Origin of the sequence: Bacillus paranthracis, from assembly GCF_001883995.1 — a bacterium.
Classification (GTDB): domain Bacteria; phylum Bacillota; class Bacilli; order Bacillales; family Bacillaceae_G; genus Bacillus_A; species Bacillus_A paranthracis.
In genome coordinates, this window is sequence record NZ_MACE01000027.1 from 57672 (window position 1) to 115342 (window position 57671).

At 33.1% G+C, this 57671-nt stretch carries 64 protein-coding genes and 6 pseudogenes (2 of these 70 cut by a window edge); 49 read left to right on the plus strand and 21 right to left on the minus strand.

The window, feature by feature from the left end; translation table 11 throughout:
- Together BAQ46_RS11910 and BAQ46_RS11915 are read left to right on the plus strand one after the other, a co-directional pair.
- Window positions 1-141, plus strand: partial view of a CcdC family protein gene (locus tag BAQ46_RS11910; RefSeq protein WP_000502987.1) — the 3' end only. It extends 339 nt beyond the left edge of the window; 141 of the gene's 480 nt are visible here — the last part of the coding sequence; its start codon lies off the left edge, out of view; it ends in the stop codon at window positions 139-141.
- 117 nt (window positions 142-258) lie between these two features.
- Complete coding sequence (locus BAQ46_RS11915; protein ID WP_001259226.1) at window positions 259-768, plus strand: 2'-5' RNA ligase family protein; 510 nt, start codon at window positions 259-261, stop codon at window positions 766-768.
- Window positions 769-774: 6 nt separating this feature from the next.
- On the opposite strand, the gene coaW is transcribed toward BAQ46_RS11915, so the two are convergent.
- From coaW to BAQ46_RS11955, 8 genes are all read right to left on the minus strand, one after another.
- A complete protein-coding gene (coaW, locus tag BAQ46_RS11920) occupies window positions 775-1605 on the minus strand; it encodes a type II pantothenate kinase (protein ID WP_061130995.1) in 831 nt (276 codons plus the stop codon).
- A gap of 93 nt (window positions 1606-1698) precedes the next feature.
- The gene (locus BAQ46_RS11925; protein WP_048557957.1) at window positions 1699-2097 is read right to left on the minus strand and encodes a 3-hydroxyacyl-ACP dehydratase FabZ family protein; all 399 of its coding nucleotides are present in this window, start codon (window positions 2095-2097) and stop codon (window positions 1699-1701) included.
- A 55-nt stretch (window positions 2098-2152) separates the two neighbouring features.
- Window positions 2153-3352: an LL-diaminopimelate aminotransferase gene (locus tag BAQ46_RS11930; protein WP_061130996.1), complete on the minus strand. Its 1200-nt coding sequence runs from the start codon at window positions 3350-3352 to the stop codon at window positions 2153-2155.
- A gap of 180 nt (window positions 3353-3532) precedes the next feature.
- Window positions 3533-3895: a lipoprotein gene (locus BAQ46_RS11935; protein ID WP_046199223.1), complete on the minus strand. Its 363-nt coding sequence runs from the start codon at window positions 3893-3895 to the stop codon at window positions 3533-3535.
- A gap of 171 nt (window positions 3896-4066) precedes the next feature.
- Entirely contained in the window at window positions 4067-4366 is a 300-nt protein-coding gene (locus BAQ46_RS30035) for a hypothetical protein (protein WP_001279503.1), read from the minus strand.
- Between the two features lie 161 nt (window positions 4367-4527).
- Window positions 4528-5730: an MFS transporter gene (locus BAQ46_RS11945; RefSeq protein ID WP_000269249.1), complete on the minus strand. Its 1203-nt coding sequence runs from the start codon at window positions 5728-5730 to the stop codon at window positions 4528-4530.
- Between the two features lie 304 nt (window positions 5731-6034).
- Window positions 6035-6469 carry an exosporium protein ExsC gene (gene exsC / locus BAQ46_RS11950; protein WP_000148803.1) on the minus strand — a complete coding sequence of 145 codons (435 nt, stop codon included), beginning with the start codon at window positions 6467-6469 and terminating at the stop codon, window positions 6035-6037.
- A gap of 155 nt (window positions 6470-6624) precedes the next feature.
- Window positions 6625-6777, minus strand: coding sequence for a YqbF domain-containing protein (locus BAQ46_RS11955; protein WP_071729165.1), 153 nt, complete (start codon window positions 6775-6777; stop codon window positions 6625-6627).
- 478 nt (window positions 6778-7255) lie between these two features.
- Here BAQ46_RS11955 and BAQ46_RS11965 point away from each other — a divergent pair, with 478 nt between their 5' ends.
- The 8 genes from BAQ46_RS11965 (at window position 7256) to BAQ46_RS12000 (ending at window position 12445) form a co-directional block, all read left to right on the plus strand.
- Window positions 7256-7624: a hypothetical protein gene (locus BAQ46_RS11965; RefSeq protein WP_000067092.1), complete on the plus strand. Its 369-nt coding sequence runs from the start codon at window positions 7256-7258 to the stop codon at window positions 7622-7624.
- Window positions 7625-7820: 196 nt separating this feature from the next.
- The gene (locus BAQ46_RS11970; protein ID WP_000031333.1) at window positions 7821-8606 is read left to right on the plus strand and encodes a class I SAM-dependent methyltransferase; all 786 of its coding nucleotides are present in this window, start codon (window positions 7821-7823) and stop codon (window positions 8604-8606) included.
- Between the two features lie 70 nt (window positions 8607-8676).
- Window positions 8677-8865, plus strand: coding sequence for a YvzF family protein (locus BAQ46_RS11975; RefSeq protein WP_000621882.1), 189 nt, complete (start codon window positions 8677-8679; stop codon window positions 8863-8865).
- Window positions 8866-8942: 77 nt separating this feature from the next.
- A complete protein-coding gene (locus BAQ46_RS11980) occupies window positions 8943-9908 on the plus strand; it encodes a nucleoside hydrolase (RefSeq protein ID WP_000029504.1) in 966 nt (321 codons plus the stop codon).
- Between the two features lie 179 nt (window positions 9909-10087).
- Window positions 10088-10330, plus strand: a complete 243-nt coding sequence (locus BAQ46_RS11985; RefSeq protein ID WP_000638307.1) for a GlsB/YeaQ/YmgE family stress response membrane protein — start codon at window positions 10088-10090, stop codon at window positions 10328-10330.
- A gap of 77 nt (window positions 10331-10407) precedes the next feature.
- Complete coding sequence (locus BAQ46_RS11990) at window positions 10408-10803, plus strand: hypothetical protein (RefSeq protein ID WP_000847587.1); 396 nt, start codon at window positions 10408-10410, stop codon at window positions 10801-10803.
- Window positions 10804-10902: 99 nt separating this feature from the next.
- Window positions 10903-11748 carry a gluzincin family metallopeptidase gene (locus tag BAQ46_RS11995; RefSeq protein WP_000609539.1) on the plus strand — a complete coding sequence of 282 codons (846 nt, stop codon included), beginning with the start codon at window positions 10903-10905 and terminating at the stop codon, window positions 11746-11748.
- 28 nt (window positions 11749-11776) lie between these two features.
- Entirely contained in the window at window positions 11777-12445 is a 669-nt protein-coding gene (locus BAQ46_RS12000) for a YjgB family protein (protein WP_071741971.1), read from the plus strand.
- A 79-nt stretch (window positions 12446-12524) separates the two neighbouring features.
- On the opposite strand, the gene BAQ46_RS12005 is transcribed toward BAQ46_RS12000, so the two are convergent.
- Window positions 12525-13751 (minus strand): MDR family MFS transporter, encoded by a 1227-nt coding sequence (locus BAQ46_RS12005; RefSeq protein ID WP_001016135.1) that lies wholly within the window; start codon window positions 13749-13751, stop codon window positions 12525-12527.
- Between the two features lie 101 nt (window positions 13752-13852).
- Between BAQ46_RS12005 and BAQ46_RS12010 the strand changes: the two genes are divergently transcribed.
- The 5 genes from BAQ46_RS12010 to BAQ46_RS12030 all read left to right on the plus strand — a co-directional run bounded on the left by BAQ46_RS12010 (window position 13853) and on the right by BAQ46_RS12030 (window position 19380).
- Window positions 13853-15589, plus strand: a complete 1737-nt coding sequence (locus BAQ46_RS12010; protein ID WP_061130343.1) for an ABC transporter substrate-binding protein — start codon at window positions 13853-13855, stop codon at window positions 15587-15589.
- Window positions 15590-15747: 158 nt separating this feature from the next.
- A complete protein-coding gene (locus BAQ46_RS12015; RefSeq protein ID WP_000102254.1) occupies window positions 15748-16371 on the plus strand; it encodes a YhbD family protein in 624 nt (207 codons plus the stop codon).
- Window positions 16372-16384: 13 nt separating this feature from the next.
- Complete coding sequence (locus BAQ46_RS12020) at window positions 16385-17095, plus strand: bactofilin family protein (RefSeq protein WP_001258379.1); 711 nt, start codon at window positions 16385-16387, stop codon at window positions 17093-17095.
- A gap of 18 nt (window positions 17096-17113) precedes the next feature.
- Window positions 17114-17821: a hypothetical protein gene (locus tag BAQ46_RS12025; RefSeq protein WP_000400898.1), complete on the plus strand. Its 708-nt coding sequence runs from the start codon at window positions 17114-17116 to the stop codon at window positions 17819-17821.
- A 23-nt stretch (window positions 17822-17844) separates the two neighbouring features.
- Window positions 17845-19380, plus strand: coding sequence for an MDR family MFS transporter (locus BAQ46_RS12030; RefSeq protein ID WP_000229602.1), 1536 nt, complete (start codon window positions 17845-17847; stop codon window positions 19378-19380).
- Between the two features lie 54 nt (window positions 19381-19434).
- On the opposite strand, the gene BAQ46_RS12035 is transcribed toward BAQ46_RS12030, so the two are convergent.
- Complete coding sequence (locus tag BAQ46_RS12035) at window positions 19435-19755, minus strand: hypothetical protein (protein ID WP_001062732.1); 321 nt, start codon at window positions 19753-19755, stop codon at window positions 19435-19437.
- A gap of 396 nt (window positions 19756-20151) precedes the next feature.
- Here BAQ46_RS12035 and BAQ46_RS12040 point away from each other — a divergent pair.
- Window positions 20152-20406 (plus strand): annotated as a pseudogene (locus BAQ46_RS12040) (GNAT family N-acetyltransferase); the annotation flags it as partial.
- Window positions 20407-20908: 502 nt separating this feature from the next.
- Here BAQ46_RS12040 and BAQ46_RS12050 read toward each other — a convergent pair.
- Window positions 20909-21340, minus strand: a complete 432-nt coding sequence (locus BAQ46_RS12050) for a GNAT family N-acetyltransferase (RefSeq protein WP_000027225.1) — start codon at window positions 21338-21340, stop codon at window positions 20909-20911.
- A gap of 617 nt (window positions 21341-21957) precedes the next feature.
- Between BAQ46_RS12050 and BAQ46_RS31355 the strand changes: the two genes are divergently transcribed.
- From BAQ46_RS31355 to BAQ46_RS12095, 10 genes and pseudogenes are all read left to right on the plus strand, one after another.
- Window positions 21958-22089, plus strand: coding sequence for a hypothetical protein (locus BAQ46_RS31355; RefSeq protein WP_000204198.1), 132 nt, complete (start codon window positions 21958-21960; stop codon window positions 22087-22089).
- Between the two features lie 106 nt (window positions 22090-22195).
- Window positions 22196-22786: a spore coat protein gene (locus BAQ46_RS12055; protein WP_000333022.1), complete on the plus strand. Its 591-nt coding sequence runs from the start codon at window positions 22196-22198 to the stop codon at window positions 22784-22786.
- Between the two features lie 370 nt (window positions 22787-23156).
- The gene (locus BAQ46_RS12060) at window positions 23157-23357 is read left to right on the plus strand and encodes a spore coat protein W (RefSeq protein ID WP_000342253.1); all 201 of its coding nucleotides are present in this window, start codon (window positions 23157-23159) and stop codon (window positions 23355-23357) included.
- A gap of 14 nt (window positions 23358-23371) precedes the next feature.
- Window positions 23372-23824 carry a spore coat protein gene (locus BAQ46_RS12065; protein ID WP_000361679.1) on the plus strand — a complete coding sequence of 151 codons (453 nt, stop codon included), beginning with the start codon at window positions 23372-23374 and terminating at the stop codon, window positions 23822-23824.
- A gap of 463 nt (window positions 23825-24287) precedes the next feature.
- Window positions 24288-25148, plus strand: coding sequence for a DegV family protein (locus BAQ46_RS12070; protein WP_000538272.1), 861 nt, complete (start codon window positions 24288-24290; stop codon window positions 25146-25148).
- A 47-nt stretch (window positions 25149-25195) separates the two neighbouring features.
- Window positions 25196-25300 (plus strand): annotated as a pseudogene (locus BAQ46_RS12075) (SHOCT domain-containing protein); the annotation flags it as partial.
- A 211-nt stretch (window positions 25301-25511) separates the two neighbouring features.
- On the plus strand, window positions 25512-27095 hold the full coding sequence (locus BAQ46_RS12080; protein ID WP_061130569.1) for a M3 family metallopeptidase: 1584 nt from the start codon (window positions 25512-25514) through the stop codon (window positions 27093-27095).
- A gap of 12 nt (window positions 27096-27107) precedes the next feature.
- The gene (locus BAQ46_RS12085) at window positions 27108-27857 is read left to right on the plus strand and encodes a WecB/TagA/CpsF family glycosyltransferase (protein WP_061130570.1); all 750 of its coding nucleotides are present in this window, start codon (window positions 27108-27110) and stop codon (window positions 27855-27857) included.
- Between the two features lie 17 nt (window positions 27858-27874).
- A pseudogene (locus BAQ46_RS31530) lies at window positions 27875-29270 on the plus strand (5'-methylthioadenosine/adenosylhomocysteine nucleosidase).
- A gap of 82 nt (window positions 29271-29352) precedes the next feature.
- Window positions 29353-29802, plus strand: coding sequence for a GNAT family N-acetyltransferase (locus BAQ46_RS12095; RefSeq protein ID WP_071741972.1), 450 nt, complete (start codon window positions 29353-29355; stop codon window positions 29800-29802).
- 55 nt (window positions 29803-29857) lie between these two features.
- Here the strand turns inward: BAQ46_RS12095 and BAQ46_RS12100 are convergent, their stop codons facing one another.
- Complete coding sequence (locus BAQ46_RS12100; RefSeq protein ID WP_000976095.1) at window positions 29858-30277, minus strand: hypothetical protein; 420 nt, start codon at window positions 30275-30277, stop codon at window positions 29858-29860.
- Between the two features lie 121 nt (window positions 30278-30398).
- On the opposite strand from BAQ46_RS12100, the gene BAQ46_RS12105 reads away from it, so the two are divergent.
- The 3 genes from BAQ46_RS12105 (at window position 30399) to BAQ46_RS12115 (ending at window position 34410) form a co-directional block, all read left to right on the plus strand.
- Window positions 30399-31046, plus strand: coding sequence for a response regulator transcription factor (locus tag BAQ46_RS12105; protein WP_061130574.1), 648 nt, complete (start codon window positions 30399-30401; stop codon window positions 31044-31046).
- The gene (locus tag BAQ46_RS12110; protein WP_061130575.1) at window positions 31039-32415 is read left to right on the plus strand and encodes a sensor histidine kinase; all 1377 of its coding nucleotides are present in this window, start codon (window positions 31039-31041) and stop codon (window positions 32413-32415) included. The genes BAQ46_RS12105 and BAQ46_RS12110 overlap by 8 nt, the downstream gene beginning before the upstream one ends.
- 201 nt (window positions 32416-32616) lie before the next feature.
- Window positions 32617-34410, plus strand: a complete 1794-nt coding sequence (locus BAQ46_RS12115; RefSeq protein WP_071741973.1) for a Xaa-Pro dipeptidyl-peptidase — start codon at window positions 32617-32619, stop codon at window positions 34408-34410.
- A gap of 169 nt (window positions 34411-34579) precedes the next feature.
- Here BAQ46_RS12115 and BAQ46_RS12120 read toward each other — a convergent pair whose 3' ends face one another.
- Window positions 34580-34861, minus strand: coding sequence for a hypothetical protein (locus tag BAQ46_RS12120; RefSeq protein ID WP_001083943.1), 282 nt, complete (start codon window positions 34859-34861; stop codon window positions 34580-34582).
- A gap of 205 nt (window positions 34862-35066) precedes the next feature.
- Between BAQ46_RS12120 and BAQ46_RS12125 the strand changes: the two genes are divergently transcribed.
- From BAQ46_RS12125 to BAQ46_RS12135, 3 genes are all read left to right on the plus strand, one after another.
- Window positions 35067-35831 (plus strand): class I SAM-dependent methyltransferase, encoded by a 765-nt coding sequence (locus BAQ46_RS12125; RefSeq protein WP_000490900.1) that lies wholly within the window; start codon window positions 35067-35069, stop codon window positions 35829-35831.
- A 206-nt stretch (window positions 35832-36037) separates the two neighbouring features.
- Window positions 36038-36301 carry a hypothetical protein gene (locus tag BAQ46_RS12130; RefSeq protein WP_001262613.1) on the plus strand — a complete coding sequence of 88 codons (264 nt, stop codon included), beginning with the start codon at window positions 36038-36040 and terminating at the stop codon, window positions 36299-36301.
- A gap of 311 nt (window positions 36302-36612) precedes the next feature.
- Window positions 36613-36843 (plus strand): hypothetical protein, encoded by a 231-nt coding sequence (locus BAQ46_RS12135; protein WP_000789033.1) that lies wholly within the window; start codon window positions 36613-36615, stop codon window positions 36841-36843.
- 255 nt (window positions 36844-37098) lie between these two features.
- On the opposite strand, the gene BAQ46_RS12140 is transcribed toward BAQ46_RS12135, so the two are convergent.
- Complete coding sequence (locus BAQ46_RS12140; protein ID WP_000903440.1) at window positions 37099-37530, minus strand: cytidine deaminase; 432 nt, start codon at window positions 37528-37530, stop codon at window positions 37099-37101.
- A 153-nt stretch (window positions 37531-37683) separates the two neighbouring features.
- On the opposite strand from BAQ46_RS12140, the pseudogene BAQ46_RS30640 reads away from it, so the two are divergent.
- From BAQ46_RS30640 to dltD, 9 genes and pseudogenes are all read left to right on the plus strand, one after another.
- Window positions 37684-37770: pseudogene (locus BAQ46_RS30640) on the plus strand (ankyrin repeat domain-containing protein); the annotation flags it as partial.
- Window positions 37767-38363: a DJ-1/PfpI family protein gene (locus BAQ46_RS12150; protein WP_000981417.1), complete on the plus strand. Its 597-nt coding sequence runs from the start codon at window positions 37767-37769 to the stop codon at window positions 38361-38363. The pseudogene BAQ46_RS30640 and the gene BAQ46_RS12150, both read left to right, overlap by 4 nt.
- Before the next feature lie 387 nt (window positions 38364-38750).
- Window positions 38751-39107, plus strand: coding sequence for an FtsB family cell division protein (locus tag BAQ46_RS12155; protein WP_001228720.1), 357 nt, complete (start codon window positions 38751-38753; stop codon window positions 39105-39107).
- Between the two features lie 259 nt (window positions 39108-39366).
- Window positions 39367-39693, plus strand: coding sequence for a DUF3870 domain-containing protein (locus BAQ46_RS12165; RefSeq protein WP_000271328.1), 327 nt, complete (start codon window positions 39367-39369; stop codon window positions 39691-39693).
- A 143-nt stretch (window positions 39694-39836) separates the two neighbouring features.
- Window positions 39837-40898, plus strand: coding sequence for a dipeptide epimerase (locus BAQ46_RS12170; protein WP_001997652.1), 1062 nt, complete (start codon window positions 39837-39839; stop codon window positions 40896-40898).
- Window positions 40899-40937: 39 nt separating this feature from the next.
- Window positions 40938-41939 (plus strand): C40 family peptidase, encoded by a 1002-nt coding sequence (locus BAQ46_RS12175; protein ID WP_000755445.1) that lies wholly within the window; start codon window positions 40938-40940, stop codon window positions 41937-41939.
- A gap of 20 nt (window positions 41940-41959) precedes the next feature.
- Window positions 41960-43582, plus strand: a complete 1623-nt coding sequence (locus BAQ46_RS12180) for a peptide ABC transporter substrate-binding protein (protein ID WP_071741974.1) — start codon at window positions 41960-41962, stop codon at window positions 43580-43582.
- A 116-nt stretch (window positions 43583-43698) separates the two neighbouring features.
- A pseudogene (locus tag BAQ46_RS12185) lies at window positions 43699-44225 on the plus strand (GNAT family N-acetyltransferase).
- 266 nt (window positions 44226-44491) lie between these two features.
- Window positions 44492-45673 carry a D-alanyl-lipoteichoic acid biosynthesis protein DltD gene (gene dltD, locus BAQ46_RS12190; protein ID WP_071741975.1) on the plus strand — a complete coding sequence of 394 codons (1182 nt, stop codon included), beginning with the start codon at window positions 44492-44494 and terminating at the stop codon, window positions 45671-45673.
- Window positions 45674-45712: 39 nt separating this feature from the next.
- Here the strand turns inward: dltD and BAQ46_RS12195 are convergent, their stop codons facing one another.
- On the minus strand, window positions 45713-45937 hold the full coding sequence (locus BAQ46_RS12195) for a hypothetical protein (protein ID WP_000558700.1): 225 nt from the start codon (window positions 45935-45937) through the stop codon (window positions 45713-45715).
- Between the two features lie 140 nt (window positions 45938-46077).
- Between BAQ46_RS12195 and BAQ46_RS12200 the strand changes: the two genes are divergently transcribed.
- Complete coding sequence (locus tag BAQ46_RS12200) at window positions 46078-46545, plus strand: hypothetical protein (protein ID WP_061130581.1); 468 nt, start codon at window positions 46078-46080, stop codon at window positions 46543-46545.
- A gap of 59 nt (window positions 46546-46604) precedes the next feature.
- Here the strand turns inward: BAQ46_RS12200 and uptA are convergent, their stop codons facing one another.
- Window positions 46605-47210 (minus strand): undecaprenyl phosphate transporter UptA, encoded by a 606-nt coding sequence (uptA, locus tag BAQ46_RS12205; protein ID WP_071741976.1) that lies wholly within the window; start codon window positions 47208-47210, stop codon window positions 46605-46607.
- A 277-nt stretch (window positions 47211-47487) separates the two neighbouring features.
- Here uptA and BAQ46_RS12210 point away from each other — a divergent pair.
- The 3 genes and pseudogenes from BAQ46_RS12210 to BAQ46_RS12220 all read left to right on the plus strand — a co-directional run bounded on the left by BAQ46_RS12210 (window position 47488) and on the right by BAQ46_RS12220 (window position 50037).
- Window positions 47488-48603 (plus strand): annotated as a pseudogene (locus tag BAQ46_RS12210) (HD domain-containing protein).
- Window positions 48604-48638: 35 nt separating this feature from the next.
- Window positions 48639-49136, plus strand: a complete 498-nt coding sequence (locus BAQ46_RS12215) for a GNAT family N-acetyltransferase (RefSeq protein ID WP_000454877.1) — start codon at window positions 48639-48641, stop codon at window positions 49134-49136.
- A gap of 64 nt (window positions 49137-49200) precedes the next feature.
- Entirely contained in the window at window positions 49201-50037 is an 837-nt protein-coding gene (locus BAQ46_RS12220) for a metallophosphoesterase family protein (protein ID WP_071741977.1), read from the plus strand.
- Between the two features lie 181 nt (window positions 50038-50218).
- Here BAQ46_RS12220 and BAQ46_RS12225 read toward each other — a convergent pair whose 3' ends face one another.
- Window positions 50219-50983 (minus strand): DUF1836 domain-containing protein, encoded by a 765-nt coding sequence (locus BAQ46_RS12225; protein WP_000447224.1) that lies wholly within the window; start codon window positions 50981-50983, stop codon window positions 50219-50221.
- Window positions 50984-51242: 259 nt separating this feature from the next.
- Here BAQ46_RS12225 and BAQ46_RS12230 point away from each other — a divergent pair, with 259 nt between their 5' ends.
- Both BAQ46_RS12230 and BAQ46_RS12235 read left to right on the plus strand, forming a co-directional pair.
- A complete protein-coding gene (locus BAQ46_RS12230; RefSeq protein WP_000914477.1) occupies window positions 51243-51692 on the plus strand; it encodes a hypothetical protein in 450 nt (149 codons plus the stop codon).
- Window positions 51680-51988: a YxcD family protein gene (locus BAQ46_RS12235; RefSeq protein WP_000447759.1), complete on the plus strand. Its 309-nt coding sequence runs from the start codon at window positions 51680-51682 to the stop codon at window positions 51986-51988. Before BAQ46_RS12230 ends, BAQ46_RS12235 begins: the two co-directional genes overlap by 13 nt.
- 24 nt (window positions 51989-52012) lie before the next feature.
- Here BAQ46_RS12235 and BAQ46_RS12240 read toward each other — a convergent pair whose 3' ends face one another.
- The 4 genes from BAQ46_RS12240 to BAQ46_RS12255 form a co-directional block, all read right to left on the minus strand.
- Window positions 52013-53248: an NAD(P)/FAD-dependent oxidoreductase gene (locus tag BAQ46_RS12240; protein WP_061130583.1), complete on the minus strand. Its 1236-nt coding sequence runs from the start codon at window positions 53246-53248 to the stop codon at window positions 52013-52015.
- Window positions 53245-53577 carry a (2Fe-2S)-binding protein gene (locus BAQ46_RS12245; RefSeq protein WP_000087049.1) on the minus strand — a complete coding sequence of 111 codons (333 nt, stop codon included), beginning with the start codon at window positions 53575-53577 and terminating at the stop codon, window positions 53245-53247. Before BAQ46_RS12245 ends, BAQ46_RS12240 begins: the two co-directional genes overlap by 4 nt.
- Window positions 53574-53846 (minus strand): (2Fe-2S)-binding protein, encoded by a 273-nt coding sequence (locus BAQ46_RS12250; RefSeq protein WP_000182238.1) that lies wholly within the window; start codon window positions 53844-53846, stop codon window positions 53574-53576. The genes BAQ46_RS12245 and BAQ46_RS12250 overlap by 4 nt, the downstream gene beginning before the upstream one ends.
- Window positions 53847-53920: 74 nt before the next feature.
- Window positions 53921-55582, minus strand: coding sequence for a sigma-54 interaction domain-containing protein (locus tag BAQ46_RS12255; protein ID WP_061184661.1), 1662 nt, complete (start codon window positions 55580-55582; stop codon window positions 53921-53923).
- Between the two features lie 180 nt (window positions 55583-55762).
- Here BAQ46_RS12255 and BAQ46_RS12260 point away from each other — a divergent pair, with 180 nt between their 5' ends.
- Together BAQ46_RS12260 and BAQ46_RS12265 are read left to right on the plus strand one after the other, a co-directional pair.
- Window positions 55763-56938: an NAD(P)/FAD-dependent oxidoreductase gene (locus BAQ46_RS12260; protein WP_071741978.1), complete on the plus strand. Its 1176-nt coding sequence runs from the start codon at window positions 55763-55765 to the stop codon at window positions 56936-56938.
- On the plus strand, window positions 56935-57671 hold the 5' portion of the coding sequence (locus tag BAQ46_RS12265; RefSeq protein ID WP_001257530.1) for a proline racemase family protein. Its footprint extends 301 nt past the window's final position; 737 of the gene's 1038 nt are visible here — the first part of the coding sequence; it begins with the start codon at window positions 56935-56937; its stop codon lies beyond the right edge, outside the window. The genes BAQ46_RS12260 and BAQ46_RS12265 overlap by 4 nt, the downstream gene beginning before the upstream one ends.

The following is a 57671-nucleotide window of genomic DNA, read 5'->3' on the forward strand; positions in this document are numbered from 1 at the left end:
CAATTTATTGTAGATTTAGATCAACAAACGGTTGGTTTATTATTTTACGTAGTTGCAGTATCGTATATCATTCCGTGGAGAATTGCTTGTTATATAAAGTTTAGGAAAGTTTGGCGGGAAAATAGTAATCATACTATATGAAAACTTCTCATTTGAGAAGTTTTTTATTTTTATAGGTAAGTAAAATAATTTGTTGAAGTGCAAGATTGTTATAGAATATGATACATATTAAAATAAGGAAAAGTAGAGGGGATAAAAATGCGTACAATTTTAGTTTTTCTCAATAATATGTCCATCGATAAAATAGAGAACATTAGACAAAAACATGATCCTTTATTTGAATTAATTCCACCGCATATAACAATTGTATTTCCATTTAAGAGTGATATTTCAAATGATGAATTAAAATCTCATATTTTGAATTTATCAAGAGGGGTAGGCAAAATTGAAATTGAATTTGCAAATTGTATCACTCATGTAAGAAACTATTTGTTTTTAGAAGTGGAGCGGGGGAAAGAACAAATAACTAAACTACATGATATCCTGTATACAGGACCTTTATTACAATTTTTGAAAGAAGATATTCCGTACATACCGCATGTAACAGTCGGGAGAAAAGAAAGTGCGGAGTTAGCTGCTGAAGTAGCCAAGGATATTCATAGTTTCCCTGAAAAGTTACAATGTGTAATTGATAGAATTAGTGTAGAGCGAATTGGAGAAAAGGGGGAATCAATTATTGAATTTGAAGTACCGTTGCAAAAAAGCTGACAAAAGTCAGCTTTTTTTATTCGTAGCATAAAGTAAAGCACCAATCGCACCGCTATTACCACCATCTCGTAAAAAGATGGGTGTTTTATTTTGGTATTTTGTGTAGCTACTAATAATATTTTGAAGATGTATGTTATTACATAGAGTTGAACCAATATAAATAATATGGTCAATGTTTTTTGTTTCGGCGAATTGAAGGCTTAATGCAGTAACGACTTCACCGACAAGTCCTTGTACAGTAGCAAGTATATCTGAGCTATTATAATTTGATTCTATAGTAGCGGCTTTGCCAAAATTGCTTGCAGTTAAACTATTATCAATAGGGGAGAGAATACCACCATAAATATCTCCAACCGTAATATCTAGTTTTTTTCTAGTTCCTACTTTTGTTAAAGGGATCACATCTTCAAAATGATCTAGATTTGTTAATAATTTTGAAAGTCCCATGATAGTACCACCGCCAACACCAGTTCCGCCAGCTCGAATATATTGGTCATTATAAACGTAATGAATAGAAGTACCTGTACCGATATTTGTTAAAATAAAGTTGTTTATATCATACTTCTCTTCTTTTAAAATGTATCGGACGCCTATAAGAGTAGCTTCAAATTCATTTAGTTCTACTATTTTATATGAGTTTGAAAGTAGTTGCTGTAATTCTTTCGCTTTACCACCTGTAATACATATTTGCTTTTTACCAGTGTTTTTCTTAAGCCAATCTATTATTTTATCTTGTTCATTTGAATAAAATTTTTCAAAAGCTAATTGCCTTTGTTCATCCAAATAAGCAATTTTCGTTAATGTGCCTCCAGCATCGATACCAATAGTACTTTCCATTTGTCTGCTCCTAACCAAGTGATTTATTTACTCTGTTCATGTTGATGAAACGAATTTTTAGGAGATAGACACCCCCGTTGAATTACATGATTTTTATTCTGCTTGATATATTAATAGCTTTTCTATCGTTACAATCGGTTGATTATTAACAGTGGCGGTACTTTTACCTAGTAGAAAACCTCGGCGATTGCGAGTTAACTCATAATGCAAATTAAGTTTATCACCGGGATATGCTTTTTCATGGAATGTAACCCCATCTAACGAGGAAAGGAAGCCTAGTCCGTTAGAATCACTTGTATGTACAAATGCACTAAGCTGAGCAAGTGCTTCTACAATTAACATATGAGGCATATGTTTTTGACTATCATTTATAAACCATTCGTTATTTGTAATGAGTTTATATCCTGTAACGGATTCACCTTGTTTTACATTTGTTACTTTATCAATCATTAAAAATGGATAACGATGAGGAAGAGTGTCTTTAATATGCATTTAAGTACCTCCAATGAATAACTCCCCTGCTTATAGTTAAGCAGGGGAGTTATCATTAATTTTTAACTAATTCTTCTGCTTTTTCAAGAGAAAAAATGCCACTATTTCTAATGTTTTCAACAACTTGTTGTAACACTGCTTTATCTTGAACGAGTGCAATGCGTACAAAGCCTTCTCCGTGAGGTCCAAATGCATGACCTGGCGTAACAACGACATTCGCACGATCCATTAATGCATATGCGAAATCTATAGAAGTCCAGCCGTTCGGAATTTCGGCCCAGACGAACATACTGCCAGCTGGTTTTTCAACATGCCAGCCAAATGTTCGGAACCCATCGACTAAAGTATCTCTACGTTCTTGATAAATACCACGGTTTTTCTCACAAAAAGCAGCACCATTTCTTAGTGCAGCACATGCCGCTTTTTGAATTGGTAAAAATACTCCGTAATCTGTATTAGATTTAAATTGTGTAAGTGCCCCGACAATTTCTTCATTACCAATCATATAACCAATACGGCTACCTGCTAAACTATAACTTTTTGACAAAGAGTTAATTTCTACGCCAACTTCTTTAGCACCAGGCACAGAAAGGAAGCTAATTGGTTTATTACCATCAAAATAAAATTCAGCATAAGCAAAATCATGGACAACAATAATGTTATGCTTTTTCGCAAATGCGATTACTTCTTTAAAGAAATCTTCATGAGCCATTGCTGGAACCGGATTCCCTGGGAAGTTTAAAATCATCATCTTCGCTTTATCTGCAATTTCTTCAGGAATTAGCTCTAAGTTAGGTAAGAAATCATTTTCTTTTTTTAAAGGCATGTAGTAAGATGTTGCTCCAGCCATTTGAATTCCTGTTTCATAAGCTGTATATCCTGGGTCAGGAACTAATATAATATCTCCTGGATTCGCATAAACCATAGGTAAATGAACGAGTCCGTCCTGTGACCCCATTAATAATAAAACTTCTTTATCGGCATTTAATATAACATTATGAGTGTTGTTGTAATATTCAGTTACAGCTTCGTGAAATTCTTGAATACCACTTAATGTGTATCCATAGCTTTCTTTTTGATTTGCTGTATGTACCATTTCTTCTCTTACGAAATCAGCAGGTGGCATATCAGGATTCCCGATACTTAAATCGATCATTTTGTGACCTGCTGCAATTTTTTCTTTTTTATAGGCCCCTAATTCACTAAATATAGAAGATTGGAATGCTTTCATTCTAGTTGCTAACGTGTAAGTCATCAAAACCCCTCCTAAAAAACAGTGTTTTCTTCCTGCGTTTTTAATTATTCTGAAAACACATGCTTACATTTTATCACTTTTTTGTGAAAATTAAAATGATTGACAAATTTAGAGGGAGGATAAAGAGATGGAATACAAAATAACGCAGAAAACATTTTCTGCGTTTGATATGAAGTGTAATTATTTCTTTTTATATGTACATAATTTTTCCACTGCATAAAAGTATACGTTTAATTTGCCATCGACAACTTTTAAAGTTTGATCTGATGTAAATGAGTTACCATAATCAATGTGATATACATTAGAATCCTTAACAAATGAGCCTTTGTATAAGTCTTCTTTTTTCTTCGTTGTTTGCATCTCTACTAAATATTGAATGATTTTTTCTTTCTTTTCTTCTTTTACAACTGTTTCAAATTTATACGATATAGGACAAAGACCGTTTTTGTTGTCAACGACTTCCCAAGTGCCGTATATGTCATTATTGCTACATCCACTGAGTAGTATAATGAATAATGGAATAAGTAATAGAATCTTTTTCATTTTGTACTCCTTTCTTTGCATTTTCAATAAACGTGCGAATACGATACGAACATTGTAATAAATAAAGTTTAAATTTTTATAAAGAATTATTTAATTTCATATAAAAATTTAGGGGGGGATTGAAAAAGCATGAATCTAGTGTAAAGTCAGATTCATGCCGAGTACAATAGTTTATGTGATGTTTCTTTTGAGGAAGAATAAAGAGGAAAGTAGGATCACAATTCCATTTAAAATATATACAATTGCAACAATAAAGGCTAATGTACCTGCGACAAATCCAGCTTTATCAAATATAGAAGCGAATGCTGTGGTAGTCAAAAAGACAAGGGGAGTCAGTAGTGAAAATATAAAACCTGCGACAATTCTTCTTTTAAAGTTATGCTGAGAAAGGAAAATGGCTAAAAAGTTTAGGATGCTAAACATAACTATTACAAAAATAAAGATAATAAATAATTGCATACCATCAGACATTCCTACACCGCCTTGTTGTAGATAATAGTTTATATAATGTATTCGAAGGTAAGAGTGTTTACTCCTTTTAATAATTTCAATAAACGTAATAAATAAGATTATATAAAACAAAGAAGCATGGATTAGTTTAATACTACTAAATCCATGCTTCTTTAATTATGTTATAAATTCGCAGATTGCGAAGGTTGTTTTTCATACTGTTTCTGTTTAGATAGCGATATGAAGATAATGAATAATGAAATAACACCGAAAATAAGAACCATATATTGCAATCCAATCGTATCTAAGAAGAAGCCTGTGCCAAGTAAGACAATTTGGAACATCACTCTCTCAAACATATTACGGAATGAGAAGAGTCGGCCGTGATAGTTCTTTTCCACTTTCGTTTGGAAAATTGTTGACATAATAGGGAAGAAACAACCAACACTAAAACCAAACAACCCAAATGATGTAAGAGACATCCATTTTATATCGCTAAAGAACAATGATAGATGTGCAAAAGCGGTACAAACAGCGAAGAAATATAGTAACTTTTCAGGTTTGAAATGATCAGATAAACGTTTAATAACGAAGGCACCTAACATAAATGCGATACCTTCAATCGTATATATAAAGCCTTTAATCGTTGGATCATGTTGCATTTCGCTAATATTAATTACCATTAAATTAAATCCAGCTATAAATAATAGAGGGATAATACTTAATATAAGTGCTGTGAAAGCAATCGGAATTCCTCTTAAAATACGAAATACTTCCATAAAGCTATTATCTTTTGCCGCTTGCTTACTAGGTGTTGTTGATTTCTTATCTTCGAATTGTAGGAAGAAAGTTGAGAGGAATAATAAAGCATATGCTGCCATTGAGAAGGCGTACATATATTGTAAACTCATTACAACTAAAAGAATTCCACCTAGTGAAGTACCTGCAATACGAGCGATTGTACCTACATTCATATGTACACCGTTCATTTGTAATAACTCATGCTCACGTACGATGAGTGGAATTACAGATTGTAATGCAGGGAAATAAAATGCTGCTGAAATTTGAAGCGCAACCATAAATGCAATCATAAAGGCGATACTTTCAAATTGGATAGCGAAAAACATAAAAATAACACTAATAACACGACCAAAACCAGCATAAAGAAGGACTTTTTTCTTTTCATATTGATCGATGATACGACCAGCCATAGGTCCCACTAGAACACCTGCTAATAGCCCGATAAACAATATAACTGATTTCATGAAATCAGAAGGGACATATTTTTGCATAAATTCCAGGTTGCCAAGAATTCCAAGCCATAGCCCTAAACCAGCAATAAACTCCCCAATTAAAACAATCCAAACATTTTTGTTACGCCACATAATATAAAACCTCTCCGTCTTTTAAAATGAAAAACTCGTATATAAAACCTCCTTATTTTATGTATTATTTTTAACGAACTTTTTTAGAGTCAGAGTCTATATTACGTGTTTCATGAGTGGATTTCAATTTTTTTGATTTGTCAAAAAATCGATTCGTTAATTGATAAAATAAGCAAATCAAAATGTAAATACTAAATGATTAAAACATAATGAATAGTAGGGATAAATATTAAAAAAATAAAAAAGCAAGAACATATAACTATGTCTCGCTTTTCTCAATTGCAAAATTAAACATTAGATTCACTTAGCAGCATTTACGCTCTTGTCCAATAGCTAAAGCGCTAAAAGATAGAGGACCAACAACTTCTGCGCTTGCACCACTAGTAAGGTTTTCTACAGTTAATGAATATTGGTGTGTTCCACTGCTAACATTTTGATCTATAGCTTGAAATGTTTGAGTGTAGAATTGCTCAGAATCTGTAGATTCAATACCTGCTTGTGCATTGAAAATTTCAAAGTTATCACGGAAAATTCGGAATAAAACTTGTGAAGTCCCAGATATACCTTCTATACCAATTGTAGCGATTAACTCTACACGATTATTACGTGAATTTCTACTTGAAATTCTTACTTTCAAATTTGCTAGAATTGCTTTATTTGGAGAAGCTGGAATTGCAAAAGTGGTTTCACCCGTTTTACTTATAGGTTGAGTAGCTTGGTAATCAATGATATGAGTCATATTCGTCACCTCCTCTTATACTAAAATATGAAAATAGCAATGAAATAGCTTGGACAAATAATAGAGTCGACATTAATTGTTGAAAAGGAGTAATTCACAAAAAAGCATCAAGAAAATATCACAATACAGTGATGGTTTTCTTGGTGCTTTTGTACTTAGGCCGAAAATTCTTCTTTGCGTACTTCGAAAAATTCATTACGACGTAAGTAATTATAAACTTTCTCGGAAACCTCTTCTTCTTCAGACATTAAGAAACGATGATTAAAAGCATAGAAGGATTGACCTTTAATTAATTTTACGTAGTAAATTTTACACGCCTCCTCTAGCAAAATTAGTATTCACTTAATATTATGATGACCTATATGCTTGTGAATCATACTTGAAGTTTCAAAGTATAGAAGCGAAACAAATTAAAAAGCTTACAAAACTGTAATGTTGTTGTCACGTTTTCCGATAGTTAAAAATAACCAATCTCTTCTATACTACAAATAAGTTACATAAAATAAGGGGGTAAAAATGATGGATGAAGTGATTGGAGAAGTTGTAGCAGGAATTTGTGAATTTGTGGTGGAAGTAACAGCAGATGCTATTGGGAATTTAGTTTCTGGAAAGGATGAGGAAAAAGAAACATTATAATAGTTTGTAAAAGTATACAGATGATTAAACTATAAAGGCTGATTTCTAAAGGGAAGTCAGCTTTTTTATTTTTTACATTATATTAATATTATTTGAATATTCATTTGTTATTATGTTTATGAAACTCATAAAGGAGGTGAATAAATAAAGATGTCGAATTTAGAGGCTGATTTATCTGATTTTCGTTTAATTGTGGCGAATGTGGAGGAAAAGGAATATCACTTTATTGTTCGTGAACACCCGATTGTAGGAAAAATTATATCGCTATTGGAAAATGGAAAAGAATATGGTTTAATAGATAAACAAATTGCTAATAAAGATAAATTTATTAAATCGGAGCTTACTAAATTAGAGTATTTTAACATAGATGTTCTCTATCATACACCTGGATGGATATGGATTGGTATGGATCAATTTGGTTTACATGCTCGTGAGGCTACTTATAACGAAGTAGACGTTATTATGAAGTTGAAAGAGGATTTATATTATATAGATGTATATGAAAAAGTAAAAATGTAATTGATATTTGGTCAGGTTAGGGGACAAGTTCCCGTAGCCTTTTTTGTTTTATATGTAAACGGAAAATCGATTTTATGTTGATGATAGGACAGCATGATAAGAAGTGAGCTGAAAAGAGGATTTGAAAATACATAAAGAGAACTTTAATTATTATATGAATTCTATATGTAAATAACAATAGAAAGAAGATGATAAAATGAGTAAAGAAGAGCTTGTGAAACAACAGTTTGGTAATAATGCGGAGAAGTATGTAAAAAGTAAAATTCATGCTAAAGGACCGGATTTACAATATGTAGTTCAACAAGTTGAGTCTCGTCATAATAATCGTCTTCTTGATATTGCTACTGGCGGAGGACATGTTGCAAATGTATTAGCGCCATTGTTTAACGAAGTAGTTGCTTTAGACTTAACAGAAAAAATGTTAGAGAATGCAAAAAAATTTATTATAAGTAACGGCCATGAAAATGTGTCTTTTGTTGCTGGAAACGCTGAGAGTTTACCGTTTTCTGATAGTTCTTTTGATACAATTACGTGCCGAATTGCAGCACATCACTTTACGAATCCAGCTCAGTTTATTTATGAAGTAAATCGTACGTTAGAAGATAATGGATTGTTTATTTTAATAGATAATGTTTCACCGGAAAATAATGAATACGATACATTTTATAATTTTATAGAAAAAAAGCGGGATCCGAGTCATGAACGGGCTTTGAAAAAAACAGAATGGATTACCTTATTAGAGAAAAATGGTTTGCAAATGCAGTCATGTCTTACTTTTGACAAGAAATTTGATTTTGACTGGTGGTGCGATATGATGAATGTACCTTTGCAGAAGCGGGTGAAGTTAACAGAATGTATGATGAAAACATCAGTTGAAATGCAAGAATTCTTTAACATTCAATATGAAAATAATAAAATTATATCGTTTTATACTGAAATGGCATTGTTTGTATGTAGAAAAAGTTTAACATTAAAAAGATAAATTTCTTGCAGTCTTTCCAAAGTACGTTATACTTAGTAACAGAGAAAATGAGAATTGAGGAAATGTAATAATGATTCGCGTACGTATTGAAGGAACTGAAGAAGAAATGCTTGAATTTATGGAGAAAATGCCGGATATTCCTGGATTTGAAAAAACACATACGAGAGAACCAAGAAAAGGAAATAATCCAAAGTATGATTCAAGTAAAAATGTGCTAGCATATTTATCTTATAAAAAGATTGAAGTCGCCAATAAATAGGCGGCTTTTTTAGTTTGCACCGTTTCACAGCCTTGTCTTTTTTACATACTAATAATAGTAGATAATGCTGAAGAGGGGTGAGTATAGTTAATAAGAAAATCATCTTTTTTGGAGACTTTGGTATTGATGATGCTGTGGCGTTAATTTATGCAAATAAAACATGTAAATTAGATATTTTAGGTATTGTTGCTGAATATGGGAATGTATCGCGAGAAATCGTAACAGAAAATGTGTATTTTTTAGAAAGATACTATGCTACAGAAGTAAAAATCATTGAGGGTGCAGCAAGACCGATGACAGCTGAAGAACCTTTGTTTTTTCCTGAAATTCATGGAGAGCACGGCTTAGGTCCCATTATTCCACCTGAAATGAGGATTTGTAAACGGGAAAATTTTTGTGAATTAATTAAATTAATTGAGCCTTGTCCAGAAGATATTATTATCGTAGCGACAGGACGATTAACAACATTGGCAACATTATTTTTATTATATCCAAATGTAATGGATAAAATATGTTCGTATTATATTATGGGCGGTGCGTTTTTATTTCCTGGTAACGTTACTCCTGTATCGGAGGCAAATTTTTATGGAGATCCAATTGCTGCAAATATTGTAATGAAGTACGCAAAGAATGCGACTATTTATCCATTAAATGTAACGCAACAGGCCCTAATTACGCCTGAAATGGTGGATATTATTAATAAAGAAGGAACAGGGCAGGCAAAGCTTATTAAACCAATGATTGATTTTTATTATGAGAACTTTTATAAAAAAGAATACCCGGGTATTGCTGGAAGTCCGATTCACGATTTGCTTCCGTTCATTTCATTTATAAATGATGATATTTTTGAATATAAAAAATCTGCAGTTTGGATTAGTACGACAAATGACGTAACAAGAGGACAAAGTGTGGCTGACTTTAGAAAAATAGCTGAGCCGACGAGGTTTGATGATCGGCCGATACAAAGAATTGCGGTTGGTTTTAATTATCCTGCATTTAAAGAAGAGTTTATGCGGACAATATTGAAGCCCGATTGTCCATAATAAGTGTAATATCTCAAGCTGCATAAATCGTTAGTCTAAAAAGTTAATTAACATGTATCATTTTTACAAAAAAATACAGTTATGCTCCATGAATAACTTATGAAAAATGTAACATAACTAATGGTAAGCAATTGTTTCTAATTATATTTTGATTGGTGAAATATAAAGGAGGTTATCATATGATTTGGTCTTTAATCGTTGGTGGTATATTAGGGTGGCTTGCTAGCTTAATTACTGGTAGGGATGTACCAGGCGGTGTAATTGGTAATATTATTGCTGGTATTATTGGTTCTTGGATTGGTGGGAAATTACTTGGTAGTTTCGGCCCAGTAATCGGCGGATATGCAATTATTCCAGCTTTAATTGGTGCGATTATTTTAATCTTCATCGTAAGTTTCTTATTGCGAGCAATGCGAAAATGAATGTAAGGACTGTTTACATTTGTAAGCAGTCCTTTTTATATGTTATGCTAGTATTATACAATCAGGAGGTGTCAGCATTGAAAACATTTACAGTAAATTTTCATCAAGAAGATAATGCTAAAGCGACAACAGTACATAAATTAAGTGAAGAGGACTTCAATAAAGCGACAGAAAAAGGTACTCGTCATCTATTTGATTTAGATACAAACGTTGGATTCTTCGTATTCTTTGACGCAGAAGATGCAGAAGGAAATGATCAATACTTAATGCTACAATATGAAGGAGATCATGAAGAGCCAACTGCGTGTTACGGATTTGACTTAAAATTATACTATCAATTTTTAGCACTATACTTAAATGATCTTGAATTCCAAGGCGAAACGGATGAGGAAGAGGAAGAATATGGTCCAATTCATCATTTAGCTCACTTACTTTACCATATTGTTGAAGATGGTAAGTCAATCGAAGTGTAAAAATACATATGTAAAGCTGTCCTTTTTGGGCAGCTTTTTTCTATTTAAGGAAGGAGTGCAGTGTAAATGGCGAGAAGGGATATATAAGGAGATGGAAAAATGATAAACAATACAATTCCAAGTTTTTTAAAATTATGGGAAAGCACCGACGTAGAATTAGCAGTCCTCAATCAATACTTCACTTCGCATCCAGAGATATTTGAAGAATACTTTAAGTATCATTGTCCTAATACGAATGAACGTCTTTCTAATGCCATAAAACAATATCCCGCAAAAATAGAAGACATTCGTATCATTACTAAAACATTACCAATCATTATCCAAGAGGTAACAAATGCATATCATAATAAATTTAACTTTGATGTAAAAATGAAATTTCATTTATTTGTTGGAGGATTTGGATCAAATGCATTTGTAGAAAGAGAGATTATTGGAGATATGTTTTTTGCCGCAGAAAAATTATCTCCAAATTTAAATCACCTTCGTGTTATTGTCGCTCACGAAATAGGGCATATATATCATAATGTTATGTTACAAAATAATGGAATGGATTGGGAGAAAGCTGAGTGGACCGATGCGGCAGTTAATTTGTATCGTGAAGGTGTTGCAACATACGTATCAAAGCAAATTGTGAAAGGTTTAAATGAATCCGTGTATTACTCATATGACGATGATGGTGAACGTTGGTTACAATATTATATAGAAAATGAAGAACAAATAAAGAAACGTTTTTTGAAAGATTATATAGAAGGATGGACGTTTGAAAAAGAGAAAGAGTGGTTTCGGTTATCTGGCGGACAATATTTTGGATACAACCGACTCGGTTATTTTTTAGGAACAGCTTTTGTAGAATATGTTGCACAAGCATTGGGCGAGAGTGAAGTATTTACTTTTTGGAACAAACACAATTTGAAAAGAGGTGTAATGGATTGGTTATCGAAATGAATCAGATTATGATAGGGGGCTGAAATGTATGAGAGTGTATGTAAAGATAGGTATGTTATTTCTCGCTTTTACATGTATTTTTGCATTAGTAGCATGTAAAGGAACAGACGAAAAAAAGGAAACAGATCCAACAACGGAAAATAGTAAAAATGAACAGAATAATACTTCTGAAGAAAAGAAAGAGCCTGATGAAAAATCAAATAAGGCAGGGTCAACAAAACCAAAGATAGATCCAAGCACGAAAGATACAGTAATCAATCAAAAATCAATTAACCATGTTAAAGAATTATTTGAACTAGCGAAAGAAGGAAAAGTACCTAATGTTCCGTTCGCAGCTCATACAGGAGATATTGAAGAAATAGAAAAAGCGTGGGGGAAAGCAGATAAAACAGAACAAGCAGGAAACGGAATGTACGCAACTTTTACAAATAAAAATGTTTCCTTCGGTTTTAATAAAGGATCACAAGTTTTTGATGTACGCTCCTATCATGCAGAACTAAAATCAATTACATTTCAAGAAATAGAGAAAGCTTTAGGAAAACCAGCTGCAGTTAAAGTAAATGGGGAAGATAAAATATATGTATATAAAGTAAACAATCAGTTTGAGTTAAAATTCATTATTTCAAAATCGACTGGTAAGGTAAATCATATTTCGGTATTTTCGCCTGAGGATAGTATTAATAAAATGGCAGGGTAATAAAGAAAGGATGTCACAAAGGTCATCGAGACTTTTGTGACATCCTTCTTTTTACTGTTAAAAGGGTGGGGAATGCAGCCTATAAAACATGGGGAGTATGCTCCGAAATGTCTTTTTTTATTTTATTACGCTCTAAATTTTGAACAAAAAGAGCTTGAATAATGCCCCCAATTATTAAGAAACAAGCACAAATATAAAATAGCATGCTACCGTTTAGTTTACTTAATAAAACGGCACCAAGTACAGGACCGCACGTTCGGGATATATCCCAATGTAACCCGTAAATTGAAAAATACAATCCACGTTTATCTGTAGGGGCGATTTCTGAAACAAATCGAAGTAAATGGTTTAAAGCGATGCTTCCACCAATGACTAAAAAGAGTAATGTAAAAAATAGTGACGCGATTGTTGCTGAAAGCCCGTAGCCAATTGCAGCTATTGTATAGCATGTGTAAGAAATAAGAATAATTTTCGCCATAGAAAATCTTTCAGACCATTTCACGAGGAAAACTTGCAGAAAGATTTCCATAATAGCTTTGCATGTTGAAATAAAAACGAGTGTGAGTTCGAAATCCGGAAAATTATGTTTCGCGAAAATAAGATAATTCGTCTCAGTTTGTGCATAAAAAAAGCTAATAGGAAGTGTAGAAATCATAAGTCCAAATACTGCGTAATGTTTGTGTACAAATTGTTTTGGAGATGTTACTTCAAATTTTTGCGTTGGTGTTGTCATTGCCGGAGCGGTTTCTGGAAGCTGCGTCCAAACAACGACTGCATATACTATAAGTGCAATGCTTTGTACTGTAAATACATATTCAGGGTGAGTCTTATAAAAAATAGTACCAATTAAAGGGCCGATTAGGGTACCTATTGCTCCCATCGTTTGCAGAAGAGAGAAGATTTCTGCTTGCTGATTTTGTTTTGTTAAATCAGCTATTTGTGCACGTTGAGCAGGAATATATAAGGAACGGCCAACCCCATTTATGACATATAACAAAGCAAATATAAAAACGGATTGAGCAAAGATGAAGCTGCCGATTGCAACACCTTGCAGCAGTAAGCCGAGTAACATAATTTTCTTTCGCCCATATTTATCAGTCACTCTTCCAGCAATAAGTGTAAATATAATGTCCGAAAGCGGTTGTAACCCGAAAATAAGCATAGTCATCATAATATTGCCGTTTAGCATCTTATTAACGTAAATAATCATAATGATAGCTAACATGGATTCTGTTGTTCGAGTTAATAATTCACCGCACAGTCTAATGATGATTGGTTTATTGTAACGTAATAAGAGATGATTCAATATTATTTCCTCCTTTCTATATTGAAATGATAAGATGAAAGGAGAAATGGAAAAAGGGTAAAAAGAATAGGGAGTATTTTTCACCTTTTAGGGGGAATATGATGTTTATTTTAGATCAATACATTGAACTATGGGTTGCCTATGGGAAAGGGAAAAAAGAAGGAGAACAATTAGAAATAACAGTCCAAAATATATCCGAAACATTATTTTGTACAGAACGTAATAGTAAATTGATTATAAAAAAATTAGATGAGTTAAATTGGATTGCTTGGTTTCCAGGACGAGGGAGAGGGAGGCGTTCTAAAGTAATATTTCGAAAGCATCCGAAGTCATTAATTTTAGATAAGGGAAAAGAAATAACGAAAAAAGGGGATGTGAGGAGCGGAATCGAATTTGTGGAACGCTATAGCTCGCTATTTTCATCCGTACAGAGTGAATATCAGTCATGGATTGATTCAATATTTGGTCATAAAATAGAAATGACATCTGAAGGGAGAAGAGATGTCCTTCGTTTGCAAGTACAAATGAATCTAGATATCGCTTTAGATCCGGTTTACGCTACGATGCGATCGGAATGTCATATGGTTAAACATATTTTTGATACACTTGTATATGTAAATGAGGAAACAAACTCTATAGAACCAAGGCTTGCTTTTCAATGGGAATATGATGATGCTGAAAAGGTATGGACTTTTTATTTACGAAAAGGCGTTCGTCTTCATAATGGGAAACGACTTACTGCACATCATGTCATACATTCATTAAAACGATTTATGAAAGCTGAAAACAACCCACATGCATGGATGTTACAACATGTTGAAAGTTTCCGTGCAGTGGATGAATTTGTTGTTGAAATTCAATTACATACGGAAAATAGGATGTTTTTACATATGCTAAGTGCAGAACAATGTTCTATCGTAAAGGAAGATGAAGCGGGAAACTTCATAGGTACAGGACCTTTTATATTACAAGAGAAGAATACACATTTATTTGCATTAGAAGTACATGATTTATATTATCGTGAAAGACCTTTTCTTGACCGAATTGAACTATTGAATGTAGAGCAAAATGTAAATACATATGACGTATTAGTAAAGGCACAGTATAAAGATAAAGAAAATCTTAATAAAGAACTTTCACGGCTTGAATCGAATGTGACATATGTAACGTGTAATCTTGTAAAAAAAGGGCCAATGCAAGATGAGCTGTTTCGAAAAGCGCTATACAAAATTATTCATGGTGATAAAATCGTTCAAGAACTCGGCGGAGAACGTGGAGAAGTGGCAAAGAAACTAATATTAGCAAATGAAAGTATAGTAGATATTGACGAAGATATCCAAAGTTTAATTAAAAGGAGTACGTATCATAGTGAAGTGCTACAACTATACACATTTACAGGACGAGATCACGTTGAAGATGCACAATGGATACAAAAAGAGTGTGCGAAGTACGGGATTCGTGTAGAAACCAATTTTCTTGAAATAGAAGATCTTTTAGAAATTAGTACGATACAAAAGGCTGATATGATGCATGATAGCGCAACAATTAGCGAACGAATAGAAGATAGTTTATTATATATGTTTCTTACAAAAAACAGTTTTATTCATGGGCAAAGCAGCGTGGATTTTCATAAATTATTGTCCCCTTATTTTAAACAAGAACAAGTAGAGGAAAGAGTTACACTGTTACGCGATATTGAGGACACATTGTTACGTCAAATTCATGTTATTCCTTTATATCGCAACAAACAACAAGTAACTTCTCATGAAAAAGTACAAAATATAATGATTAATTCACAAGGGTGGATTGATTTTTATAGAATATGGTTTAAACCTTGATAGATAAAGGTTCTTATGCATTTTTTATGAGGTGTATAAGAGCCTTTTTGTATGTAAAATAGGATTGTTTTACACATTGTTACGCTACTTGTGATAAAAGTCCATTTACAACGTAACAGTGTTATGTTACATTGTTATCAGGAAGGAGTGTTATACAGTTGAGTACAGATTTAATTTCAAAAAAAGATTTATTAGAACTTACTGGTATTTCATACGGACAGTTATATAGGTGGAAAAGAAAAAATTTAATACCGGAAGATTGGTTTGTACGAAAGTCTACATTCACGGGTCAGGAGACATTTTTTCCGAAAGAAAAGATTTTAGAGCGAATTGATAAAATCCAAACGATGAAAGAGGATCTATCACTTGATGAACTAGCGAATATGTTCTCACCGAGTGTGAGAGAAATTCTTTTAACAAAGGAAGACGTTTTACGTAAAGGGATTGCATCAGAACCAGTTTTACAATTTTTCATAGAACAAACGAATAAAACAGCAGAGTTTCAATTTGTAGATATTCTTTATGTGTACATGTTAGAAGAATTACTACAATCGGGAGAGATTAGTTTAGAAGAAGGAAAAATGGTCTTGCAAGTTTTAAGTGAAAATTATGAAGCAATGAAACATAAAACGTGTGACTTAATCATTGTCCGAAAGTTAGGGATTTCTACATGTTTCTTAGTTTCAAACGTGGATGACTTAATTTTTGAAAAAGGCACCAAAATCGTTTTACGCGAAGCGATTATGAAATATACCGAAGCATTAAAAACTAAATTGTTGTAGTGGAGGAGAAAGTATGCGTACAGATAATTTGATTATAAATGGTTACGGTTCATCGAATGGCGGCGAGTTTCATAAAGTGCAATTAAACGGAAAAGGAACTGTGAATGGAAATGTTGAATGTGAGCAATTTGAATGTAACGGTTACGGTGCAGTTACTGGCGATTTGAAAAGTAGCAGAGCACGAATTAGCGGATCTGGTAAAGTTGATGGCACAGTTCATGCTGAAACGATGCGAATTGATGGAAAAGCTACAATTACGCAAAATGTAAAGGCAAACAGTTTGAAAATTGCAGGAAAAGGTACGATAGGCGGAAATGTCACAGGTGAAGAATTTAAAGTCAATGGTCAAGCAACAATTGACGGTAATTGTGAAGTGGATACTTTTTCTTCAGAAGGACAATTTACAATTGGCGGATTATTAAGCGCTGATGAAATAAATATTAATATTCACGGTACATGTCGCGCGAAAGAAATTGGTGGTCAAACGATTAAAGTAAGACATAGATCAGGTACATTAAGTAGGCTATTTAAAACAGTATTTGGCTTGCAATTAGAAGCTGAACTATTAGAAGGTGACAATATTGATATTGATTATGCTCACATAAGAACGGTAAGAGGAAACAATATTACAGTAGGACCGAACTGTGAGATTGAACTCATTGAATATACAGGTGTTCTTACTGTTGATAAAAGCGCAAATGTAAAAGAAATTAAGCAGGTTTAATGGGAAGGAGAAAGTAATATGGAACATCCACATAGTCTCACAGTAAATGGTTCCGGTAATTCAGCAGGCGGAGATTATAATAAAGTGAAGATTCGCGGTGAAGGAACGATTTCTAATGATATGAGCTGTAATGAATTTAAAACGTACGGCACGAGTGATGTACGGGGGAATATGAAAGTAAAAAATTATGTTGTGTATGGAGATAGTGAAGTACAAGGAACTGTAGATGCAGAATATGTAAAAGTATATGGTAATACAAAAATGCATGGTGATGCACATATTGAAAAAACAAAAGTTAGAGGTATGATAGATATTGCTGGGAAGTTTTCAGGTGATTTTGTCGATGTAAAAGGTGCTTTAAATGTGAGGGGAAATATTGAAGTAGAAGATTTATCATTAACTGGTGGTCTTGAAAGTGATGGATTACTTAATGGTGAAAATATTCAAATCTCACTTCGTTATGAAGGAAGTAAGGTAAGAGAAATTGGTGGTAAAAAAATTACGATTCGTAAAAAAGCGAGATTTCTTCCTTTTATTAGTCATGTTGGAAACCTTCAAACTTCAATTGTTGAAGGAGATGATATTTATTTAGAACATACGATTGCTGACATAGTGAGAGGAAACAACGTTACAATTGGCCCTGGGTGTGAAATTAGTGTTGTAGAATATCATACTAGTTTTAATCAAAAGGGTAATACAGTCGTAAAAGAACATAAACAAATATAAGTAGTATGAGGGAGAGCAAGGTTATGGTTGAGAAGAATAATAAGCTCGGCTTTATTGTGGCGGGCTTATTGCTAGGTATTTTAATGGCATCAATGGATAATACCATTGTCGTAACAGCGATGGGAACGATCGTTGGTGACTTAGGAGGTCTTGAAAACTTTGTATGGGTCGTTTCTGCCTATATGGTCGCAGAAATGGCAGGTATGCCGATATTCGGTAAACTATCAGATATGTATGGTAGAAAGAGATTCTTTATTTTTGGTTTAATCGTCTTTATGATTGGTTCGGCACTTTGTGGTACTGCTGAAAACATTACACAGTTAGGCATTTATCGTGCGATTCAAGGTATTGGCGGCGGGGCATTAGTACCGATTGCATTTACTATCGTGTTTGATATTTTCCCTCCTGAAAAGCGCGGGAAAATGGGTGGTTTATTCGGAGCAGTATTTGGATTGTCAAGTATTTTCGGGCCATTACTTGGCGCATATATTACAGATTATATTAGTTGGCACTGGGTATTTTACATTAACTTACCGCTTGGTATTTTAGCACTTATTTTTATTACATTCTTTTATAAAGAATCACGAGTTCATAGAAAACAAAAAATTGATTGGTTTGGCGCAATTACTTTAGTTGGTGCAGTAGTTTCTTTAATGTTTGCACTTGAACTTGGCGGACAAAAATATGATTGGGATTCTAGCTTTATTTTAAGTTTATTTGGTGGATTCGCTATTTTAATTATTGCATTTATTTTTATTGAACGAAAAGTAGAAGAGCCAATCATATCATTTGAGATGTTTAAGCAGCGCTTATTCGGAATGAGTACCATTATTGCTTTATGTTATGGTGCTGCGTTTATGTCAGCAACTGTATACATTCCGTTATTCATTCAAGGTGTATACGGAGGTACCGCAACAAACTCAGGGTTATTACTATTACCGATGATGTTAGGATCAGTTGTAACAGCGCAATTAGGTGGGTTTTTAACGACGAAGCTTAGCTATCGAAACATTATGATTATTTCTGCTGTTATTATGCTAATTGGACTATTTTTATTAAGCACATTAACGCCAGAAACAAGTCGTGTATTATTAACAGTGTATATGATTATTATTGGATTTGGAGTTGGTTTCTCATTCTCTGTACTAAGTATGGCGGCTATCCACAACTTTGGTATGGAACAGCGAGGGTCTGCGACTTCAACGAGTAACTTCATTCGTTCATTAGGCATGACGCTTGGTATTACAATCTTCGGAATGATCCAAAGAACAGGTTTTCAAGATCAATTAGAAGAAGCATTTAAAGGTATGAACGGGGGAATGAATACAAACGCTTTAGGAGATTCAAGAGCTATTTTATCAGAATCGGCAAGATCTCAAATTCCACCGCAAATATTAGATAAAATTATTGATGCTCTTTCTAGCTCAATTGTCCAAACATTTATGTGGGCATTGGTACCAGCTGGTTTAGCATTCATATTTATTTTCTTTATGGGAAATGAGCGCATGGTAATTAAAAAACAACAAAAGAATAAAAAGAGCGAAACATCAAAAGCGTAATGAAAAAGCTCCCTTCCAATTGGAAAGGAGCTTTTTCGTATGTACGGATTTAGATTAGCCTTCGATGATTTCGTATTCTTCGTCTGCTAATAATAAAATTTGTGTTTTCTTACCTTTGTTTTGAACTTCGATTACATCGTAAGCACCTAAGTCTCTTATTTTGCTTTGAGAAGCGTTAACCATAACTTCAATAGAATCAATTAAGATATCTTCTTCAATGTATGATTCAGGCAATGCCATATCTTCAGTATCTAATACACATGCGTATAGATTTTGTAAGTTTTCAGCAGTTGGATTTTGTTCTTCAACATCAATGATGTTTTTTACTGCTTCCATATTTTCTTCTTTTGCTTGGTATACTTTAATTTTAGCCATTGTTTTAATCTCCTTTATAACGTAATCGTAGAGGCTACACTTCATTATAACGTTTTTTTCATGAAAGATGAAATTGTTATATGTATTTATAGGGAAATTTAAGTGTTTTTACCCATTATAGACGTAATTTCATGATTTGTGTAATGAATAAGTAACTATATGCCTAGGTTAAAAGTATACTGTCTAAGCTCTTCTCATATTTCATCCCTATACTATATGTATTAGATAAAAACATATAGTATAGGGATGGAGTGTAATGGATTGTGAGTCAGCATGAAATTGTAATATCTTATTGCATTTAATGAGATGAAAGGTATCGTATCATATCATTCGTGCAAGAGGACAATGGGGTTATCTTTGTAGATTGCAAATCATTCATGAGTCTAATAACTGTTATCGTATAGTATTTATGATAAAGGGGTTAAAATTGAAGTTGCGACTGATCACAATTATAGAAGAAAAGGATTGGCGACTATAGTTAGTGCAGCACTAATCTTGGACTGTTTAGAAAAAGGGATATATCCAAACTGGGATGCAGCGAATACTACATCTGCAAAACTAGCTGAAAAACTAGGATATGTTTTTGATAAGGCGTATGATACTTATTTTGTGGATAATAGTTCAAATAAAAGAGCAGTTAGCCAAAGCTAACTGCTCCTCTCTAAAGGGGGAATGGAGAGATACAATCATGTTATTTACATTATTGACGGGAGATTGATTTTTAAACAATCTTCTATAAAAGTTGAGATAAAATATTTTTAATTAACCCTGAGGATCCAATTAAGAGTACTGATAAAAAAACGATTGAGAATATACTTTTTTTAGGTTTTTTAAATTCTATGTATATGTTAATAATGGCACCAATTGCAACTACAGTAAAGATAACGAGTCTTATTACATCTATCATAAATAACGCTCCTTTTAATTACTTAATTGTATTATATAGGAATTGGCCTTTCGATTAGTTTATTTGAATACGATTTAAGGTAATTTTAAACAAACTAATCATTTATACAAAAGTAAGGTTAAGAAAAAAGACAGCGTAAGAAGTAATAGTATATCTTGTAGAAGCTGATGTTGACCAAATAAATTAGGGTTATTATCTATGCGGAAAAGTATAATTAATATTTATATATACTCACTTTAGGTACTTTTACAACTTAAATAATAAAACATGCTTTTCATAATGATCCAAACACCAATTATATTTTTCTAGAATAATTGGATGAACAACTTCTTTCGGAGTATCGACCTCAGTATAGCCATATTTCTTATAAAAGTTTTTTAATTCCTCAAAAGGAAGACAATATACATTTGGAACTTGTAATTTCTTCGCAGTTTCTACTAAAAATGAAACAAGATCCCCAGCTAATTGTAGCCCTCTAAATTGAGGAAGAATATAAATTCCACCCATTTCTAAAGTATCTTCATCTATTTGGACTAATCGTCCAACACCTGCATACTCATTGTTGTATGTAATAATTGCAACTTTGTCTCTTTTTAAATCACTTCGTACAAATCCTATTGAGTCGTATTGATTATTAATCCATTCTAAATCATTAGATGTAGCCATTTGGATACTCATAGCCATCCTCCTTCGGAATACTAGCACTATCTTTATTATATAAAACATAAGATGCTATATCAAAAGAACCTTGATATAGCACATTTGCAAAATTTATTAGTTGAAGTTGTAGATTTGCTGGTATTGAAATGATAATTTCAACTAAAAGAGGATAAGAACCTTGTGAATTTAGTGTAAAACTAGTTCTTGTGTTTGGTAACGCATTATTATTTAAGCGTATAGAGTTTATAGGCTTATTTTAATTGGTGTAGCTACTATATTATTGGAACTAGTAAGGAAATATAATAATCCCCAGCCTGAGTGATAAAAATCGTATTAGGATTTAGCAAAAAAAACCTCCTGAAAAAGAAAAGGGATTTAAAAATAAGAGCACTTCGAAAAGTGCCCTTCAGTAACGACTACTCATTCTAAAAAGAAAGGATGCAATATATCATATGAAGTTAAGTGTATTTAATTATGGGCCTTTTATATAAAAGTTTTATTTTGTATTTTGTTCCGAATAAAAAGGCGGTTGTTTCCGCAACCACCTTTCAGTAAAATAAAGCACTTTTTATGAAATAAATTATGGATGATCCCTAAAAAAGGTTATAGGATATACTCACATTTTTATAACTAAAGTGACGAGTTCAGGTTATAAGAAAGGAACAATTATATTGTATGAAATCTATTCCAGAGTAGTCGCAAAGAAAGCTGTCTTCTTATTTGAAGGCAGCTTTCTTTTATTAGAAAAAGAAGTAGAAGTAAAATAAAAGATTAAGTTACTTGTCCAAACAAATCTTTAAAAAATACATAAAATGCTAATAGTTAGTCAATATTTTAATATTGCTAACTTTTAAGACTAAAAGGGGTGATTTTATGTGTGAATGTGAAGTTTGTAGAAGAAAGAAAAACCGAGATCCATTAAATCGGGATTGTGAGCCGAAAAAACGAGCTCCTAAGCTAAAAAAAGAGGATTGTGAACCAAAAAAAGAGGATTGTGAACCAAAAAAAGAGGATTGTGAGCCAAAAAAAGAGGATTGTGAGCCAAAAAAAGAAGATTGCGAATCATTAAATTATTATTCGTTTAGTAAAAATACAAATTTTTTAGAGGAAGCTATACAAACAGATAAAATCGATCAAATTTCTGAGGAATATATTGAAATAGTTGATTCAGCAGATGTACAAGTTACTACTACAGATACAAAAGCTGCGCTATCTATCCAAGCGGCATTACAAGCAGCTATTGTGGTTGTAGTAAGTATTTCTATAGCAGATAGTGAAAAGGCAGATAAAATAACACAAGAATTATTTCAAAAATCAGCTATTAAACAAATTAATAGACAAAAAACATTTATTAAAAATTCCAGAAACGTAACCGTAACAACGACTGATACAGATATTGCAGTGAATATTCAAATTCTCCTTCAAATTTTATTAGCTTTATTAGTTAAACTAAACATTTTATAAAGTGTCTATCCTATTGATATTTAGCTATAAGTTTTCACTCTAAGTAAACGTTTTTTGTTGTAACATATGGTACAAGCTTGGACTTCTTATTATGACTGAATTAATATTCAAGATAAATGAAAAAGCAAGTGTGGAAAACTACAAATAAAGTTGAAATACATTATTTAACAGTAAATGAAACTTATATTTATGTGAAGTGAAGGAAAGAAAGCTGACTTCTTATTAGAAGCCAGCTTTTTGAAGTTATTAGTAAAAAGAAGTGGAAAATAGAAGATTAAGTTACTTGTCCAAGCAATTTTTATTAAATTACATATAATGCTCTTAGTTATTTGAAATTTTTATAGAAAATTGATTGGAGTGAATATTGTAAATGGATGATTTAAACAAATTTTCTTCCTTTAAGTTTGATAAGGATCAAAAGAATATAATTATAGACCTTTTACTCTCAGATATTTTTAATAGGCATGGGATAAATGAAGAAAAACTAAAAAATTTATCGCCAGAAAAAAAGCAGCAAATTAAAAGTATTGTTTCTGAAATACAATCACAAGTTAATAATTATTTAGATTGAAAGGGGGTGAACGTATGGACAAAACATGTCATTCAGATGAAAATAAAAAATGGAGTGCATTAGATTACTCAAATCCTCATCCATCTTTTAAAAATGCTAGTGTTTCAGAAGCAGCTGCGCAAGAAAGTAAAACTTACCAAATTTCTGAAGAATCAATTACAATTGTCGATTCAGCAGATGTAGAAGTTACTACTACAGATACAAAAGCTGCGTTATCTATTCAAGCGGCATTACAAGCAGCTATCGTGGTTATAATAAGTATTTCTATAGCAGATAGTGAAAAAGCTGATCGTGTTGCACAAGAATTGTTTCAAAAATCATCTATTAAACAAATTAATAAACAAGAAACTGTTATTAGAAATTCTAGAAATGTTACAGTTACGACTACTGATACAGACATAGCAGTAAATGTTCAAATTCTTCTCCAAATTTTATTAGCGTTACTAGTTAAATTGAATATTTTATAAAGTGTTTAACTTGTTTTTTATCTAGTGATTCTTTTACTGTTTTAATTATAGTACAGGCTATAAATATTACTCATAACTGGACTAATATTTAACATCGCTAAAATAATAATGAGAGCAATGTGATGGAAAATGAAGTTTGGTTATTTTATGAAAATTTAAAAGCCATTTCCTTTATTGGATTTGGCTTTTAAATTTTAAACAGTATGAATTTGAAAAGATTATATTAAGATAAAGAATTAAAATATAATGATACAAAATACTTATAAAATTATTCGTGTTTTAGAAAAATAATAAGAAAAAGGTGTTTAAAATAGAATCATTTGTATTAACAGTTCAAGTTTTGAAGAATAGTGCATACAATATAAAGTGTTTTCCTTTCTTCATTTAAGTTTTACGTATATAATTTAAAAGTACTATTTTTATTTTATATTTTTTATATTTATAACAGAATAGAGGTTTAAAAATGGGTGTTAAAATCATTACGGATAGTGCGGCGGATTTACCGGTAGAATTGCTGCAAGCATATGATATTGATTTAATTCCACTCCGTGTTTATGATGAAGCAGAAACAGAGTATTTAGATGGAGTTACATTAGAGTCAGTTACATTATTGCAAAAAATGAGAGAAGGCGCTGTTTATAGAACGTCATTGCCTTCACTTGAAACTTTCCAAGAAAAATTTGTTTCTTATGCAAAAGAAGGTAATCCTTGTATATATTTAGCTTTTTCATCTGAACTGTCTGGTACATATCAATCATCAGTTCTCATTAAAGAGGAAGTAAAAGAAACATATGCTAACTTAGATTTAGAAATTATTGATACGAAATGTGCTTCGCTTGGTCAAGGTCTTGTTGTTTTAGAAGCTGCTAAAATGGCCAAAGACGGTGCATCAAAAGAAGATATTTTAAAACGTGTTGATTTTCTAATGAACCATATGGAACATATCTTCACTGTAGCTGACTTACAGTACTTAGTGAGAGGTGGACGTTTAAGTAAAGTCGCAGGATTTATCGGTGGTTTACTAAACATTAAACCGATCTTAAACGTGGAAGAAGGAAAACTTGTACCACTTGAAAAGGTAAGAGGGAAAAAGAAAGTACTTGGCCGAATTGTCGATATAATGGAAGAGCGTGGAAAAGAACTTAAAGGTCAAACAATCGGTATAACTCACGGTGACGATCTAGAAACAGCTGAAGCGTTAAAAGCATTAATTACAGAAAGATTTGGCTGTGAAGTATTTATCGTAAATACAATTGGTGCAGCAATCGGAGCACATACAGGACCTGGAGTTATAACGTTGTTTTTCTTAAATGAAGTAGAGTAAAGGATTGATCTTTTGATCAATCTTTTTTTCTTCAAGGTAATGTTACTATTTCTGTAGCAGATGAGCTGAAAAAATTTAAGGAATTATTACATATGGGTGTTATTACAGAAGATGAATTTAATGCGAAGAAAAAGGAGTTACTAAATATATAAATTAGTTTTTTATGAAATTAGTATGAAAATGCTAAATATAATATATAAAAAAGATGATTCTGTTGTGGACAGAATCATCTTTTTTATGTATTGAAGTATTTTGTTTATAAAAATCTAAATATTTCAAGATATTAAAATTTATTTATTTCATATATAATTGTGTAGGGAGAAATATCTGTAACTATTTGTAAAAATAGGGGGCGGCTATAAAATGCATGAAATTGCTAAGTGGGATTTAGATTCATTGTATTCGAATGAAGATATCCTATCTCCAATATTGGAGTTAAAAGAACAATTTTTTGTAACAAAAGATATAGGGATTCTTTCAAATTTTATACAAGCTATTGAAAAAGCAGAATACTATTTGTACTGTCGATTGGCTGAAGAAAGTGTTTCATCTGACATTACTAGATTGACTGTGAAAGTAAAGGAACTAAAAAGTGAAGTGCAGCAAGTCATACAGCAAAGTGAAGTGGAAATTACTGATAATACTAGGCTAATAAAAGCTGAACTACATGCGTGGGAAAATATGTACATACAATTAAGGAATAGGATAGAAATAGAGCACAATAATAAGCAATTATCATTTGGACAAGCAAATCATGTTGCAATGAATAGTGATAATGAAAAGGAAAGACTAGAAGTATTCGAGTCATTAATATGTGCTTTACATAAGGAGAAAGAAATTTTTGCTACTGTATTAAATCAAATAGGAAGATTGCGTAATACAAAGAGTAATGAATTAGAAGACATAGATATTTTAACTCAATCTTTTCATGCAAATGGCATTTCAGAAACTGTATTATTACAAATATGGAATGCGACAGAAGAAAACCTAGATAAATTAGTAAGTGCTTTAAACGTGTATAAGAAAGGTAGAGCTTCGATTACATGGCATGAACTTATGACAGTAAAGGAGAATAATGAGGTTATTATTCCTTTTTCAGTAGCAGTACAAAACATATACGATGCATTAAAAAATATAGATGAAGAATTAGCAGAATTTGCACGTCATGCGATAGAAAGTGGTTGGGTAGATGCAGAGCTGAGAGAGAATAAACCACCAGGTGGATTTTGTGCTCCTTTTTTCAGTGAGAAAGAATCTCGAATCTCAATGCGTTACGACGGAAGTATCGATAGTGTAAGAGTACTTGCCCACGAACTAGGACATGCTTGGCATTTTTATAATATGAGTTTTGAACAATCCTCTTCTTTTTTAGATGATTATTTGCCAATGAGTACAGCTGAATCAGCATCTATTTTCTTTGAAACGGTGCTTATAAATTATCTAATTCAAACAACAGATAGTATAGATATGAAAAAGTCATTGCTTAGCTGGAAAATAAGAAACTGTTTTAATTATGTAATGGCAATTCGAGCATCGTACGAATTTGAGAAGAACTTTTACGAGAAATGTAAAGAAAGTCCTTTAAGTGCTGATCAAATCGAGAAATTATCTATAGTAGCGCAAGAAAAAGCATATGGAAATTCATTATCAGAATATCAGCCGTTCGTGTGGATGAAATATATTCAATTTTATATAGCAGATGTTCCTTTTTATAATTATCCATACACATTTGGATATTTAGTTAGTTTTAGTTTATTAGAAATAGCTAAAGAAAGGAAAAGTACTTTTCATTTGAAATATAAAGAGTTTTTACGAGAAACAGGAAAAGCTCCAGTGGAAGAACTTATGAAAAAACATTTTGAAATAGATATAACGAGCTATGAATTTTGGGATAAAGCCTTTAAACAAATTTCTAAAGATATTGATGAATATTTGCAACTTATGTAAGGGGAGAGTAAAGTGAATCACCAACTTATAAAGGGAATACCTTTTTCAACTTTAGAATATGCAAAAGCTATAAGTTTATTAAAAGGTTGGCTACATGAAAAACAAGAGAAACCAAGATTTGTAGTAACTGCAAATCCTGAAATTGTTATGTCTGCAAAGGAAAGTACGGCTAAATCTAAACAGTTTAAAAAGATGTTACTATCTGCGGATTTAATAACAGCGGATGGAATTGGTGTCATAATTGGCTCGAAAATATTAAAAGGAACGCTGAAAGAACGCGTCACTGGGGCAGATATCACTCACGATTTAATAAAATATTGTAACGATAATAGATACCGCGTCTTTCTTTTTGGAGCTGCTCCAGAAAGTAATAAAAAGGCATTAGAAAAATTAAATGAGCAGTTCCCGGGAGCACAGTTTAAAGGACAGCATGGGTTTGTAAATGGCGAAGAAATAGAAGAAGTAAAAATGAAAATAAAGCAATTCAAGCCGCACTTATTGCTAGTAGGACTAGGTTCACCAAAACAAGAAGAATTCATCTATGAAAACATACAAACATTAAACATTCCACTATCTATTGGTATTGGAGGTATGATCGATATATTATCTGGTACTGTAAAAAGAGCACCAAAAATTATGAGGGATACTGGAACTGAATGGCTGTATAGGTTACTTTCACAGCCGAAAAGATTAAAGAGACAAATCGTACTTCCGAAATTTTTATTGTCGGTTATGTCTGAAAGAATTAAAGGGAGTAATTAATAAAGGAGAGTACATTCATGAACAGAATCGGCATTATCGGAGCAATGCAAATTGAAATAGACTTACTTTTAGAAAAATTAGTTGTACAAGAAGAACAAACAATCGCAGGAATGCCTTTTTACGTTGGGGAATTCATGGGAACAGAAATAATTGTTACAAGATGTGGTGTAGGGAAAGTTAATGCAGCCGCATGTACGCAAACGTTAATTCATAAATTTGATGTAGATGCTATCATCAATACAGGTGTTGCTGGCGGGCTACATCCAGATGTAAAAGTTGGCGATATAGTTATTTCAACGAATGTAACTCATCATGATGTAAGTAAGACTCAAATGAAAAACTTATTCCCGTTCCAAGAGGAGTTTTACGCAAGTAAGAAATTAATGGAGTTAGCACGTACTGCATGCAATAGTAGTAGTTTACATATTGGAGTTCATGAAGGGAGAATCGTAAGCGGTGAATGTTTTGTTGAAGATTCAAACCTAAAAGCGAAATTAATAGATGAATATGCACCGCATTGTACAGAAATGGAAGGTGCAGCAATTGGACATGTTGCCTACATAAATGAAGTACCGTTTCTCGTAATACGATGTATTTCTGACAGTGCAGACGATGAAGCCCAAATTTCTTATGATGACTTCGCGAAAACGGCCGCAAACTATTGTTCAGAAATTATCGTTGAGATGCTTAAAAATATATCAAGTAAAACTGTATTATAATTTAAAAGGAGAGAATGAAATGTTACAAGCATTAATTTTTGATATGGACGGAACGTTATTTCAAACAGATAAAATTTTAGAATTATCGTTAGATGATACATTTGATCACTTAAGATCCCTTCAATTATGGGATACGGTAACGCCTATTGATAAATACCGTGAAATAATGGGTGTACCTTTACCGAAAGTTTGGGAAGCTTTATTACCGAATCATTCTCTTGAAGTAAGAGAACAAACAGATGCATATTTTTTAGAAAGACTAATTGAAAATATTAAGAGCGGAAAAGGTGCTTTATATCCGAATGTAAAAGGAATTTTTACATATATAACAGAAAATAATTGTTCAATTTATATTGCTAGTAATGGTTTAACTGAATATTTACAAGCAATCGTATCTTATTATGAGTTAGATCAATGGGTTACTGAAACGTTTAGTATTGAACAAATAAACTCACTTAATAAAAGCGACTTAGTAAAAAGTATTTTGAACAAATATGATATAAAAGAAGCAGCTGTAGTTGGGGATCGTTTATCTGATATAAATGCAGCAAAAGAAAATGGCTTGATTGCGATTGGATGCAATTTTGATTTTGCACAAGAAGAGGAACTAGCCCAGGCAGATATAGTAATAGATGATTTACTGGAATTGAAGGGGATATTATCTGGAGTAGAGAATACGCATGCTACAAATTGAATGAGGTAACAATCATAAAAATGCTCAGAATAAATGATTCTTGAGCATTTTTATGTATTTTCACACATAGGAGGGGATGGACTTGAAAGGTATACATATTAAACAAATAGAAAATTTAATGAAATATGAATTCAAATATCTTGTTCAAGAGAGTAAAGAAGAAGGTTTTAACTTCCTAAAAAAATTAATAAATGAATATGAAAACAAACTAAACACATTTAATAAAACGGGTGAATGTCTATATGGTATTTTTCAAGGGGAAAAGTTAATTGGAATAGGAGGGTTAAATGAGGATCCATATACAGAAAATAATAAGATTGGCCGATTAAGGCGATTTTATATTTCAAAGGACTATCGTCGTATAGGGCTAGGAAAGTCGTTATTAAACAAACTATTATCTCATGCGGAAAAGAATTTTAAAGTAGTTGTTTTACATACAGATACAAAACAAGGTGATGCATTTTATAGTGCAAATGGATTTGTGAAGGGGCAGGTATATAAAGGCTCTAGTCACTATAAAGTATTATGTTAGTAAAAAAAGAGACCTCTGCTTCGAAAAATAAGCGTATGAAGTCTCTTTTTTCTAGTCAATTATGTTTAACATTCATTTTTTTCAATAGTCCCTTCGGATCACCTTTTACATAATAAAAATGTGGATTATTTTCATCGTCGTAAAGCATAATATAAGGTTTTTGATTAAGAGGGAGAAGAATAAGTACTTCATCAATTGTTGTTTGTAGCCATTGATTTGTAATAGAAACTGGTTTAGATAAAGGAATTTTTATCATGTGACCATCTTTTGGAACGACATTTAAGTTTTTGAAGGGGCCAGTAATGGATTTAGCATATTGAACAGCTTTTTTTTGAATAGCTGGATCTAAAGATTGTTTTTGAACGACCATTTCTTTTTGACAATCAAATACTTCAATTTGTTGATTTGTATTTGCGAACGCATTTGTTGATAATAAGAAGAAAAGAAGAGTAATGACCCCGATTTTTTTCATCATAGTACAACACCTCGTTTTTACTATACCCTTAACTAGTTCAAATATTTTTCTGTCACATACATGTAACAAAGAAGTTGTATGATACAATTAATTTTTGTTTAAAAGCAATGGAGGATAATGTATGAAAGTATTAATCGCAGATGATGAACAAGATATGCTAAGGATTTTAAAAGCTTATTTTGAGAAAGAAGGCTTCGAAGTTTTCTTAGCGAAAGATGGAGAAGAAGTACTTCAAATATTTTATGATGAAAAAATTGATTTAGCTATTTTAGATTGGATGATGCCGAAACATAGTGGTATTACTGTTTGTAAGGAAATAAAGAAAAACTCAAGCGTAAAAGTATTAATGCTTACGGCGAAAAGTGAAAGCGAAGATGAATTAGCAGCGCTTCAAAGCGGGGCAGATGAGTACGTAAAAAAACCATTTCATCCAGGTGTATTAATCACTAGAGCGAAAAAGCTTATACAGCACGATGATGTCATTCAAGTTCAAGATTTGAAAATAGATTTTACGAAAAATAAAGTTTATAAAAATGACAAAGAGTTAGATATTACAAAAACAGAGCTAGAATTAATAAAGTGTTTTTTAAGTCATAAAGGCATGATTTTGACTCGTAAAAAATTGTTAGATATCGTATGGGGATTTGACTATTTTGGAGAAGAGCGAACTGTTGATACACATGTAAGAAGGTTACGTAAAAAAGTAGGAGAAAATATTATAAAGACGCATCGTGGTTTAGGGTATAGTTTGGAGGAGCAGAGTGAATAAACTTGGAAAAAAACTATTTCTCAGCATTTCTTTAACTGTTATTCTTATTTTTACGATCTCTTTATTAATAATTAACTATCTTTTACCGAAATATAATATTTACAAAACGAGAGAGAACTTGAATGAATTTACAATGCAAATACAAAATACATCTGTAAATGAGTTAGAAGATGTAATTCGTACAATTGAAAGCGAAAATAACGTTACGTTTGCATATACGTCAATCAATCAGTCAGAAGATGATATGAACGAAGCGTTACGCATGCAACTTACGAAAAAGAAAGTAGTTTTAAATAAACTGTGGATTACGAAAGACGAAGTCATGAAGGTGAAAGCGGAAGGGCAATCGAATAAACTGTATGATCAAGAGAAGTTAAAAGCAAGTTTTTTCGCTAAATATATTGCAAAAGATAATACAATAATTTTAATGGGAACTTCTATTGCACATTCTAACGAAATTATAAAAACGTTAAATACATTTTATTTATACATTCTTTGTTTCTCACTCCTTCTTATTATTTTACTTGTGTGGATACTTTCAAAAATAATAACGACTCCATTAAAAGAGCTAAGTGATGTAGCTCAGGACATTTCACATTTGAAGTTTAAAAGAACAAAAGTGAAAACGAACGATGAAATAGGGGAGTTAGCCGATAGTATTAATATCATGAGTGATACACTACATGAAGCACATCAAGATTTAACAGATCGTAATGAACATTTAAAACGATTTATGGGTGATGTGACGCATGAATTAAAGACACCAATTGCATTAGTAAAAGCATATTCTATGGGAATTAAGGATGGGTTAGATGATGGGACATACGTAGATACAATTATAAAACAAACAGATCAAATATCAAACTTAATTGAAGAACTATTACAATTTTCGAAGTTAGAAAGAGATGTTTTACAAAAAGAAGAATTCCCTATTGAACCATTAGTCCGAAGTATAATAGATAAGCATAAAATTGAACTGGAGTCGAAAGAAATACAGTTGCAGACGAACAGTAATATTAAAAATCAGGTCATTTATGCGGATTTGAATAAAATGGGAATGGTGTTTCAAAATTTAATTTCTAACGCAATAAAATATACAACAAATCAAAATATAAAAATCATTTTAGAAGATAGAAATAAAAGTGTATATTTTCAAATTGAAAATGAGATTAATGCAGAACAAATTCAAGATATCGAAAAAATTTGGGAACCTTTTTATGTCTTAGACTCTTCACGAAGTAAAGAAAAATCAGGCACAGGATTAGGACTAGCGATAGTGAAAAGTATTTTAGAAAGGCATGGTTTTGACTATGGCGTATCTACTAAAGAGGGAGAAATACGGTTTTATATTTCTATGAAGAATGACTAATTCAATACAATTAGAAGCATCGTCTATTAATAGGTGATGTTTTTTATTGATTATATGAGAGCAGTAAATCAGAATATATAACCTTGAAAGCCCGTTGGAAGAGTGTTCTACAAATTTCTCAAGTTGCTGTATAAAAAATAAACTGAATTTTCAGTAATTATATTGTATAGTAAAAGGAGACATAAATGGGGAGGGAAGGATATGGGGAAAAAGAAAATAGCAACATTATCAGCAATATTATCTTTATCAATTACGTCAGGAGTTTCTAGTATGACTGCGTATGCAGACAATAAAGAAACAAACTACATAAATGAGCATGACGTGAAGTTAAATGGAATTGTTTCAGATGCGTTACGTTCAAGTACGAAAATTGAATTAGAAAATGGGATGACAAAACCGATTTATTTGCTTGATGAAGCAATTATTGAAAATTTATTTGTAGAAACGGAAGTAGATAGTGATCGAGATGGAAAAAAAGATCGAGTATCAGTAAAAGTTATGCGTCCAAAAACTGATCCAAATGTGAAAGTTCCTGTTATATATGAAATGAGTCCATATCGAGCTGGTTTAAAAGATGTTCCTGTATATAACGTAGATGAAGAATTGTATGCGTATGAAGGGAAACCGTATGGAGCTGTTAATCTTGGTTCGTATGGAAATTATTATGTACCAAGAGGTTATGCAGTCATTTTAGGTGAAAGTATTGGAACTGGGAAATCAGATGGATGTCCGACGACTGGGGATGAGCAAGAAATATTAGGGACGAAATCTGTTATTGATTGGGTAAATGGACGTGCGAAAGCATATACAGAAAATGGTGAGGAAGTTAAAGCCGAGTGGTCAACGGGAAATGTCGGTATGACAGGAGTTTCTTATAATGGTACGTTACCAAATGCTGTTGCAACGACAGGCGTTGAAGGGCTAAAAACAATTATACCAATCGCAGCGATTAGTAGTTGGTATGATTATTATCGTGCAAACGGTGCAGTGATTGCGCCAGGTGGATACCAAGGAGAAGATACAGATAATATGGCAGAAGCAGTATTAACAAGGGAAAACCCTGAAGTTTGCGGACAAGTAATAAAAGAGCTAACAGCCGGACAGGACCGGAAAACTGGTAATTATAATGATTTTTGGGATAAACGAAATTATGTAAAAGATGCTAAAAATGTAAAAGCGAGTGTGTTTGTTGTTCATGGTTTAAATGATTGGAATGTAAAAACGAAGCAGTTCGCGCAATGGTGGGAAGCGCTTGGAGAGAATGATGTTCCTCGTAAAATGTGGCTACATCAAGGTGGACACGGTGGAACATCAACGAATGACTGGCAAAGAACACAAAATAAATGGTTCGATTATTGGTTATATGGAATTGAAAATGGGATTATGAATGAGCCAATGGTTGATGTACAACGTGAAAATAAAACATGGGAAAAATTAAAAAACTGGCCAGATCCAGCAGCTGTACCGTCAAAAGTGCGAATGTATTTAAGTAATAAAGCAGTTAATTTACCATTCAGTATGGGTTCTGTTAATAAGATGTTTTCATTCGTAGATGATGCAAAAATGAAATCAAACGAATTAGTAGCAAACCCAGAATTAGAAGTAGCCAATCGATTAGTGTATACAATGCCTGTACTGCAAAAAGATACGCGTATAAGTGGTACACCAAAGATTTCAATTACAGGAAATATTGATCGATCTGTATCAAATTTAACAGCATTACTTGTTGATTACGGAGGAACGAAGCCGGAAATCGTAACACGAGGCTGGATGGATCCACAAAACGTAAAAAGTATAGAAAATTCAACAGCGATTCAACCAGGCAAAGATTATACATTTACATGGGACATGCAGCCAGATGATTATGTCTTTAAAGCTGGGCATCAAATAGGAGTCGTTTTAATTGCTAGCGACTATGATTATACAATTAGACCGAAAGCGGGCACGAAGCTTACAGTGAAATTAAGTGAAGTGACATTGCCAATTGTGAAATAAATAGTTATGGATAAAGAGGCTGTCCCAAAAGGTGCTTTTTAGCCAAAACCGAATAGAAAGTGAAAGGAAGAAACGTTGATTTAATAACGTTTCTTCCTTTTCAATTTCATGTGATTTTACTTCGAAAGAGACTTATGAGACAACCTCTTTACATTTTGAAAGGGAGAGTTTAATGTGAATGTTTATTGGTAGATACAAAAAGGCTTACAATAAATAAAAAAATTGCATTTATGATCAATAGGCCACTAAATGTAAGCCCAGCAAAACCTCCAGCGAATCCATCTCCTACTTTTTCACCAATTACATGCAAAGTGGCGAAGAAAACGATGGGGGAAGAAAGAATGAAAATGCCACTGGTAATTTTCCATATTCCCCTATATTTCTTTGCTATAAAGAAAATTAGAGCATTAAAAGCAATAAGAAGTAAAAGAAATATAATGAATGAATTCATCATATCCTCCTTTTGGTAAAGAGTTTGAATTTTCATTATTTACATTGGTATTTCAAAGGAAATATTATACAATATGATTATATTCTATGGAAAGTGAGTGATATATTATGACAGTCAGCTCTTTCGAATTTTCATTAAAAATACAGGTACAGGGAGATTAATTGAATTTAAATCTTCCGTACGTAAAAAACGGGGGAGAAAATAAATGTTTAGTTTTTATAGTACACTTTGCACGGAACTTTATGATTACACAAAGCCTGTCGGTTATTCTTTAAATGGTGATATTGAGTATTACGAAAAACGTTTAAAAAATTGTAGAGGAAGAATTCTCGAAGCAGCAGTAGGATCAGGGCGTGTCATCATCCCGCTTCTTGAGGCTGGTTTTACAGTAGATGGGATTGACTATTCACCTGAGATGCTAGAATCGTGCCGTATAAGATGCAAAGAGAGAGGCTTACACCCTAATTTATATGAAGGAAGCTTACAACAATTTTCACTTCCGCATAAATATGAGGCAATTATTATTCCTACTGGTTCTTTTTGCTTAATTGAAAATCGAGAGGATTCTATAAATGCATTGAAATGTTTTTATGAACACCTTAATCCAGGCGGACGATTAATCGTAGATATTATGCTTCCGTATGACTGGAAGACGGGGGAGATTCATACATCGACTTTTTCTTTACCAAATGGTGACGGAATTACATTAGAAAATAAATCAATTGAAATAGATTGGCTGAACCAAGTTACTCTATCCTATTTAAAATATGAAAAATGGAGTAAAGGGCAGTTAGTACAAACGGAATTGCAACGCTTTGCGGTGTGTTGGTATGGAATAGAAGAGTTTAAACTTCTTTTAGAAAGTATTGGTTTCTCTAATATTACTTGCTCTGCTGACTATGTTTTTGAAAAAAAACCGTCAAATGCAAATCAAATGTTTACTTTTGAAGCTGTGCGAAAAGAAAAATAAAGAAGTATGTAAGAAAACAAGGCAATCGATACAATATCGATTGTCTTGTTTTAATTGTATATTATATTGCGTACATGTTATTACGTTTTCATTGTCCAAGCATCCTTCTACTAACTACATATACTATTTATATTAAAGACAGTCACTATTTTAAATAGAACTGTAATGTTTCTATAAATGATATTTTAGAGAGGTAGGGGATAAATTTGGCAAACGAAGAACAAGATAGAATTGAAAATCAAGTGTATTCAAATCGTGTAGTAAGATCAGAATTTGATGCGAATTGGGAAACTTGTATATCAAAAAGTGGTTATATAATTTATGTAGCAACAAGTAATAATGCTGAAGTAATAGTACTTCTTGCAGATGGTTCAAGTAAATTATTAATTTTCGAACAAGGCGGTAAAGTAGTAGTAGGCGGTGGTGGAACAAGTCATTACAGTAAGCCGCACATCGCAAGAAATATTTAAGGTAGAACAAAATGCCGGAAAATGGTTAACTCATTTTAGTAGAACTTGATGTACTACAAATACTTTTGAATGATCAGAGAAGTTTGTAGGGAATTGTACGGATCAATATTTGAAATATAATGTATGGTTTGAAGAATTCTATAAGCAATAAAAAAGCATTTCCTATTTCGGGAAATGCTTTTTCTATGTTATAGTATAATAGTGTTTTAAAACAATGTTATTTTAATATATTTCAAATTTTGTTATGTATTATTTTTATATTAAATTAGTTGCGTAAGTATTTTTTTATATAAGGAGTAATAATTAGAGAAATGAAAAATATAGACTTTATACTAGAAAGTGATGAGGCATTAAAACCGTCTGAACGATTAGTACTATTATTATTAGAGAAGCATAGAATGTTATATACGAACGATCTATTGGCATTATCTAATTTATCATATAAAACATTAACAGATTCATTAACGTCGCTTGTATTAAAATCATATGTGTTAAAGGAAACAGGTAAGGGAAGAAGACAGAATTGTTATAGATTGGTATGATAAGACTGCTGATTTTAGAGATTTTATATTAATATTTATCGAATGTAAGGGGAAAACGCATTTTTGTTTTCAAATGAAAAATGTAATAAACTTAAATGTTTTTAATTTCATTTTTGTTAATGATAATTTAATTATTTTAAAAAATAGAAAAATAAAATAAACTGCATAAAACAGAAATAAAAAAACAATCCGTTTTTAAAACGGATTGTTTTTTTATTGGAATAATATTATAAGATGAATGGAACACAGGAATAACTATTCTACTTCACTTGTATACTTTTCAGGTAATAATTCCATTACGTTACATTTTACAAGTTCACCATTATAAGAAAGTATAACGTTCGTATTTTTTCCGTAATCACTTATTAATTCTCGACACATACCACATGGAGCAACAACCCAACATTTTTCTATATCTTCATGAGGGTGTGGGTGAGCAACTGCTACAATGGTATCAAATTCATGATCACCTTCTGAAATAGATTTTCCAATTGCCATAGCTTCACCACATACTGTTATTCTTCCAACATTCGCTTCAACATGTACTGCTGCATAAATATTACCTGTTTTAGTGCGTACTGCTGAACCGATATGATGACGGCCATATTTATAGTTTTTTTCGATTACTTTTTCAGCCGCTTTAATTAAATCATAGTCTTCACTATTTAAAGGTATTACGTGTAACATAATTTCTCCTCCATACTAAACATGATTAGCATTATTTTAGCGGGAAATTTTAATATTTAAAATAAAAGATAAATGTTAAATAGATAATATTATTATGTAAACTATAATTAAAAAAGGAATTTATAATAATCAACAGAACATATAGAAGAGTGTGATGATGAGAAAACAGCCTATGATATAGCCTTAGAAAAAGGTCATACTCACCTTTTACATTATTTGCAACAGGGAGTGAACGTGTGATGAATAAATGGAGTGTAGGGATATTTTTATTTAATGAGGTGGAAGTGTTAGATTTTGCAGGGCCATTTGAAGTTTTTTCTATCACTAAAGTACATGAAGAGAAACCATTTACTGTTTATACAGTTAGCCAAAATGGAGAAATGATTACAGCAAGGAACGGATTAAAGGTAAAGCCTGATTATAGTATTGAAGATTTACCACCAGTTGATATATTAATCATTCCAGGTGGTAAAGGCGCACGGGAAAATGAAGTGAAAAATGATATTGTAATAAATTGGGTTCGTCAGCAAATGAAAGAAGTAAAGCTAATGACTTCAGTTTGTACCGGAGCGTTATTACTCGCGAAAGCTGGTTTACTGGAAGGGTTAAAAGCAACAACACATTGGGCTAGTATTCAAACTTTCAAAAAAGATTTTCCGAATGTAGAAGTAATGGAGAATGTGAAATTTGTAGATGAAGGACATATTATTACATCGGCAGGTATTTCAGCTGGTATTAACATGTCATTTCATATTGTGAAAAATTTGCTAGGTGTGGAGATCGCTGAAGAAACGGCCAAAAATATGGAATATGATATTGATTTACAAAATTAAAAAAGCCCAAATTGGGCTTTTTTCTTATTTTGAGTGTATATAGGTATGATCTATGCTCTAAACTTAAGCTCTTAAACAGTCATTCTAGTTTATCGAATGTACGAAAATGCATCTCTTTTCTCCTTGTAACCATGTTAAAACAAGGAGAACTTTGTATGTAAAAAAACTCTTCTACAATAGTAGAAAAAGAATAACAGAAACTACTATTTTATGCCAGCATACATAAAAAAATGCAATGTAAATATGGAAATGTCGTCGAATGCTATCTTTAATTGGTTAATTAGTGAGATATTTTTGTGAAGGAGCTTATTTTATAAGAATAGAATTAAAGTTAATAAGAAATCATGCCGATGGTAGTGAAAATATATGTGTTAGGGGGATTTCATAATGAGGAAACTCAAGCGAATAAATGTTCCTAATATACAAGAACAACTATCACAGTCTAATGAAAATCGAGCAATTAATAAGAAAAAACTAAGACGATTTATATTCATGTTTATATTTATTGCGGCGGCTACTTTGTACGTTCAATTTATTTTAACGAAACAACAAGAAATAATTGTAGAAAAAAAAGATACAATTACGAATCAAAAAAAACAATTGGTTTCTTTAAAGAAAGATGAGGCTTCTTTAAAGACTAACATAGAAAATTTAACAGATGATGATGAAGAAATTTTGAAGTTTGCGAGAAAAGAATATCAATTTTCTAAGTCAAATGAAACTATATTTGTGTTGCCGAAATAGTGTAATAGAACAGTTAGCGATAGCTAGCTGTTTTTTCATGTAGGAATGTCATGGTACAAGAAACAATTACATATTGTAAAAATGAAGAGCTGGAGCTGTTTTTATACTTATGGAATATATACGAAAATAAATGTTGTTAAAATTCTGTCAATTGTATTATAATACAAGGTAAGCGGATACATTTTTTAATCCATGTTGAGTTTATCACTCATACGACTATTAAGAAAACCGTTATCCCGTATTAGAAAGGAAGAGAGCTGTGTACGCTTCAAATACAATTTATGTCGTAGGGGATGCGAAAGCACCTCAAAATAATCCCATTACCGAAAAGTTTAAAAGCTATTTTGTAGCGTTTGTACTTGTTAAGGAGACTGGGGAAATTGTAGATGCAGATTGCTCAGCGACAATTGCATTAACATCTCAATTCGTTAAATATTTATTTCTACATAAAAATATTAATGACCCAGAATTAGTAATGGAAATAAAAGATCGTTATTTCGGTTCGTCTCAAAAAGCATTACTTGTAGCATTAAAAGATGCACAGAAAAAATATAATCAAATTGCTGCTTTGTCTACCCATTCATAGACAAAATCCAGCCGTAAGAATCTTCTTATGGCTGGATTTTTTTATTTCACATTTACCTTCTATATGAAAAGTAAGCGAAAACGGAGATCTTTTGCTCCAAAAAAGTTGAGAATTAAGGATCCGTTTTGCCAGACAACGAAAGGATGAACAAAATGAAAATTACCGATGTAAAAGTAAATCGTAGACGTGTAAATCTTCATACACCGTTTAAAACCGCGCTTCGTACCGTAACCGAAATAGAAAGTATAGATGTATATATTCATACAGATGAAGGAATTGTTGGCAAGGGTGCAGCAGCTGCAACACCGGTTATTACGGGGGATTTCGCTAACGGGATTGAAGAAGCAATTTTAGGGCCGATGCGTTCCAATTTAATTGGTCAAGATATCATTCAATTTCAGCAGTTACTACAGCACATCCAAATGAGTTGCATTGGAAATCCAAGTGCGAAAGCCGCGGTAGATATCGCATTATATGATGTGTATTGTCAATATCATAACATTCCACTTTACGCATTATTAGGTGGAAAAAAAGAAATTCACACAGATATTACTGTAAGTGTAGATGAACCGTTCATTATGGCGAAAGAGGCAAAGCAACATGTAGAAAAAGGATTTCAAACTTTAAAAATTAAAGTGGGGAAATCTGCACACTTAGACTTAGAACGTATTGAAGCGATTCGAAATAGCGTACCAAAAAATACGACGTTACGATTAGATGCAAATCAAGGGTGGAATCCAAAAGAGGCAGTTTCTATCATTAAAGAGATGGAAAATCGCAATTTAAATATTGAATTTATTGAACAACCTGTTCATGCGAAAGATTGGGATGGATTAAAGTACGTCAAAGATCATGTACAAACACCTATTATGGCAGATGAAAGCATATTTTCAGCGAGTGATGCATTAAAAATTGTGCAAGGAAGATATGCAGACTTAATCAATATTAAATTAATGAAATGTGGAGGCATACGTGAAGCGTGGCGTATTGCTGATATCGCAGAAGCAGCTGGTGTGAAATGTATGGTAGGAAGCATGATGGAATCTTCTCTTTCTGTTAGCGCTGTTGCACATTTAGCTGCTGCACATCCTAATATTCATTACTTCGATCTTGATGCGCCACTTTGGTTAATGGAAGAACCGGAAGGAATGACTTATTCTGGATCAAAGGTAAACCTTCAATCGACAGTGAATAGTAAATCTTAGGAGAAGAGACTAGTAAATTATCTTTTAAGGGGGATATGTATGAAAAAAGTAGGAACTGCATTTTTAACAACTTTATTTATATTTTCATCGTTTACATCAGCAAATGCTGAAGAAAAGAAAGATAGTAAGGCGTTTATCGATGTATCTGCCGCAACACTTTGGACCACGCCTGATTCATTACGGCCAATTGATGCACCAAGTGCTACAAATCCAGTTGATTTGTGGAAGTGGACGAAGTCGATGACGCTGGATGAGAAACTTTGGTTAACAAGTGCAAATAAATTAGAAACGCAAGCGTTATTAGGCCAAGAAGTAACAGTTGTAGATAAAAAAGGGGATTGGGTGAAAGTGTTAGTCCATGGTCAGCCAACACCTCGAAATGAAGAAGGCTACCCAGGATGGATGCCTGAAAAACAGTTAACATATAATCAAGAATTTGCAGATAAAACAAATGAACCTTTCGTATTAGTAACAAAACCGACAGCCATTTTATATATAAATCCTTCTGAAAAACATAAATCGCTTGAAGTGAGCTATAATACGCGACTGCCGCTACTTAGTGAAGATACGATTTCATACCGCGTGTTGCTACCAAATGGGCAGAAAGCTTGGCTACGAAAACATGATGGAACGGTTTACCGTTCTCAAAATGATATTCCAACCCCGACGGCCGATGATTTAATAAACACAGGGAAAATGTTTTTAGGATTACCGTACATTTGGGCTGGTACAAGTGGCTTCGGATTTGATTGCTCTGGATTTACACATACGATTTATAAATCGCACGGTATTACAATTCCACGAGATTCTGGTCCGCAATCGAGAAATGGAGTTGCAGTGGATAAAGAACATTTACAAAAAGGAGATTTAATCTTCTTTGCACATGATCAAGGGAAAGGCAGTGTTCATCATGTGGGGATGTACATTGGTGATGGAAATATGATTCACTCACCGAGAGCTGAAAGATCGGTAGAGATTATACCGCTAAATACACCAGGATATATAGAAGAATACGCTGGCGCCCGTCGTTACTTACCTTAAAAAATAGAGGGGGTTTTCAAATGAAAAAAGTTGTTCGTTACTCATTAGTTAGTACTTTATTCGTTTCTTCAATTTTAGTTGGCTGCGCAAAAGAAAAAACAACGACAAAGCCGAAAGATGAGAAGAAAGTATTACAGTTACTAGAAACGGGTGAAATTCCGTCATTAAATTCAGGGAAAGTAACAGATGCAGTATCATTTAACGTTTTAAATAACGTCATGGAAGGATTATTCCGCTTATCGAAAAACGATGAAGTGATTGAGGCTGGAGCACAAAAATATGAAGTGAGTAAAGATGGGAAAACATATACATTCCACTTGCGTGATGCGAAGTGGTCTAACGGAGATCCAGTAACAGCGCAAGATTACGTATATGCTTGGAAACAGCTTATCAATCCGGATACTGCTTCTCAATATGCATACATTGCATACGATGTGAAAAATGCGGAGAAAATAAATAAGAAACAACTAGGGTTAGAGGAATTAGGAGTAAAAGCGACGGATGATAAAACATTCGTTGTAGAGTTAGAACATCCTGTACCGTATTTTACGAAATTACTTATTTTACCATCGTTCTATCCAATTAACGAAAAATATGCGAAAGAACAAGGTGATAAATATGGATTAGAAGCAAATAAAGCGGTATATAATGGGCCTTTTACACTATCTGATTGGAAGCATGAAGCGAGCTTTACGATGAAGAAAAACGAAAAGTATTGGGATAAAAAAGCAGTGAAGTTAGATGAAGTAAACTATCAAATTGTTAAAGAAATTTCAACTGCGGTAAATTTATATGAAACAGATAAAGTTGATCGAGCTGTCATTTCAACTGAATTCGTAGATAAATATAAAAATAATAAAGAGCTTAAACAATATACAGATCCGGTTATGTACTTCTTCCGATTTAATGAAAATGTGCCGATTCTTAAAAATAAAAATGCACGTCTTGCACTAAGTACAGTGTTTGATAAGAAAGGACTTGCGACTTCATTTTTAAATGATGGATCGGTTGCTGCAAACTATTACGTGCCAAAAGGATTTTTAAAAGGTCCAGATAAAAAAGATTTTAGAAGTACAGCAGGTGAGTTTAATAAAACGGATGTAAAACAGGCGAAAGAATATTGGGAAAAGGCGAAGCAAGAGACTGGTACAAATGAAGTAACGCTTGAGTTATTAAACTATGATTTAGAAAACTTTAAGAAAGTAGGAGAATACATTAAAGAACAGCTAGAGAAAAACTTACCAGGCTTAAAGGTAAATGTAAAATTACAACCACATACGCAAAAGCTAGCGCTAGAGAAGAAGAAAGAATATGAAATGTCATTATCACGTTGGCTACCAGATTATCCAGATCCAATGACATACTTAGAAGTATTCCTTTCTGGAAGTAGTGTGAACAATACTGAATATGCGAATCCAGAATATGATGCGTTAATTAAGAAGATTAAAACAGAATTAGGTAATGATGAAAAGGCTCGCTGGAAAGCACTACAAGATGCTGAAAAAATGCTACTTGATGATGCAGTTATTGCTCCAGTATTCCAGCGCGGATTATCTTACTTACAAAAGCCGTATGTGAAAGATTTATACGTACATCAATTTGGACCAGCAACAAGTTTAAAGTGGGCAGATGTACAAAAATAAAGGATGAGAAAACAGACTCCACGTTTGTGGTAGTCTGTTTTTTAGTTAAAGTCGGGTAAATAGTACATGGTATAATTTACTAGTCTGTATAAAATTTTGGAGGGGAATGAAGTTTTATGTTTGAAGAAAAGAAAGTAATACATACAAAAAGGTTATTCATGAGAAAGCCCATTATAGAAGATGTTGATCAATTTTATAGCATAGTAAAAGAAGAGGCTGTTGGCAAATGGCTTGCTAAATCAAAGGGAATGTCAAAGGAAGAAGCAAAGGACTATATTATGCAACTAATATCACATTGGGAACAGTATGGTTTCGGGGTATGGTTGTTAGTTAATAGAAATACAGGAGAGCTTTTAGGACATTGTGGTTTAAGAAAAATAGATGAAACAGGTGAAATAGAAATTATGTATTTACTTGATCCGGAATATTGGGGAAATGGATATGCGTCAGAAGCAGCAAAGGCTTCCATTCAATATGCAAAAGAGATGATGAATGTAAAAAGAATAATTGCTAGAGTAAAAGTAGCAAATGAGAACTCGAAAAAACTTTTACGAAATCTAGGTTTATATATACTCATGAAGTTGATTATAGCGGGCGCTTATTATCATATTTTGAACTCAATACATCATCCGAAGAATTCTAGACATTTCATATGTTTTTTCATTGTTAAAAAATAAAATTATTACTAAAATTTCAGTGTGAAATGTATGTAGAATCTTGTATAATTAACGTGTTTCTATGGAAACATTTTCTTGCGCTATATATAGGTCTTAATAGAACAAGGAAAGAAATACATACATGTATATAATAGATAAATAGAATGGAACATGTATAGAGAAAAAGGAGAGAAGTGATGACGTGTCAAAGACAAGGGTTACAATTTAATTGCGATAGGAAGAGGAATAAAAAATGAAAATGAAGCATGCCTTTGGTCCCATAATTTTAGCGTGTGTGCTTTTTTTTATTATCATACTCATCCCATCGAAAAGTTTAGTATCACTGATTAGTGATAAGAAGGTAGCAGATGCGGCAACTTCCTTACAAAAAGAAAAATTACAAAGTGTATTCTTGCAACAGAAAATGTTAGAGAATTCGCAGTATTTACCGATGTACGGTTCATCTGAATTTTTACGAATGGATGCATATCATCCGTCTAATTATTTCAAAGTAAATCCCGCTGGTTTTACGCCATATTTAATTGGGATTGGCGGTACACAAAGTTTAGCTCATATATTAAATATGACATCTACAATGGATGAGTTAGAAGGTAAAAAAGTAGTCTTTGTTTTATCACCACAATGGTTTACAAAGACTGGTGTATCGCAGGGGGATTTTACGAACAATTTCTCTAAACAACAAGCATATCATTTTATTTTTAATGATAAAATAAATGTAGAAATGAAGAAGCAAATTGCGAAACGACTTTTAGATTATAAAGTTGTTCAAGAAGATGATATATTAAAAAATTCCTTAGAAGGTATTGTATTTAATGATACGAAACATAACGTAAAAGCGGGTTTAGTTAAACCACTTGCTTATATGCATCGAAATATTTTAGATCATAGAGATTTATTTAACTCCATATTTAAGATTGAGCCGATGAAAGAAAAAACAAATGTGGGACTACGTTCAATTTCTTGGGTAGATGCACGTAAACATGCGGAAGAAGAAGGGAAAGCGGAATCTACTACAAACACATTCGGAATTGAAAATCCATATTACTATAAACATAATTTGAAGAAAAAGTTAAAAGGTTTAAAAAACTTTAGAGCAAATGAATCGTATGAAGAATCACCAGAATATGATGACTTACAAATTGTTTTAAATATTTTTAAAGAGAAAAATGTCAAGCCGCTCTTTATTTCTGTACCTGTAAATGGACCGTGGTATGATTACGCTGGTTTCCCTAAAGAGCGCCGTGAAGTGTATTATAAAAAAGTTCGGGAACAAGTTGAGAAAGCTGGGTATCCAGTAGTCGATTTCTCTGGCCATGAATATGATAAGTATTTCTTAAAAGATACAATTCATTTAGGTTGGAAAGGCTGGATTTACTTTGATGAAGCAGTGCAAAACTTTTATACTGAGAAATAAGTGTGGAGAAAAAGGAACGGCTATAAGCTGTTCCTTTTTTTAGTATAGAGGATTTTGATGTGGGCAATTCGGAAAGGCATGTATATCTTGAATGTGTCTAAAATCATAATGTTTCATTGCGAACTGCGCTTGATAAAGGTATTCATACACATATAATTGACCATCATGTGCTGAACATAATACACCAGAGGTTCCTTGCCCATTTATGAAGGAAATACCGATAGGGCGTCCGATTAAGTATTGTATTTTTTGTTGCCAATGCATAGGGGAATCACTCCTTTTTGAGATAATATACGAAATGAATGAGTGAATTGTTGCTTATCCACATAATTATGGAGGCTTTTTATATAATTCCTAGAAGATATTCATATGAATGAATTACAAGTGCGAGAAAGGAATGCATAATGAAGAAAGAAAATATTTTAGAAGAAAAGTTAAATATAATAGAATGGTGTCAAACATTACAGCGAGTACCTGATGATATATGGTTTCAGGCATTAAGAGAAGGTTCATGGGCAATTGCAGATGTGATTTCACATTTTATCGTTTGGGATGCGTTTTTAATAAAGCATAGAATTCCATACTTTATAAGTGGACAATCTGTACCAAATGTTCCAATAGATGTTGAGGAAATGAATAAGGGAGCAATTAAATATGCGAGATCTGGTATTTCAAAAGAAGGACTATTAAATCAATTCAGTGTTACTCGTAAACAGTTAGTGGATGAAATTGAGCGAATTCCCACCAAATATTTTTATAATGTCTACCAATTTGGCACTAAAAACGTGAAATTAAATCATTACTTTTCATCACTCATTCAACATGACTTAAAGCACAAAGAAGAAATAATGCAATTTCTAATACAAAATTAAGCCTATAATAAAAACCGCTAACATTCGTAATGAATGTATAGCGGTTTTTATTTATATTTTTACGCAAGATTTTTACGTTTTTTTGTCCATTTTTTTATAACGAAGTATAAAACAATAAGTATGACGCCACCAATTGCGAATGATTTCACATATGGTCCAGCGATATCATTAATATTCTCCCAATTTTCACCTAGTTTTTCACCTAAGTAAATGAAAATGATAGACCAAGGGATGATTGCGAGTGCTGTTAACGTAGTGAAACGTAGGAATGACATTTTTGTAATACCAGCAGGAATTGAAATCGCATGACGCACTACTGGAATGAAGCGTGCTGTAAAAATGACGCCAGTTCCGTAACGATTAAACCAATCTTCTGCAGCATCTATATGTTTTTTATGAATGAAAATATATTTTCCGTATCGTTCTAATATAGGTCGTCCACCGTATCGTCCAAGCCAATAAATAAAAATTTGAGCAATAACACCGCCAATTGTACCAAATACAACTGCGCCTAAAAATGAGATACTACCATTGAATACTAAGTATCCCGCATAAGCAAGGACAATCTCACTTGGGATAATCTCAATCATAAGTCCAAGCATAATGCCCCAATAACCTAATCCTTCAAAAAACGTTAATACTGAATGAATAAAACTACTTACCATTGTTGCACCTTCTAGTTTATGTATTTTTGAATAGGTGAACCTTATACTTAATAACATAAAAGATTCACTATGTGTAGATTATACCTTATTTGTATAGGGGATTGCTATTTCAATTCTTTTATGTCCTTTATAAGGATTATAGTAAAGTATATAAGTTCAATTTTCATGAAGAGAGAATGAAAAGATTATTAAAAATTCCTCATATTCTAATGATAATAGACTGAAAATTAAGTATAATAGTGGAGGTCTTTAATTTACAAAAATAGGAGGAGAACATATGTATATTACAGATCCGATTTATGGACCAATATCTATTCAGGATAGATATATTCTTCAATTGATAAATACAAAAGCATTTCAAAGGTTGGCGGATATAAAACAACAAGGACATACATACTTTTTACACGAAAACGCAATACATACGAGGAAAGAACATTCAATAGGTGTATATGTACTTGTAAATAAAGTGATAGAACATCTTACGAATATTGGTGATATTCATTTATCAGAATATGAGAGGGAATTATTATCTGTTGTAGCACTTCTACACGATATTGGCCATGGTCCGTATTCGCATTGTTTTCAACAAATATCAGGTGAAGATCATGGTGAGTGGACTATACGAATCATTCAAGAGGACGAAGAAATACGCACGATTTTAAATTAGACCCCTGGATTATTAGATAATGTAATGAAAGCTTTAACAGAAGATGGTGTTTTTCTAATTATAGATGAACTTTTATTTAATTCATTAGGCATGGATCAATTAGATTTTTGGAATAGAGATTTATATTATTCTAATCTTGAATTAGAGGGCTTAAGAATTGAAGAACTGATTGCTAGTATGCGTTTTATTAATGGTAAACTTGTAATTGAAGAATCTGGAATCCCTTTGATTGAACAACTAATGAAAATGAAAGAAGGACTTTATAATAATGGCTTTGGTCATCCGTTTGTAATAGGAAAAGATTTATTGTTGCAATCCATTTTTCGAAAGGTAATGGAAAAAAACCTTAAATTCTATACTCCTGAATTACAAAATTTCTTTTATAAAGAAGAGGGTTTATTAGTAGAGGACTTTCTTCCATTACAAGATGAAATGATTTTACATGAAGTTCAGTGCTTTGCAAAATCAGAGGACAAACAATTAGTGGCGTTAATTCAGCTTTATTTTTCAGGTACTAAAAGTTTATCATTTCAAAAAGGGCTGGAGGGTGATTTTAAGAGGGAGAATAATAATTTAGCAATAATAATTGAGAAAAAGGCGTACAGTTCATATGTAGGTGGTATTTACGTCTATAGTGAGGGGCAGCTAGAGGATATTGTAGAAAAATCCCCTTTTATTCGAGAGATAGTAAGGTTACCTAAAAAAGAATATGCATATTCAATTTAATTAGTTTGAAAACATAAAATGGATGAGGTGGAAATGTGGAGTGGAAAGAACGCCTTTTAGAAATGGATGATTTACCAGTTATATTAGAATGGTATAACGATGAAAAATTACATAACATAGCGGATATAAAACCATTTAAGCGATATACAATCGAAGAGCTTCGTCAGTACTGGACCGAAAAATTGTCGCGGTCTCATGCAAGTTATCATGTAATAGTAGTGAAGGATGAAGTAATAGGTAGAGTTGGATTAAAAAAGACGAAATATGATGATATATATGTGATGGAATACTCTATTCTCATTGGCGTTTCGAATTTATATTCAAAAGGGCTTGGAACGGAGATTACAAAGTATTTTATTAGTAAATCATTTTTAGACCCTGATATAGAAGCAGTTCTATTGCAAGTTAGGGAAGATAACAAGAGGGCGATTCGTTGTTATGAGAAAGCTGGATTTGAAAAAGTAAAATCGTATGTGGAGAATGAAGTGAAAGTGTACGAAATGCGTAGAGTTAAGAAAGAGGAAACAGTATAGAAAGAAAAAAGCGTGTGTATTTAATTCTGAATATAGCGTGAATTAGGGAGAGTGAATAAAATACATGAAACATAAAATTGCATTACTGGCAGATGTACATGGAAATGCAACTGCTTTACAAACAGTTATCGAAGATTCTATGAAAGAAGATGTGACTGATTATTGGTTTTTAGGAGATTTAATTATGCCAGGTTCTGGATCGAATGATTTATTTAAAATGTTAGAAAGTATAAACGTTGATACTTATGTACAAGGAAACTGGGAAGATAGCTTTCTTGACGTTCTTAATAAAAACATTGATATTGATAACGCAACTGATATTTATGTTTCTAGATTAGTTCAGTATCAATGTGAAAACTTGGATGAAAACTATATTAAGCATATTAAAAATTTACCATTACAGATAATAAAACAGGTTAATGATTTATCAATCAGTATTAGTCATAATTTACAAAATAAAAATTACGGAGGAGATTTGTGGCCCACTAATAATCAGGAACAGTTTGATCGGTTATTTGATCGTGAATATGATATTGCGATTTACGCTCATACCCACCATCAATTGTTGCGCTATAGTAGCGATGATCAATTAATTATTAACCCAGGAACAGTTGGACAACCTTTTTACAAGTGGAATAAGCTAAACTCTGACTTACGTGCTCAGTATGCAATTCTTGAGATTGATGAGGCAGGGATTGCGGAGGTGAGATTTAAAAAAGTTTCTTATGATGTAGAAAAGGAATTAAAAAACGCTATTAGTAAAAATCTTCCTTATATTGATTTATATCGCGAATTGCTCGAGACTGGAAAAACTCATACTCACGATATTGAATTATTGCGAGAAATTAATGATAAATACAATTACAACGATGATGTAATTAAGTTTATCGAGAAAATCTAATAGGCATTTAATAGCACGAAATGAAGATTGTTGAATGAATTATAGATTAGTAATGATAATTACATAATCAAGAGCAATTGTAAAATGAAACTTATATGTAAACGATTTTTGCATCTTATATTGATATAAAAAACAAGCATCTCCCAGTTCTACATATAAGATAGGGGGGATGCTTGTTTTTTTACGGTTTCACATCTAAATTTTGTAGAAATAAAGTTGCTGTTACGTAACGTTTCGCTAACATTTGTACATATGCGGTATGTACAGAAAGTGTGGCGATAATAATGGCGTTACGGATTGCTTCACGTTGTTCGTTATTAACCTGATCGAACTTGCTTGCAATTTTATCAGCTCTTTCTTTTACGATGTTTTCAATTGTATGGATTGTATCTGTTGCATTTAATTGTAAGCAATTCCCTTGATTGAGTTCTTCAAATAGAGAAGAGTATGCTCCATATAAATGAACAGGATTGATTAAGTCATCACTTCGATCGGCTGGGTCGTTTACGATAAGGCGTAATAGCTTACGAATGGATTCAAAATCAAGTGCTGTTTTTAAATCTTCAACAATGAATAGTAAGGCTGCTTGTTCAATTGAATATTTTTTTCCTTTTTGAGGAGAGCCAATCATTTCTTTTATATCTCGTTTCACCCAGTTTTGCATGGCAGTTACAGAGAAACTTGTGTTTTCGATCTGATTGCCAAGCGCGACTATTTCATTTAAAGAGAAACCGACGTCTGTATCGTCAATTTTTATCAGTTTTTCAAAAATAGGTGAAAGTGCGGTAGTGATAAAAGCAGTTACGCTTTGTCCGCTTTCAATATCTTTTTTATGTGACTTTGCCCAAGCTTCTTGTAAAATACCGAGAGGCTTTTTCGTATTCCATCCTCTTAATGATAGAAGAAGGGTAGCCATTTCGTTTCGTGTGAGATGAAATGTTTCCATCTTTTCACCTCCATAAATAATAAAAAGTTCTTATGAACCTATAATATGTTTTGTTTCATTTAAAGTCAATTCTGTTTTGCTTAATTTTTCCTTTGTCACTAAACTGTCGGAAGTAAATAACACTTGCATATTTCGACAAAAGTTCATATAATAAGTTCATAAGAACCTTTAAAATGTTTTTAAAAATAAATCTATCATTCTGAATTTACTAGAAAGGTAGATTTCACATATATCTATATAAAAGGAGAATGGATATAATATGTTGAAAAAACTTGTAGCAGTCATGACAGCATTCATGGTTATCTTTGGAGCTAGTAGCTTCATGTTTGTAGATCACGCAGCAGCGAAGAGTTACAAATCTGGTAAAAAGTCGTTTACACCAAGTTCAGGTCAAAAGTCAAAAGTTGATTTAAACAAAAAAGACTCAAATGTAAATTCTCAAAAAACGACTCCTGATTCAAAAACAAAAGCAACAAATACAGCACCAAAAAGTAATAAAGGAAGCTTTATGAAAGGTTTATTACTAGGTGGTCTCGGTGGTTTACTAATGGGTAGCTTATTTGCAAATATGGGAGCTCTTGGTTCTGTATTAGCATTTATGGTAAATATGTTAGTAATGGCTGGTATCGTAATGTTAGCAATTCGTGCATTTAAATACTTCAAAGATCAACGTAAGAAAAAGGAAGATGAAGTAGCATGGAAACGATAAAAATTTCTGAACAAGAACTGATCAATGCCCTTTGCGTATATATCGCTGAAAAAAGACAAGTTGGTCCAGAAGAAGTTTTAGTTGAACTTATGTACGACGATGACTATGGTTTTTCTGCTGAAGTAGAGGTAAATGGTCGCCAGCAAATTTTAATTCAAGCGAACTTAATCGAAGCACTACGCTTATTACTTGACAGAGAATATAATGTCAATTCATTTGCGGCGAGATTACAACTTGAATTAGATGATGAAGAAGGTATTTACGCGTTAGCGAAATTTAATAACTCAGATGAGTAGGAAAAAGAGCTGTTGAGAGTATTCTCAGCAGCTCTTTTTAGTATGTGCATATGCAAGGGAATAATCACGCCAAATTTCATTCATTTTCCGTCTACCGACATCAACACCTTGGTTAAATTGAATGGCAGCTTGTTGACGTACCGCATGTACATGTTGGATTGCTTGTTGCAATTGTTGTTCCACAGAATGGGATTTTTTATTTGCCTGTTTTACAATTGAATATCCAGCAACAGTCCCTTGTGCCATTGCAATTTTCCCGCTTTCAATGCCAGTTATATTGCCGGCTACAAATAAACCAGAAAGAGGGGTTTCCATTGTTTCGGAATGGAGAGGAACATGCCCGCCTAATTCCGGAATGTAACGGAACGGACAGCCAGCTACAGCGGCTAGTTCAGCGAGAGGATATAAGCCACCGGCAATACAAACGAAGTCTGCTTCATATATTTGTTCCGATCCGGTTACGATATTTCCTTTCGTATCAATATTAGCAATGCGTACACCTTCAACTTGATTTGTTCCGATAATTTCAAGAGCTGCTTTTCGAAGGTGAAGAGGTGTACCGTTTATTTTCATTCCGCTGTTTGGATAGAAGGTTAATCCGGCTTTTCGAATCCAGTCATATTTCATAAAATGGCTACCTATGCGTAGAAAAGCAGAAGGAGCGAGATGAGCCGCATTTAAAAGAGAGTTTAAAACTTCTTCTGGTTCTCCAGCCTGTTGACTTAATTCACTTTTTTCAGGAAGTACGATATGTTCAACTTTGATGCCTGCTAATTGTAATTCATTCAAAATAGCGAATGACAAAATGTTAGCACCAATAATGATTCCTTTTTCCCCAACTTGAACGCGATGAACATTTGTCATTACTTGGGCTGCCCCGATTGACATGACTCCTGGAAGTGTCCAACCGGGAAGGGGAATGGAGTACTCAGCAGCGCCAGTAGCAAGTAAAACGAACGGTGCTTCTAACGTACCGATATTCGTATGTACGTACCAAGAACTTTCATCTTTATCTAAATTATAGACGGAAATGCCACATTGAATATTAACTGAAAGAGATTGTGCTTCTTCGTGAAGGCGTTTTGATTCTTTTATCCCGTTCCACCATTCTCCAGTAGGTTCTTGATGTAATTGTCCTAACAATCTTCCGCCAGGCTTCATAAATTCATCAATAACAAGTACATTCAGTCCAAATCGAGCGCAAGAGATAGAGGCTGATAAACCCGCTGGGCCAGCTCCGATAATTATGACATCATTCATCGCTTTTTCACCATCTCTCTCACGATATTTGGATGCTGTTTACCACTAGCAACAACCATATCTTTTTCAACGACAGTTAAGCATGCTCGTACGTTTGCTTGATTGTTTACTGTGACGCGGCATTCAGAACAATGTCCGATATTACAGTAAATACCTCGCGGCGTCCCGTTATCTTCGTGCACTCTTAATGTTCTTATTCCGTTTGCAAGTAAAGCGGCCGCAATCGTTTCATGTTCATATGCTTCATATTGTTGACCGTTAAATTGAAAAGTAATGCGATTACTATTATGTAAACTTCCTAAAATAGGGTGATGTGTAATTCTACTCATTTACTTTCACCTACCGATCCAAAAGTAACTGCTCGTACCGGTGGTTGATATTTCAATGGAATATCATTTGTAGTTACGCCTGGATTTGCATGTTCAATCATTCGATCTATCATCATTCTACATGTGCGGCCACCGCAAAATCCCATGCCAGCACGTGTTCTTAGTTTTAATTCTCTTGCCGAGCATTTATATTCAGCAATTGTCGATTGAAGTTGACCGTATGTAACTTCTTCACATCGACAAACAATTAAGTGGTCTTTATTCGTCATATGTATTCCTCCTCTAGTTCGGTTTGCACAAATTATATAATGCAAAAACTATGCCAATATAGAGGAGGTAAGGTTTATTGTAACCCGAGCTTTTTTAAACGGTTATATAAAGTGGCTCTCGTAACACCAAGTTGTTTCGCACATTCTAATTTATTTCCATTCAAAATGCGTAAAGCCCTCTCAATGACCTTTTTCTCATGTTCCTCCATCTCTTCTTGTAAAGAGAGGATTGTATTATTGTTGCTGAGTAATAAGGAATGAGCCGCATGATTATCTAAAGTTTCGGTTGTATGAAATGGTAAATATTCTTGCTTTATAATACCGTCTGTCGCAAATACGACAAGTCTTTCAATAACGTTACGGAGCTCGCGAATATTACCTGGCCAATTGTAATGAAGCAGTTCATGCATAATGCTTGAAGGTAAGTCGCGAATGGGTCTGTTATAGTTTATTGAAAAATCGTTTAGGAAAGAATAGGTTAATTCAATAATATCTTCGCGTCTTTCGCGCAGCGGTGGAATATGCAAACTAACTACATTTAGGCGATAGTATAAATCTTCTCGGAACGTGCCTTTTCTCATTTCTTCTTGTAAATCACGATTGGTAGCAGCGATAATACGGAAATCAATATGAATCTCTTTTTCTCCACCAACTCGGTAATATTTTCTTTCTTGTAGTACACGTAAAAGTTTTACTTGCATATCGAGCGGCATTTCGCCTATTTCATCAAGGAATAATGTGCCGCCTTGCGCGAGCTCTATTTTACCCTTTTTCCCTTTGCTATTTGCACCAGAAAACGCCCCGCGCTCATAGCCGAATAATTCACTTTCAAATAATGCTTCTGGAATTGCGCCGCAGTTAATTGAAATGAACGGAGCTTTAGCTGCTTCACTTGCATCATGAATTGCTTTCGCAAATACTTCTTTTCCAACACCACTTTCGCCGAGTATTAAAACAGTTGATTTCACCGAACAAACTTTTCTAGCTAATTGTATTGTTCTTTGTATAACGGGGCTCTTTCCATTCATCGCAAGAAAAGGGTCTGATTCATCTTTATACTTTGCTACTTCTTGTTCTAAACGGTGCATTTCATGTGACATATTGAATAGTTTTTCATTTAATGCGACTTGATTTGTAACGTCAGTTTCTGAAACGACTGCTCCTATAATTTCATCGTTACAATAAACTGGATTTGAGTTAATTAATACGAACAAATCTGGACGAGGTTGATGGAACTGAGCGATTATACTTTTTCCGTCATGTAATGATTGCAAAATTTCCAAATCTTTATAGTCAAAAAAACGAGTGATAGGTTGCCCAATAATCTCATTATGCTTGACTGAAAAGATCTTCTCGGCGCCATCTGTCCAGGTGCAAACGCGTTCTTTATCATCGATGACTGTAACGGAAGAATCCGTTGTTTGTATTACGGTGTTATAAAAAGAATGGAGTTCATTGTATGACTTAACAAGAAACGGGATGATTTGCTGAGCTGTTATACAGCATATAGGCTCTTTATTTTCGTTCATTATGATAACGACTATTTCATTGGAAAACGCGTCAATTAAAGCGGTGAATGATTCATCTTCATATATTACTGCGCAGTTATATTTTTCTGTAGTAGAAGGGCGGTAATAATACTTTCCGTTAATTTGCTCAATATGTTGCAAGCAGTATGTATGATTAATGGATAAAATTTTTAGAAATTCTTTTATTGTGGGAAATGAGAATGCCATATTGTCCTCCTATTATGTATAAAAATTTTGACAGTGATAAAAAAATAATACACTTATTTGCGATAAATTTAAAATATTTTTACAAATAAAAATATTATTTATAAAAATTGTATATATGTACAGTTGGCACGTCAATTGCATAAAAGAAAGTGAGAGCTTTAGGGGAAGGAGGAGTATTTTGTGAGGCACTGCGACGTTTTAATAATTGGCGGCGGTATTATTGGCTGCTCGATCGCTTATTACACTTCAAAATACGGAAGAGACGTAACAATCATTGAAAAAGGAGAATTTGTCAGCGGGACGTCTTCACGCTGCGATGGAAATATTTTGGCTATTGATAAAGACCCAGGATTTGATAGTCAAATGTCGTTAGTAAGTCAAAAATTAGTAACGGATTTAAGTGAAGAGTTAGAGCACTCATTTGAATATAGGGTACCAGGAAGTATTCTTGTATGTGAGTCGGATGAAGAGATGGAAGCAGCGCAGCAATGGGTGAATCGTCAAAAAGAAGCGGGTTTACCGTTTCGAATGCTTGATAGGCAAGATATAAGAGCAGAATCGCCATTTTTTGCAGATGATTTATTAGGCGGGTTAGAATGCGCAACAGATTCGACTGTAAATCCATATCTTCTTGCTTTTTCACTTCTTGCAGAATCGAAGAAATATGGTACGAAGGCTTTTAATCATACGGAAGTAAAAGAAATGAAAAGAGATAAAGAAGGTTCCTTTATTGTAGAAACGACAAATGGGACGTTTACTGCGAAGCAAGTGGTGAACGCAGCGGGTGTGTGGGCTCCGAAAATCGGACAAATGTTGGATATAAATATCCCAATTGAACCGAGAAAAGGGCATATTATTGTAGCTTCAAGGCAACAACACGTTGGTTGCCGTAAAGTAATGGAATTTGGTTATTTAATTTCTAAATTTGGCGGACAACGAAAAGTGGATGCTTTAACTGAAAAATATGGGGTAGCTCTTGTGTTTGAGCCGACAGAAAGCCAAAATTTTTTAATTGGTAGTAGTAGAGAGTTTGTAGGGTTTCATACGAGGATAAATAACGAGGTTATTAAATGTATTGCGAACAGAGCAATACGTTTTTATCCGAAAATGGCGGATATGATGGTGATTCGTTCCTATGCTGGATTACGCCCGTGGACAGAAGATCATTTGCCGATTATTTCACGTGTGGAACATATCCCAAATTACTTTATAGCAGCAGGGCATGAGGGGGATGGCATTAGTCTTGCCGCAGTTACAGGAAAAGTGATTGAAGAGTTATTAAATGAAAAAGAAACAATCATTCCTATTGAACCACTTCGTTTGAGTCGTTTTACAGAAAGGGTGTTAAACGGATGAGGTCACAAAGAGTCTTTACGACGATTGATACACATACGGGCGGGAATCCAACGAGAACATTGATTAGCGGCCTGCCTAAGTTAATAGGCGAGACGATGGCAGAGAAGATGTTACATATGAAAAAGGAGTATGACTGGATTCGCAAATTGTTAATGAATGAACCGCGTGGTCATGATGTAATGTCAGGAGCACTATTAACAGATCCGTGTCATCCTGAAGCAGATATTGGTGTTATTTACATAGAGACAGGTGGATATTTACCGATGTGTGGTCACGATACAATTGGTGTATGTACAGCTTTAATTGAATCAGGTTTAATTCCGGTAGTTGAACCGATTACCTCGTTAAAGTTAGACACGCCAGCCGGCTTAGTTGAAGTGGATATCTTTGTTCAAGATGGAAAAGCGAAAGAAGTCTCCTTTTGTAACATACCAGCTTTTTTACTGAAACACATTACTGTAGACGTCGAAGACATTGGAACTGTAGAGGCGGATATTGCGTATGGAGGGAATTTTTATGCCATTATCGATGCGAAATCAGTAGGGTTAGAGTTAGTACCAGAAAACGCATCTACAATCATAGATAAGGCAATTCATATAAGAAATATCATTAATGAGAAATTTGAAATCATTCATCCAGAGCATTCGTTTATTAGAGGATTAACCCATGTGGAGTTTTATACAGATCCTACACATGAAAGTGCGCATGTGAAAAATACAGTTGTCGTTCCGCC

What these genes read in the sequence shown, in the direction of transcription:
- BAQ46_RS12170 (WP_001997652.1), top strand. Translation starts at nt 39,837, where the DNA reads ATGAACAAAATGAAAATTACCGATGTAAAAGTAAATCGTAGACGTGTA.
- BAQ46_RS12195 (WP_000558700.1), bottom strand. Translation starts at nt 45,937, where the DNA reads ATGCATTGGCAACAAAAAATACAATACTTAATCGGACGCCCTATCGGT.
- BAQ46_RS11925 (WP_048557957.1), bottom strand. Translation starts at nt 2,097, where the DNA reads ATGCATATTAAAGACACTCTTCCTCATCGTTATCCATTTTTAATGATT.
- BAQ46_RS12125 (WP_000490900.1), top strand. Translation starts at nt 35,067, where the DNA reads ATGTTTAGTTTTTATAGTACACTTTGCACGGAACTTTATGATTACACA.
- BAQ46_RS12035 (WP_001062732.1), bottom strand. Translation starts at nt 19,755, where the DNA reads ATGGCTAAAATTAAAGTATACCAAGCAAAAGAAGAAAATATGGAAGCA.
- BAQ46_RS12120 (WP_001083943.1), bottom strand. Translation starts at nt 34,861, where the DNA reads ATGAATTCATTCATTATATTTCTTTTACTTCTTATTGCTTTTAATGCT.
- BAQ46_RS12070 (WP_000538272.1), top strand. Translation starts at nt 24,288, where the DNA reads ATGGGTGTTAAAATCATTACGGATAGTGCGGCGGATTTACCGGTAGAA.
- BAQ46_RS11995 (WP_000609539.1), top strand. Translation starts at nt 10,903, where the DNA reads ATGATAAACAATACAATTCCAAGTTTTTTAAAATTATGGGAAAGCACC.
- BAQ46_RS12100 (WP_000976095.1), bottom strand. Translation starts at nt 30,277, where the DNA reads ATGATGAAAAAAATCGGGGTCATTACTCTTCTTTTCTTCTTATTATCA.
- BAQ46_RS11935 (WP_046199223.1), bottom strand. Translation starts at nt 3,895, where the DNA reads ATGAAAAAGATTCTATTACTTATTCCATTATTCATTATACTACTCAGT.
- exsC (WP_000148803.1), bottom strand. Translation starts at nt 6,469, where the DNA reads ATGACTCATATCATTGATTACCAAGCTACTCAACCTATAAGTAAAACG.
- BAQ46_RS11915 (WP_001259226.1), top strand. Translation starts at nt 259, where the DNA reads ATGCGTACAATTTTAGTTTTTCTCAATAATATGTCCATCGATAAAATA.
- BAQ46_RS12105 (WP_061130574.1), top strand. Translation starts at nt 30,399, where the DNA reads ATGAAAGTATTAATCGCAGATGATGAACAAGATATGCTAAGGATTTTA.
- BAQ46_RS12080 (WP_061130569.1), top strand. Translation starts at nt 25,512, where the DNA reads ATGCATGAAATTGCTAAGTGGGATTTAGATTCATTGTATTCGAATGAA.
- BAQ46_RS12065 (WP_000361679.1), top strand. Translation starts at nt 23,372, where the DNA reads ATGGACAAAACATGTCATTCAGATGAAAATAAAAAATGGAGTGCATTA.
- BAQ46_RS12025 (WP_000400898.1), top strand. Translation starts at nt 17,114, where the DNA reads ATGGAACATCCACATAGTCTCACAGTAAATGGTTCCGGTAATTCAGCA.
- BAQ46_RS12000 (WP_071741971.1), top strand. Translation starts at nt 11,777, where the DNA reads ATGAGAGTGTATGTAAAGATAGGTATGTTATTTCTCGCTTTTACATGT.
- BAQ46_RS12155 (WP_001228720.1), top strand. Translation starts at nt 38,751, where the DNA reads ATGAGGAAACTCAAGCGAATAAATGTTCCTAATATACAAGAACAACTA.
- BAQ46_RS30035 (WP_001279503.1), bottom strand. Translation starts at nt 4,366, where the DNA reads ATGTCTGATGGTATGCAATTATTTATTATCTTTATTTTTGTAATAGTT.
- BAQ46_RS11970 (WP_000031333.1), top strand. Translation starts at nt 7,821, where the DNA reads ATGAGTAAAGAAGAGCTTGTGAAACAACAGTTTGGTAATAATGCGGAG.
- uptA (WP_071741976.1), bottom strand. Translation starts at nt 47,210, where the DNA reads ATGGTAAGTAGTTTTATTCATTCAGTATTAACGTTTTTTGAAGGATTA.
- BAQ46_RS12180 (WP_071741974.1), top strand. Translation starts at nt 41,960, where the DNA reads ATGAAAAAAGTTGTTCGTTACTCATTAGTTAGTACTTTATTCGTTTCT.
- BAQ46_RS12050 (WP_000027225.1), bottom strand. Translation starts at nt 21,340, where the DNA reads ATGAGTATCCAAATGGCTACATCTAATGATTTAGAATGGATTAATAAT.
- BAQ46_RS12175 (WP_000755445.1), top strand. Translation starts at nt 40,938, where the DNA reads ATGAAAAAAGTAGGAACTGCATTTTTAACAACTTTATTTATATTTTCA.
- BAQ46_RS12235 (WP_000447759.1), top strand. Translation starts at nt 51,680, where the DNA reads ATGGAAACGATAAAAATTTCTGAACAAGAACTGATCAATGCCCTTTGC.
- BAQ46_RS12225 (WP_000447224.1), bottom strand. Translation starts at nt 50,983, where the DNA reads ATGGAAACATTTCATCTCACACGAAACGAAATGGCTACCCTTCTTCTA.
- BAQ46_RS12240 (WP_061130583.1), bottom strand. Translation starts at nt 53,248, where the DNA reads ATGAATGATGTCATAATTATCGGAGCTGGCCCAGCGGGTTTATCAGCC.
- BAQ46_RS12020 (WP_001258379.1), top strand. Translation starts at nt 16,385, where the DNA reads ATGCGTACAGATAATTTGATTATAAATGGTTACGGTTCATCGAATGGC.
- BAQ46_RS12030 (WP_000229602.1), top strand. Translation starts at nt 17,845, where the DNA reads ATGGTTGAGAAGAATAATAAGCTCGGCTTTATTGTGGCGGGCTTATTG.
- BAQ46_RS12055 (WP_000333022.1), top strand. Translation starts at nt 22,196, where the DNA reads ATGTGTGAATGTGAAGTTTGTAGAAGAAAGAAAAACCGAGATCCATTA.
- BAQ46_RS12220 (WP_071741977.1), top strand. Translation starts at nt 49,201, where the DNA reads ATGAAACATAAAATTGCATTACTGGCAGATGTACATGGAAATGCAACT.
- dltD (WP_071741975.1), top strand. Translation starts at nt 44,492, where the DNA reads ATGAAAATGAAGCATGCCTTTGGTCCCATAATTTTAGCGTGTGTGCTT.
- BAQ46_RS11930 (WP_061130996.1), bottom strand. Translation starts at nt 3,352, where the DNA reads ATGACTTACACGTTAGCAACTAGAATGAAAGCATTCCAATCTTCTATA.
- BAQ46_RS11975 (WP_000621882.1), top strand. Translation starts at nt 8,677, where the DNA reads ATGATTCGCGTACGTATTGAAGGAACTGAAGAAGAAATGCTTGAATTT.
- BAQ46_RS12135 (WP_000789033.1), top strand. Translation starts at nt 36,613, where the DNA reads ATGAAAAATATAGACTTTATACTAGAAAGTGATGAGGCATTAAAACCG.
- BAQ46_RS11945 (WP_000269249.1), bottom strand. Translation starts at nt 5,730, where the DNA reads ATGTGGCGTAACAAAAATGTTTGGATTGTTTTAATTGGGGAGTTTATT.
- BAQ46_RS12140 (WP_000903440.1), bottom strand. Translation starts at nt 37,530, where the DNA reads ATGTTACACGTAATACCTTTAAATAGTGAAGACTATGATTTAATTAAA.
- coaW (WP_061130995.1), bottom strand. Translation starts at nt 1,605, where the DNA reads ATGGAAAGTACTATTGGTATCGATGCTGGAGGCACATTAACGAAAATT.
- BAQ46_RS11965 (WP_000067092.1), top strand. Translation starts at nt 7,256, where the DNA reads ATGTCGAATTTAGAGGCTGATTTATCTGATTTTCGTTTAATTGTGGCG.
- BAQ46_RS12230 (WP_000914477.1), top strand. Translation starts at nt 51,243, where the DNA reads ATGTTGAAAAAACTTGTAGCAGTCATGACAGCATTCATGGTTATCTTT.
- BAQ46_RS12010 (WP_061130343.1), top strand. Translation starts at nt 13,853, where the DNA reads ATGTTTATTTTAGATCAATACATTGAACTATGGGTTGCCTATGGGAAA.
- BAQ46_RS12115 (WP_071741973.1), top strand. Translation starts at nt 32,617, where the DNA reads ATGGGGAAAAAGAAAATAGCAACATTATCAGCAATATTATCTTTATCA.
- BAQ46_RS11985 (WP_000638307.1), top strand. Translation starts at nt 10,088, where the DNA reads ATGATTTGGTCTTTAATCGTTGGTGGTATATTAGGGTGGCTTGCTAGC.
- BAQ46_RS12255 (WP_061184661.1), bottom strand. Translation starts at nt 55,582, where the DNA reads ATGGCATTCTCATTTCCCACAATAAAAGAATTTCTAAAAATTTTATCC.
- BAQ46_RS12060 (WP_000342253.1), top strand. Translation starts at nt 23,157, where the DNA reads ATGGATGATTTAAACAAATTTTCTTCCTTTAAGTTTGATAAGGATCAA.
- BAQ46_RS12200 (WP_061130581.1), top strand. Translation starts at nt 46,078, where the DNA reads ATGAAGAAAGAAAATATTTTAGAAGAAAAGTTAAATATAATAGAATGG.
- BAQ46_RS12250 (WP_000182238.1), bottom strand. Translation starts at nt 53,846, where the DNA reads ATGACGAATAAAGACCACTTAATTGTTTGTCGATGTGAAGAAGTTACA.
- BAQ46_RS12245 (WP_000087049.1), bottom strand. Translation starts at nt 53,577, where the DNA reads ATGAGTAGAATTACACATCACCCTATTTTAGGAAGTTTACATAATAGT.